The sequence below is a fragment of the Chitinilyticum aquatile DSM 21506 genome (assembly GCF_000430805.1).
Lineage (GTDB): Bacteria > Pseudomonadota > Gammaproteobacteria > Burkholderiales > Chitinibacteraceae > Chitinilyticum > Chitinilyticum aquatile.
In genome coordinates, this window is record NZ_KE387259.1 from 401,052 (window position 1) to 444,734 (window position 43,683).

The following is a 43,683-nucleotide window of genomic DNA, read 5'->3' on the forward strand; positions in this document are numbered from 1 at the left end:
GTGCTGCCGCCGGCACTGGCACAGGATGTGAGCGAGGCACTGGCCTTCCTGCAGGGGCTGCAGCTGAAATCCGGCCTGCAGCAGCTGGCGCAGAAACAGCCCGCCAGCAATCTGATCGACCCGCGCGAGCTGACCACGCTGGAGCGCGACCTGCTGAAAGACGCGCTCGGCGTCGTCAAGCGCTTCCGCCAGCTCTTGCGGCATCACTTCCGGCTGGGGGCCCTATGACCAGCTGGCCGAATTGCTGGCAGGAATTGCAGCGGCGGCTTGCCCGGCGGCGCCTGCGCGTGCCGGAATTCACCTGTCTGTTCGCAGCACCACCAGCGGATGAATATGTCAGCCTCGATTGCGAAACCACCAGCCTTGACCCCGGGGGCGCGGAAATCCTCAGCATCGCCGCCGTGCGCATCATCGGCCAGCGCATTGCCCTGTCAGAATCACTGAAGCTGATTGTCCGCCCCGAGGGGGCAATTGCCCACAGCAGCATTCCGATCCACGGTCTTCGCGCACAGGATGTGGCGCAAGGACTGCCAGTGCGCGAGGCACTCGCACAGTTGCTGGCCTTCATCGGTTCGCGGCCACTGGTCGGCTATTACCTGGAATTCGATCTGGCGGTGATCGACCGGCAGTTGCGCCCCTGGCTGGGAATCGGTCTGCCCAACCGGCGTATCGATGTGTCGGGCCTGTATTACGACCGCATGGTGACGGCCTACCGGCCGGAAGTCGATCTCAGCCTGGATGCCATTCTGGCCACGCTGTCGCTCCCCCGGCTGCCGCGTCACGATCCGCTCAATGATGCACTGCTGGCCGCAATGATTTTCCTGAAGCTGGCGCCACGCTCCCACCGAGTGGCATGACACAGATACACCATGGCGTATAAGACCAAAGCCATTTATTTAAAACGGCTACAGCCATATACCCATAAAGCCATTGCAGAGACAGCCATCAGTGCGCGCCCCGTTCCGGAAAGGCCGGCGCCTGCCGTACTCTGCCCCACTGCAGCAGCTTGGCCTGCAGCTGCTCGGCATTGATCGGCTTGGCAAGATAATCATCCATCCCGGCCTCCAGGCACGCGCGACGGTCATCCGACGTGGCATTGGCAGTCAGCGCGATGATGGGGATTTCCGGCCAGAGCGCACCGGTATCGGGCTGGCGGATGCGCCGTGTCGCCTCGACCCCGTCCATTTCCGGCATCTGCATGTCCATCAGCACCAGATTGAATTCTTCGTCGATCAGCGCCTGAACGGCCCTGATGCCGTTATCAACCGCGACGACGCAGCAACCCCACTTCTCCAGCATCTTGCAGGCAACGATGCGGTTGACCTGATTATCCTCCGCCAGCAGCACGCGCAGCGGCGCGCCACCGTCTTCCAGCGAATAGCGCGTCAGGAAGGCCGGATCGGGCGGGGATTTGCCATACATGTTTTCGATGGCCCGCCAGGCCTTTTCCTGCAGGGGCTTGCTCAGATAGCCCGAAAAACCTGCCTCGCGCGCCAGCAAGGCATCCCCCCGCGTTCCCGCCGCCGTCATCAGGATCAACAGGGGCTGCCCCAGCGCGGCATCGCCACTGATCTGCCGGCCCAGTTCCAGCCCGCTGCTGCCCGGCATGTAAAGATCGATCAGCACCATGCCATACGGCTGCCCCTGCTCAACCGCATGCCGCAGCTTCTGCAAGGCCTCGGCGCCGCTGGCGCACAGGTCGGCCACCCGCCCCCAGCTGCGCAGCTGCTGATCGAAATACTCGCGTTGCGACACGCTGTCATCGACCACCAGGATGCGCACGCCATCCTGCGCCCGCCCTTCGCGGGGTGTCCCCTCGGTCTGCGCGGGCGGAGGCAAGGTGATCGTGAAAAAGAACTCACTGCCCAGTCCCACGGTGCTGTGCACCCTGATCTGCCCGCCCATCAATTCGACCAGCTGCCGGCTGATGGCCAACCCCAGGCCTGTTCCGCCGAAACGGCGGGTCGTCGACGCATCCACCTGGGTAAAGCTGTCGAACAGGCGGTCAAGCTTGTCGGGCGGAATGCCCATACCGCTGTCACGCACGCTGAAACGCAGGTGATAGCCAGCAGCATCCTGCGCCTCCAGGCTGACCCTGATCGTCACACCACCATGCTCGGTAAACTTGATGGCATTGCCGATCAGATTGATCAGCACCTGCCGCAAACGACCGGGATCACCTCGCACCCAGACCGGCACCTCGGGCTGGCGGATGCACTCCAGTCCGATTCCCTTCTCCCTGGGTCGCAATGCCATGATGGCTGTCACACCGTCCAGCAGCGAGGCCAGATCGAAATCGACCTGTTCCAGCTCCATCCGCCCGGCTTCAACCTTGGAAAAATCGAGGATGTCATTGATCACGCCCAGCAGCACATCGCCGCTCTGCCGGATGGTTTCCGCGTATTCGCGCTGCAGCGGCGTGAGCTCGGTATCGAGCAGCAAGCCGGCCATGCCGAGCACGCCATTCATCGGTGTGCGGATTTCATGGCTCATATTGGCCAGAAACTGGCTTTTCGCCTTGCTCGCGGATTCAGCCGCCAGCTTGGCGGCGCGCAGCTCATCCTCGGCGAGCTTGCGGCTGGTGATGTCCTCGTGCGTTCCCGACATGCGCAGCGGCTGGCCGTCGGGCAACCATTCCAGCACCCGACCACGGTCATGCACCCACACCCAGTGCCCGTCGCGATGTTGCATGCGGCACTCGCAATCGTAGTATTCCAGCTCACCGGCAAAGTGCCGCTGCAGCCCCTGTTCCGACACAGGCAAATCGTCCGGGCAGACCAGGCGCAACCAGGTTTCGATGCTGACTGGCTCCAGTTCAGCAAGGGTATATCCCAGCATCGCCGCCCAGCGCTCATTGAAATAGACCTCGCCGCTTTGGACATTCCATTCCCAGGTTCCGATATTGGTCGCCTGGATGATGTTGCTCAGCCGCTCCTGTTCGGTAGACAGCGCCAGCTCGGCTTCCTTGCGCGCGGTGATGTCGCTTTCGATTGCGATGAAATGTGTAATGACACCATTGCCGTCGCGCACCGGCTCGATATCGAGCGAAATCCAGTAGGGCGAGCCGTCACGCCGGTAATTGATCAGCTCGGTGTAGCAATGCTCGCCCAGCCGGATTTGTTGCGTGATTTGCGCGACTGCGAGCGGGTCGGTCAGCGGCCCCTGCAGCACTGAGCCGGGACGTTTGCCCTGCATGAAGGCCAGATCATAGCCAGTGAGTCGCTCGAAGCCCTTGTTCACCCACTCGACATTACCTCGCGCATCGGTAATCACAACGGCATTGGAAGTGCGGCTGGCAACCAGCGACAGCATGCGAGCCTCGGCGTCGCGGGCCTGCAGCTGCATCTCGGCGGTTTTTTGCTGGGAAATGTCGGAAATGAAGCCATGCCAGAGCGTATCGCCCTCCGGAGTCCGCTCCGGGCTAGCCATGCCTTCCACCCAGATCAGCCCTTTCTGCGGATGGTGAACACGATACGTGTCATGCCAGCGCGTCAGCATCTGCGCCGAGGCAATGATGCTATCCCGCACGTGCGGCAAATCCTCTTCATGCAAGACGGCAAAAACCGCGGCTGCGTCTTCACGCACGGCATCCGCTTCGACCCCATAGATATCACGCATCCCTTCACTGGCATAAGGAAAACAGCTGCGGCCATCGACATACAGGCGATACTGGTAAATCACACCGGGCAGCTGCGCACCGATTTTCTGCAGGCGCAGCAGCGACTCCTGCCCCTCCTTGGCCTGAAGCGCCTCGCGAAACGCTTGCGCAGCACGCTGCGAATCAACGTGGCGATACTGCAGCAAACGGGCAATGGTCAAAAGAAGGGGATGCAAGTAGTCTGCCTGTCCGGTGGCTGTTCGCACGGGCAGGCCCAACAGCAGCAAGACGGCGAGTACCTGGCCTTCCAGCCGGACAGGCAAGGCCTGGCACTCCCGGCCCTCACCCACCTGCACCGCAACGGGTTCACCGCGCAGCACAACCCGTCCGGCCAGCTCATCCAGTCCTGCCGGCATCCCCACGCCAGCCATGAATATGCCCTTACCGGGCTGCAGTCTGCCATCAATGGCCACATGCAGTGCTGCCGCCTCACAGGTAGTCAGCGCCAGTACGTCCTGCAGCAGCAGAGGAAAAAACTGTTCGTCAGCTTCGTCACTGACAAAGCCCGCCTGGGCAGTGAGGATGGCATCGATTAGTGTCTTCTGCATGAATACCCTGGGTTCCTGTGTCCTGCCCGATCAGATGTGCAGCTTTAGCTTAGCGCATCACTTGAGGCTCTGCGCCGGGGACAGGCCCACTATCAGTGCGACTGATTTGCGGCATCAGAAAAGACAATTGGATTTGCCGCTCGGCAAATCATAAAGTTTGCTCACCGACTATTTCCTTACTGTTTGGGCAAGAAGGAGCACACATGGGCACTATCGATTCCGTTCTGAAAGAAAACCGTCTCTTCCCGCCGTCCGACGATTTCCGCGTCAAGGCCAATGTGTCCGGCATGGACGGCTACAACGCCCTGTGCGAAAAGGCCAACAGCGATTACGCCGGTTTCTGGGGCGAGCTGGCCCGCGAACTGGTGAGCTGGAAAAAACCGTTCACCAAGGTGCTCAACGACAGCAACGCACCGTTCTTCAAATGGTTTGAAGACGGTGAAATGAATGTGTCCTACAACTGCCTGGACCGCCACCTCGAAGCCCGCGGCAACAAGGTTGCCATCATTTTCGAAGCCGACGACGGCTCGGTGTCGCGTGTCACCTACCGCGAGCTCTACCACCGCGTCTGCCAGTTCGCCAATGGCCTCAAGAGCCTGGGCGTGAAGAAGGGTGACCGCGTGGTCATCTACATGCCGCATGGCGTGGAAGCCATCATCGCCATGCAGGCCAGCGCCCGCATCGGTGCGATCCACTCGGTCGTTTTCGGTGGTTTCTCCGCCGGAGCCCTGCGTGACCGCATCCAGGATGCCGCCGCCAAGGTCGTCATCACCGCCAATGAAACCGTGCGTGGCGGCAAGACCACGCCGCTGAAATCGATCACCGACGAAGCGCTGGGCCTGGGCGGCTGCGATTCGGTCGAAAAAGTTGTCGTCTTCCAGCGCACCAGCGCCAAGCCCGAACACTGGAGCGAAGAGCGCAACATCTGGTGGCACAAGCTGGTGAAAGACCAGGCCGACGAGTGCGAACCGGAATGGGTAAACGCCGAAGACCCGCTCTTCATCCTCTACACCTCCGGTTCGACCGGCAAGCCCAAGGGCGTGCAGCACAGCAGCGCCGGTTACTTCCTCGGCACGCAAGTGACCATGAAGTGGGTGTTCGATTACAAGGACAGCGATGTGTACTGGTGCACGGCCGATGTGGGCTGGATTACCGGCCACAGCTACATCGCCTACGGCCCGCTGGGCATCGGTGCCACGCAGGTCGTGTTCGAAGGCGTGCCGACCTATCCGGATGCCTCGCGCTTCTGGCAGATGATCGAGAAGCACGAAGTCACCACCTTCTACACCGCGCCGACCGCAATCCGCTCGCTGATCAAGCTGGGTGGAGACCTACCGAAACAGTACGATCTGTCCAGCCTGCGCCTCTTGGGCACCGTGGGCGAACCGATCAATCCGGAAGCCTGGATGTGGTACCACGAAGTGGTCGGCGGCGGACGCTGCCCGATCGTCGACACCTGGTGGCAGACCGAAACCGGCGCCAACATGATCGCCCCGCTGCCGGGCGCTGCCGCCACCAAGCCGGGCTCATGCACGCTGCCACTGCCGGGCATCATGGCCGACATCGTCGATGAATCCGGCGCACCGGTCGAAGCCGGCAAGGGCGGCTTCCTCGTGATCAGCAAGCCGTGGCCGTCGATGGTTCGCACCATCTGGGGTGATCCGGACCGCTTCAAGAAGACCTATTTCCCGGAAGACTACAACGGCAAGCTGTACCTGGCCGGCGACTCCGCGCACCGCGACGAGAATGGCTATATCTGGATCATGGGCCGCATCGACGACGTGCTGAACGTGTCCGGTCACCGCCTGGGTACGATGGAAATCGAATCGGCACTGGTGGCCAACCCGCTGGTGGCCGAAGCCGCCGTAGTCGGCAAGCCGCACGACATCAAGGGCGAATCGGTGGTGGCCTACGTGGTGCTCAAGAGCAGCCGCCCGGAAGGCGATGATGCGAAGAAGATCGCCAAGGAACTGCGCGAATGGGTCGCCCACGAAATCGGCAAGATCGCCCAGCCGGATGAAATCCGCTTCGGCGACAACCTGCCAAAGACCCGCTCGGGCAAGATCATGCGCCGCTTGCTGCGTGACATCGCCAAGGGTGCGGAAATCACCGCCGACACCTCGACGCTGGAAAATCCGGCGATTCTGGAGCAACTGCGTCAGAGCGCCATTTAAAACTCTCCGACACGAGTTTTACTGCTTTCACGGCAGACTTTTCGCCCCCGCCCCGTGCGGGGGTTTTTTCTTGCGCCTGCGCTCGACCTACACTTCTCGGACACGGGCCATGCCGTCACAACCTTTCCGCCAACCAGAATCACATAGGTATCACACCATAACCATTCAAGATAAATGGCTGCAGCCCAATACGGCGCAATGTATGATCACTGGTCGTGCAAAATGACCGCAACCACCCTGCGCTCTTCCGCGCACAGAATGTTGAAGGTGCGGCACAGCGCGCCGTTGTCCATGAAATCGACTCCGATACGCGCCTGCAGCAAGGCGGAATAGACCGATGGATGCGCAAAGCGCAGCTTGCTGCCGGTGCCGATCAGCACCACTTCGGGCGCCAGCGCCAGCAGCGGCTCGAAATCAGCATTACCAAGTGTCTCGAGGCGCTGCCCCGACCAGGGTTCGACACGATCCGCAGCAACCAGAACGCTGCCTTCAAAACGCTCCTGGTTCACCATCACATAGCCCTCACCATAGCCGGTGAACTGGTTCAGATTGGCAAGCTTGCTCTGATGCAACTTCATGGATAGACCCCGCAGGAAGAATCCGCGCATTCTAGCAGCTCCGGTGCATGGAAAATCAGCACTTTGATACGCCGGAACACGGCAAGATTCGCTAGAATACGGGGTTTTCCCTAGACCCCGGTTGTAGGCCACTTATGGAAGCGATTCTGAAGTCGAACAAGCTGCTCAACGTCTGCTACGAAATCCGTGGCCCGGTACCGGAACGAGCGCGTCAGATGGAAGAAGATGGCCACCGCATCATCAAGCTGAACATCGGCAACCTCGCCCCCTTCGGCTTCGATGCGCCGGAAGAAGTCGTGCAGGACGTGATCCGCAACCTGCCTGCCGCAGCCGGCTATGTGGATTCGAAAGGCCTGTTCCCCGCGCGCAAGGCCATCATGCACTACACGCAGGAAAAGGGAATTGCCGATGTCACGGTGGACGACATCTACATTGGCAACGGCGCTTCTGAGCTCATCGTGATGGCGATGCAGGGTCTGCTCAACAACGGCGACGAAGTGCTCGTGCCGATGCCGGATTATCCGCTGTGGACCGCCGCGGTAAGCCTCGCCGGCGGCAAGCCGCGTCATTACCTGTGCGACGAAGCGCAGGACTGGATGCCGGCACTCGACGACATCCGCGCCAAGATTACCGACCGCACGCGCGCGCTGGTGCTGATCAACCCGAACAACCCGACCGGGGCGCTCTACTCCGACGACATGCTGCGCGAGCTGATCGAAATCGCGCGCCAGAACGACCTGATCATTTTCGCCGACGAAATCTACGACAAGGTGCTCTACGACGGCCGCACGCACACGTCGATTGCCTCGCTGGCCGATGACATCCTGTTTGTCACCTTCAACGGCCTGTCGAAGAACTACCGCGCCTGCGGCTACCGCGCCGGCTGGATGATCGTCTCGGGCAACAAGAAAATCGCGCGCGACTACATCGAGGGGCTCAACATCCTCTCGACCATGCGCCTGTGCGCCAATGTGCCCGCGCAATACGCGATCCAGACCGCGCTGGGCGGCTACCAGAGCATCAACGATCTGGTGCGCCCCGGTGGCCGGCTCGCACGCCAGCGCGACATCGCGCACGATCTGATCACCAGCATTCCGGGCGTCTCCTGCGTGAAACCGCAGGCGGCACTCTACATGTTCCCGAAACTCGACCCGAAGATGTATCCGGTGGTCGACGACCAGCAGCTGATTCTGGAGCTGCTGCAGGAAGAAAAGGTGCTGCTGGTACAGGGCACGGGCTTCAACTGGCACCAGCCCGACCACTTCCGCGTCGTGTTCCTGCCGCAGGGCGACGACCTGCAGGATGCCATTGCCCGTCTCGCGCGCTTCCTGGACGGCTGGCGCAAGCGGCACGGCACCTGAGCGTATATCTCGACAGCCGTTACAAATAAAAGCAATCAGAGCAATACACTAGAACGTATCAATCAACATCACTGGCAATCAGGAAACAGAGCAATGAAACCGATCTATGTAGGCCTGTGTGGCGTCGGCACTGTCGGCGGCGGCACTGCAACCGTACTCAAACGCAACGCGGAAGAAATCGCCCGCCGCGCCGGTCGCCCCATCGTGGTGAAGATGGCCGCCAACCGCGATCTCGACAGCGCCCGCGCCATTTGCGGCCCAGACGTCACGGTCGTCGATGACGCCATGCTGGTGGTCAACAACCCCGAAATCGACATCATCGTCGAACTGATCGGCGGCACCACGATTGCGAAAGAACTCGTGCTGAAAGCCATCGAAAACGGCAAGCACGTCGTTACCGCCAACAAGAAGCTGATCGCCGAATACGGCAATGAAATCTTCGCGCGCGCCCAGGAAAAGGGCGTGATCGTCGCCTTCGAAGCGGCGGTGGCTGGTGGCATCCCCATCATCAAGGCACTGCGAGAGGGGCTAACCGCCAACAAGATCGAATGGGTGGCCGGCATCATCAACGGCACGTCCAACTTCATCCTGACCGAGATGCGCGACAAGGGCGCGGCCTTTGCCGACGTCCTGAAGGAAGCGCAGCGCCTCGGTTACGCCGAAGCCGACCCGACCTTCGACATCGAAGGGCACGATGCCGCGCACAAGCTCACCATCATGAGCGCGATCGCGTTCGGCATCCCGGTTCAGTTCGACAAGGCCTATCTGGAAGGCATCAGCAAGCTCGAAGCCACCGACATCAAGTACGCGATGGAACTCGGCTACCGCATCAAGCTGCTGGGCGTGACCCGCCGCCGCGAAAACGGCATTGAGCTGCGCGTCGCGCCGACGCTGATCCCGCAGAAACGCCTGATCGCCAACGTCGATGGCGTGATGAATGCCGTGCTGGTCAAGGGCGACGCCGTGGGTGCCACGCTCTACTACGGCCCGGGGGCCGGCTCTGAACCAACTGCTTCGTCGGTGATTGCCGATCTGGTCGACATCACCCGCCTGCACACTGCCGACCCGGAGCACCGCGTGCCGCATCTGGCCTTCCAGCCGAGCAAGCTGGCCGACCTGCCCATCCTGCCGGTTGACGAGATCGAGACCTGCTACTACCTGCGCCTGAACGCGCAGGATCAGCCGGGCGTACTGGCCGACGTAACCCGCATTCTGGCTGACGGCGGCATCTCGGTCGACGCGATGCTGCAGAAGGCAGCTGGCGAAGCCGGCCGCACCGACATCATCATCGTCACGCACCTCGCCATCGAAAAGCACGTCAACGCGGCGATTGCCAAGATCGAAGCGCTGGCAACGATCAACGGCCCGGTCGTGAAGCTGCGACTGGAACACCTCGGCTAATTCCGCAATCCCAACATGGGCGGGTATGGGTCTGCAGCCCTCCCGCCCTTTAAGCTACAGGCACATACCCATGCGTTACATCTCCACTCGCGGCGGCATGGCCCCGCTTCCGTTCAGCGACATCCTGCTTGGCGGCCTCGCTCCCGATGGCGGCCTGTCGGTTCCGGAAATCTATCCGCACTTCTCGCTGGAAGCACTGAAAAAACTGGCGGATCTGGAATACCGCGACCTGGCCTTTGCGATCATTCACCACTTTGTCGACGACATCGACCATGCCACACTGCAGAAGCTGATCGACAAGACCTACACCGCCGAGGTGTACTGCAATGGCCGCGATCCGCTGGTGGCGCGTGAAATCACGCCGGTGCTGCAGCTGGAAAACAACCTCTACATCCAGGAACTGTCCAACGGCCCGACACTGGCCTTCAAGGACATGGCGATGCAGTTGCTGGGCAACCTGTTCGAACACGTACTGACCACGCGCGGTGAGGAAGTGAACATTGTCGGCGCGACATCGGGCGACACCGGCAGCGCGGCCGAATACGCCATGCGCGGCAAGAAAGGCGTGCGCGTCTTCATGCTGAGCCCGTACGGCAAGATGAGCCCCTTCCAGCGCGCACAGATGTACAGTCTCACTGACGACAACATCTACAATCTGGCGGTGAAGAGCTTCTTCGACCAGTGCCAGGACATCGTCAAGGCCATCAACAACGACGCGGAATTCAAGTCCGGCCACAAGATCGGTGCTGTCAATTCGATCAACTGGGGCCGCATCGTCGCGCAGGTGGTGTACTACTTCAAGGGCTACTTTGCGGTCGCGAAGAAGGTCGGTGATCCGGTTGATTTCTGCGTGCCGTCGGGCAACTTCGGCAACATCTGCGCTGGCCACATTGCGCGCCAGATGGGCCTGCCGATCCGCAAGCTCGTCGTTGCCACCAATGAAAACGACGTGCTCGACGAGTTCTTCAAGACCGGCGCCTACCGCCCGCGCGCCATCGACGAAACACTGGAGACCTCCAGCCCGTCGATGGACATTGCCAAGGCCTCCAATCTGGAGCGCTTCGTGTTCGATCTGGTCGGCCGCGACAGCAAACGCCTGGCTGAGCTGTGGGCCAGCGTGGAAAAGGGCGAAGGCTTTACCCTGCCCTCGCCGGATTTCGAGCGCATGCACAATGTCTTCGGCTTTGTGTCGGAGCAGAGCAGCCACGCCGATCGCGTTGCACACATTCGCGAAGTCTTCGAAAAATACGGCGTGGAAATCGATCCGCACACGGCCGATGGCTACAAGGCCGCCAAAGCGCATCGCGATCCGGCTGTCGCCATGGTGATTCTGGAAACGGCACTGCCAGCCAAATTTGAAGCAACCATGGTCGAAGCCCTGGGCCGGGCACCGGTTCGTCCCGAACACCTCAATGGCATCGAAGAGCTCAAGCAGCGTTTTGACATCCTTGACCCCGATGTCCGCCAGGTCAAGGCCTTCATCCGCACCAAGATCGCGTTCTCGGGTCAGCAATAAATCCGCGCGAAACACCCAGGAAAGCCGCAGCCCTCGCAAGAGGCTGCGGCTTTTTTACGGGTATACGCACATGGCCCTTATGGCAAAAGGGTCTCCGTCATATACCCATGAAAAACAAAAAACCCGCTTGCGCGGGTTTTTTGTTTGCCAGGCTTGCAGCACTTAGCGGATACGCTTCAGTGCCAGGCCTTCGGCATCGAACAGCATGGTTTCTTCTTTCGGGAAAACCAGGTTGATCGCATCACCATACTTCAGGTTGGTCATGGAAGCCGGCAGCTTCATGCACAGGATCTGGTTGATACCCGGAATTTCGATATAGGCCAGAACGATGTCGCCCAGATGTTCGATCAGGTCAACACGAGCCGGCAGCGCTTCCGGAGTACCCTCTTCGACCAGACGCATGTGCTCGGCACGGATACCCATGGTCACCTTGTCGCCCGGCTTGGCATTGCTGCCATCAACCGCGGAGCGTACGACCAGACCCTTCGGCAGCTTGACGGTGACTTCAGTGGCGGAAGCGGCAACCACTTCGGCTTCCAGCAGGTTCATTTTCGGCGAACCGAGGAAGCCTGCCACGAACAGGTTGGACGGATTGTCATACATGTCGAGCGGAGTGCCAACCTGCTGGATCAGACCAGCATGGAAGACCACGATGCGGTCAGCCAAAGTCATCGCTTCCACCTGATCGTGTGTTACATAGATCATGGTGGTCTTGAGTTCCTGGTGCAGCTTGGACAACTCAACACGCATGTTCAGACGCAGTGCGGCATCCAGGTTGGACAGCGGCTCGTCGAACAGGAAGACCTTCGGGTTGCGCACGATCGCGCGACCGATGGCCACACGCTGACGCTGACCACCGGACAGGGCCTTGGGCTTCCGGTCCAGCAAGTGGGTGATTTCCAGGATTTCGGCGGCCTTTTTCACGCGCTCGTCGATTTCTGCCTTCGGAGTGCCGGCAAGCTTGAGCGCAAAGCCCATGTTTTCGGCGCAGGACATATGCGGATACAGGGCGTAGGACTGGAACACCATCGCGATACCGCGCTTGGAAGCGTGTACGTCGTTGGCCAGCGTATCACCGATATACAGTTCACCGGCGGTGATGTCTTCCAGGCCGGCGATCATGCGCAGCATGGTCGACTTGCCGCAGCCCGAGGGACCAACGAAAACCACAAATTCACCGTCCTGGATGTCCAGGCTGACGTTCTTGATTACGGTAACGTCCTTGGTGTAGTTCTTTTTGATGTTCTTGAGTGTAACCGAAGCCATTTTCGATTCCTTGCTATTTATATGTGTTGGATTCTGTAAGTAACCTGCTTACTTCACAGCGCCGTCCATGCCGGAGATAAAGTAGCGCTGGGTGAAGGCAAAGAAGACAAGCACTGGTACTACGGTCATCACAATCGCAGCCATCAGGATGTTGTCGGACGTTGCGAACGGACCGGTCAGGTCGTTGAACACGCCCACGGCCAGCGGCAGCTTTTCCTTGGAGTTCATGACGATGGACGGCCACAGGTAGTCGTTCCAGGCATTTACCAGGGTAAAGATCGCCAGAGCCGCAATCGAAGGAGCGGTAACCGGAACCATGACTTTCCACAGAATCTGCATTTCGGTAGCGCCATCGACGCGGGCAGCATCAATCAGATCCTGCGGAATCTGCTCGAATGCCTGCTTCATCAGGAAAATACCGAAGGCACCGGCGAAGTTCGGGATGATCGCGCCGAAATAGCTGTTCAGGCCGATCCACTCGCGCATATTCCAGCTGGAGCCGAGACCGATGCTTTCCTGAATCCAGTTGGCGAAATCACCGAAGTTCTTCAGGGTAATGAAGTTCGGAACGATACCGACTTCACCCGGCAGCATCATCGTTGCAATGATTGCAACAAAGATCAGGCCACGGCCCGGGAACTTCATGCGCGCCAGCGGATAACCGGCCAGAACCGAAATGGCCACCACACCGATAATGGTGAAGAAGGACATGATGGTCGAGTTCTTCAGGTAGGTCAGGAACGGCATTTCCTGGAAAACGCGCTCGAACCACATGAAGCTGGCCTCATGCGGCCAGAAACCATCCGGGAACAGATACATCTTGGAGGCGTCGGACGACAGACCGGACGACAGAGCCCACAAGAACGGGAAGGTCGTAAAAATCGCGAAGGCGATCAGGCCGGCATAGTGGCCGGACAGACCCAACGCATTACGTACGGATTTACTCATTGCCATGATCAGGATTCCTCGCTGTTTTATTTCTTGTCGCCGAAGAAACGGAACTGGATGATCGCCAGGATCATGCAGAAGAACGTTACGACCAGACCGGCAGCAGCTGCGCGGCCGAAGTTGTAATTGCGGAATGCCTGGTCATACACATAGAACAGTGCAGTGTAGGTATCGGACTGGCCCTTGGTCAGCACGATCACTTCCTGGAAGGCCTTCATCGCGGCAATGGTGGAAAGCAGGGTACACAGCAGGATGGTCGGCTTGACCATCGGTACGGTGATTTTCCAGAAGCGGTCCCAGGCATTGGCACCGTCAAGGATCGCAGCTTCTTCCACTTCTGTGGGGATGGCTTGCAGACCGGCAAGATAGAGCACCATGTAGTAACCCAGACCTTTCCAGAACGTGAAGACCATGACCGAGTAGATGGCAATGTCAGGATTGCCGATCCAGTCGATTTCCACGCGCTCGAAACCGGAATGGTAACCAATGAAATGCGATACCCACGTCAGGAAGCCGTTGAGCATACCGTCGTATTTGTATACAAACGCCCAAGCCACACCAGCCACGGAAATCGCAGTAATTACCGGAATGTAATAGGTCGCACGGAAGAAGGTCATGCCCGGCAGCTTGTTGTTCACAAGCTTGGCAATAACCAGTGCGGCGAGCTGGATACACGGCACTACCAGCAGGTAGAGCAGCGAGTTTTTCAGCGCGCTATGGAACAGATCTTCGTGGTAGATGTACTTGAAGTGTTCGAAGTTGTTCCAGGTTGCGGTGCCATCGGCAATCGCATAGTCATGGAAAGCCAGATAGGTGTTGTACCCGACCGGCCAGAAGGTAAAAATACCCATCAAAATCAAGGCTGGTGCCAAGAACAGATAGGCAACGGCGGTGTAACTGCTGGAGTTTTTCACGGCGTAACTCACTGTGTATTATTGATCTTGTCGGAAATAAAACAGGGCCGCCGAAAGACGGCCCCGTTTTTAGAGCAGCGAGCTAGTAATAAAGCTATTACTTAGCAATCTTGGTGTTCCAAACTGCTACTGCTGCATCCAGAGCTTCCTTGACCGGCTTGCGGCCTTCAACGGCAGCCTGGAAGTTGTCAGCCAGAACCTTGGTAGCTGCAGCTTCGTCGGTCAGGGTACCCGGAGTCAGAGTCAGGGTACGAGCGCCGTCCATAGCCTTGGCAGCAACCGCACGAGCTTGCTCGATCGGATCCTTGCTGTTGGCACCAGCCTGGAAGTACGGATCCAGGTTAGCCTTCTTGGTGGTCGGGAAGGTGGTTTCAGTAGCCTTAGCGAACAGCAGTTGCTGTTCATCGCCAGTCAGGAACTTGCCGAGCTTGGCAGCGTCAGCCGGGTTCTTGAAGCCCTTCGGTACAACGAAGTCCATCATCCAGGCGCCGAAGGACATCTTGCCAGCGTCCAGCGGGAACTGAGCAACGCCAGTCACGTCATAAACGGCCTTGGCATCGGTTTCAGTGCGCTTCAGAGCTTGCGGAGCGGTAGTCATCATGGCGATCTTGCCAGAATTGTACGCAGCGATTTCTTGCTCGAAGGCCATCTTGAAGATGTCTTTCGGAATAGCGCCAGCCTTGTACAGATCAGCAAACTTCTGAACGGCAGCTACGTGCTTCGGCGAGTTGAATACAGCCTTGCCGTTTTCTACGACCGGCAGACCCAGGTAGTAGAACATGCCGATCGGGTCGGACATTTTCGGAGCAAAACCGTCAACACCAGTCTTTTCGTTGATTTGCTTGGCGGCAGCCAGCAGAGCATCGAAGGACTTCAGTTGGTCAACCTTGACACCAGCCTTGTCGAAGATGGTCTTGTTGTAGGCCAGGATCGAAACGGAGTTGTACCACGGGAAAGCGTAAACCTTGCCCTTGACGGTTACGTCAGCCAGAGCTTGGGTGCTGTAGATAGCCTTGTCAGCGCCGAGGTATTGATCCAGCGGGATGATGTTGCCTTGAGCAGCAAATTCGTGAACCCAAGGTACATTGAAGTTAACCAGAGCCGGCGGGTTGCCAGCGGCCAGGGAGGCAATCAGCTTCGGCTGGATTTGGTCCCAGTTCATGTCAACCCATACAGCTTCCAGAGTCGGGTTAGCAGCGTTGAACTTGGTAACGGCTTGCTTGAAGTACGGGTCGAACTTCGGAGCCAGGTTCATGGTCCAGAATTCGAGCTTGACCTTGTCAGCAGCTTGAGCTTGTGCAGCAAAGAGACCCAGGCCAAAAACGGCGGCGCCAACGGTCAACATCTTCTTCAGCTTCATTTTGTCTTCCTCTTGAGTTATCGACAAATTTGCTCGGAAATTACTTTCCTTGCTTATTGCTACCCACTTACGCCCTAAGGCTTTGCGGATTTTAATTGTGACGGCAGTCTACCAGAAAACTACCGCCACAAAACTTGATGTGCCGCATAACATGGCATGTTTGCGACACACTTCTTTACAATAATTACTTCTTGGCAGCCAGTTTTTCGTTCCACATGGCAGCAGCGGAATCCAGAGCTTCCTTGGCGGACTTGCGGCCGGTAATGGCTGCTTCCACTTCATCGTTGAGCTTCTTGTTCATGGCTGCTTCATCCGGCAGGCCGGAGATGGTCAGGGTACGCGAAGCCTTGATGTTGGTAGCCGCAACAGCGGTAGCCTGCTCGACCGGATCAGCCGATTTGGCGCCGGCCTGGAAGTAGGCATCATCCAGAGCCTTGTTGGTCGACGGGAAGGTAGCGGAAGCCTTGGCAAATGCCAGCTGGGCTTCGTCGCTGGTCAGGAACTGGCCCAGCTTGACGGCAGCGCCGACATCCTTGTAACCCTTCGGAACCGACCACAGGAACAGGAAGCCACCAAACGGAGTCTTGCCAGCGCCCTGCGGGAAGCCGGTCACGCCAGTCGTTTCGTAGATCTTCTTCGCATCAGTCTGAGTGCGCTTCAGGGCATGAGCACCTTCGGCAAACATGGCGATCTTGCCGGAGTTGTACGCTGCGATCTGCTCTTCGAAGCCCATCTTGAAGACGTCCTTCGGCATCGAGCCATCCTTGTAGGCGGCAGCAAACTTCTCGACAAACTTCACATAAGCCGGCCCATTGAAGACCGCCTTGCCATCCTTCACAAGCGGCAGGCCTTCATACAGGAACCAGCCAGCAAAGCCGTCATTCAGCTTCGGAGCAAAGCCGGCAACACCGGTTTTTTCCTTGACCAGCTTGGCGGAAGCGAGCAGTTCATCGAAGCTCTTCGGCGCAGCCTTGACACCAGCCTTGGCAAAGAGGTCCTTGTTATAGAACAGCACGCCAGTAACCTGGTACCACGGCAGGCCGTACATCTGACCTTCGTAGGTCACATCGGCCAGAGCACCCTTGGTGTAAACATTCTTGAAGGAGGCAGCCTCCTTGGTGATCGGCACAATCATTTTTTTCTGTGCGAAGTCATCCATCCACGGCTTCGGCAGATTAACGAGGCCAGGAACCTTGCCGGAAGCAACGGCGGTTACTACGCGAGCCTGGAAAGCATCCCAACCCACATCGACCCAGACAGCCTCAACGCCGTTTTGCGACGCATTGAATTTCGTGGTCAGGTCTTTCATGACAGCATCAAACTTTGGCGACAGGCTGTTAGACCAGTACTCAACCTTCACTTTCTCTGCAGCTTGCACAGACATGATGGTTGCAGCAAACAGGGCAACACCAGCCAGAACGGAACTCTTGATTTTCATGCCAACTCCCTCGTTATGTTTGAAGACAGCCCGCGGGCTGCAGTACCACTAGATCAATGCCGAGCGCGAAACCGGCTTCACACTAAAACACAAGCGTCAGCAACGTCAATTCGCAACAGCATGCCCGATACATAAGTGAAAGACATTACACGACGAGACTACCGGATTTCAAATCCAGCGTGAACAAGAAACCCGCCACAAGAAAAAACCGTAAGCTAAAAGACAGCACGTAATAACAAGCGCGATTGGCATCACCCTTTTTCCTGGCGACCCATTTCTTGACCACTCCCGGGAGTCCGCGTAGCAAAGCGGGCGACATGAAGAGCACTCAACTACATGACAGGAAGATCGTCAGCGTTGTTTGCAAGGCAGATCAAGCCCTTACTTGCGCAATTCGGCAAGCAGAGTGTAGTCGTCCCCCTTGAACCAATTTCGCGAACACAACAAAACCTGCCCATCGATTGCAAAATCCTGCTGATCAATCATCAGCAGCGGGACGCAATCACCAAAAACCAGTCGTTCTTTCAAAAAATCCGGCGGCAGGCTGGCTGTAATTTTTTGTAGCACGCGTACAACACCTTCCCGCAGCTCGTCAGCCCAGACGACCGCATTTCCTTCCTGTGACTCGGGTAATGATGTAGCAGGAATGGCAATTCGTTCGAACATGTATGGCACATCGCCCACTGCAAACAGGCGTTCGATGCGCAACACCCTGGCATTGGCGGCGAGCTGTAGCCTGAGCATTTCATCCTGGTCAGCGATATCGACCTCATGCCGGCACTCCAGCACTTCCAATTGCAGACCCCGTGCCATCAGGCGCTGCGGCAATGGCTGGTAGACATCCAGCGGCACTTCCATTTTTGCAGTGACATAAGTGCCGGAGCCGTGGCGCCGGGTAATCAGCCCCTGCTCGCAAAGCAGATCCAGTGCTTTGCGAGCAGTTACCCGGGAGACGCCCAGCAGCTCGGTAAGCGCGCGCTCGGAAGGCAGCGCCTCATCGCCTCGCCAGAAACCGGCCTGAATGGCGGCGGCAAGGCGCTCACTCAATTGCAGATACAAGGGAACGGGGCTATCGACATCGGGCTTCAGAACCTGCAAGCGCTCGTCATCCAGCCCCGGAGCTGCCAGCTTCATCAAGCCTTGACCGCACGGTGAATCAGGATCAGTGCACCAGCGCAGGAATCTTTTTGCGCGCGGGAAGTACTGGCAAGGAATGCAGCAGGAATATAGGGACGCAGTGCTTCGGACAAACCGCCACCGCAAAGGGCAAGCGGAAGTTCTGGTGCGTTTTTGCGCAAGGCCTGGCCAATGATTTCGACTTCACGACCAGCATCAAGCAGGAAGGACTTGGCGACTTCGTCTTTCTCGCCAAACTCGACCACGACCGGCGACAGCGACGCACACTCACCCTGCTTCATCTTGCCCATCCACTCGAACACCTTTTCACGGCTGTCACCAGTGATAGAGAGCAGTTTGCGGCCAAAATCGGTCAACTCGCGGCGACCATCCATCAGGCGCTGCACATGATTGATCGCCTTCAGGCCCAGATAGGCACCAGAACCTTCATCGGATGTCGGAAACCCCCAGCCGCCCACTTCAAGACGCGTGCCATCGGGCAGCCAGGCCTCACCAATCGAGCCGGTCCCAATCGCGATAATGCCGCCATGCGCACCATTGTGGGCACCAAGCAATGTCGAAAAACCGTCAGTTTCCACTTCGATGCGGGCAAAGCCAGGGTTCTTGCTGGCGAACTCTTCAGCCCAGGCCTTGACCGTCACACCCGAGAGGCCAAACCCGACAGCACACTCGGCGAAGGCAACCTCACCCAGACCCAGCTTCGCAAAGCCGTCCTTGATGGCCGCAGTGATATTCGCCCAGGCCTTGTCGATACCCTGCCCCAGCGCGGAAGCCCCCGCTTCGGCGCGCACCAGTTCGACGCCGTCCAGACCAGCGATGGCAATGCGCGTACCGGTACCACCACCATCAACACCAATCAGGTATTTCACTTCACTCATGGATTTATCCTCTCGACTCTCGAACCACGTTTTATTTTGTTGTCACCAGTGCGACACGCCGCACAACCCGTACACGATAATGCAATCGCATCATCAAGTCAGCGCCAAAGAAGGCTGGCCTCGATTTGCATCAATAGAAATACAACAACGCCCGGATTTCCGGGCGTTGTTGTCGGGTGAAGCTGCGCAGTTCAGCGCTTGACGTGCAGACCGCACTCCTTGTTTTCGGGATCCTCCCACCACCAGCGACCGGCGCGAACATCCTCGCCCATCGCAATCGCACGCGTACAGGGGGCACAGCCGATCGACGGGTAGTGCTGATCGTGCAGCGCGTTGTATGGCACATCGTTTTCCTTGATGTACGCCCAGACCTCTTTCTCGGTCCATTCGATCAGCGGATTGAACTTCTCCAGCCCGTTACCGGCATCAAACTCGCGGAAACCCAAGTCGGTACGCGTTGGCGACTGCTGGCGGCGCAGGCCGGTAATCCAGGCCTTCCTGTCTTTCAGCGCACGTTGCAGCGGCTCGATCTTGCGCACATGGCAACAGGCCTTGCGCAATTCGATCGACTGATAGAAGGCATTGATGCCATGCGCATTCACATACTGCTCGGTCGCGGCGGTATTCGGGAAAAACACCTGCACGGGCGTATCCGGATAGCGACTGGCCGTTTCCTCCATCAGCGCATAGGTCTCGGCCGGCAAGCGCCCCGTATCCAGGGAAAACACGGCAATATCGAGGCGATGCCGGGCGATCAGATCCATCAGCACCATGTCTTCCGCGCCGAAGGAATTGGCAAAAACAGCAGGGCTGAATTCATCGGCAACCTGTCTGAGTACGTCCAGCGTCTGGGCCAGCTTGGCTTGCAAATCCATGCATCTCTCCGGATGGGGGGGGTGATCTAATATATATAAAGATGGTACTCAGGCCAGCGCGGCCAGCGCCGGCTTCACCATGGACACGCCGACAAATACCAGCATCGTCGCCAGAGCCGGGCGCAGCCAGCGATCAGGAATACGCCCCGTCAACTGGCTACCGAGGTATATCCCTGGAATCGAGCCAATCAAAAGGGTTCCGAGCAATACCCAGTCAATATTACCCAAGCCGGCATGCCCGAGGCCAGCGACCAGCGTCAGCGGAACGGCGTGCGCGATCTCGGTACCGACAAGGCGGTTGGTCGGCAACAGTGGATACAGCAGAAACAGCGCCAGCGTTCCCAGCGCGCCGGCGCCGATCGACGACAGGGTGACAATCACGCCCAGAAAAATCCCCACCACAAAAGTGGCCACGCCCAACTTGCCCTGCGGCAGGTCGAGCCAGTCAGAGGCATGTTTTTTTGCAAAGGCCAGCAGCGTCTGCTTGAACACCAGCGCAGCCGCCGTCAGCAGCAGAGCCATCCCGAGCGACAGCTTGATGACCAGATTGATGGTTTTGGTGTCCGCGTGCAGGATGTGCAGGGCATACACGGTAATCGCCGCCGCCGGCACACTGCCCAGCGCCAGCCAGCCGGTAATGCTCCAGTCGATATTGCGGTTGCGCTGATGCGCCACCACCCCGCTCGATTTGGTCACTGCGGCATACAGCAGGTCGGTACCAACAGCCGTTGCCGGATTAACGCCCATCCACAGCAGCAGCGGCGTCATCAGCGAGCCGCCCCCCACCCCGGTCATACCCACGATAAAACTCACAACAAAACCGGCGATGATGTACGCGTATTCCATGGAGGCCTTTCAGTAATCAAAAATTATAACGGCCGTCTCGTGCGGCCTGCTGACATCATATCAAAGCAGGCTTATACTCCGTTATAAATTGTCGTTACCTTTTAAGCACTAGCGCTTATTTAGAGGTCCACCATGAAATTGCAGCAACTACGCTATCTGGTCGAAGTCGCCAAACAAGGGCTGAATGTTTCGCTGGCAGCCGAAAAGCTGCACACCTCGCAACCCGGCATTTCCAAGCAGATTCGATTACTGGAAGACGAGCTCGGCGTGCAGATTTTCATCCGCAACGGCAAGCGAGTGGTCGATGTCACCGCCCCGGGGCGCGAAATCCTGCGCATTTCCGAGCAGATGCTGATGCAGGCCAGAAACCTCAAGCGCATCGGCGAGGAATTCGTCAACGTCGAAGGCGGCAGCCTCACGATCGCGACCACACACACCCAGGCACGCTATGCGCTGCCGCCGGTTGTACATGCCTTTCTGGAAAAGTACCCGAAAGTCAGCCTGTCAATCAAACAGGGCAATCCGACCCAGATCAGCGAAATGGTCGTTGAAGGCATGGCCGACATCGCCATTGCCACCGAGGGGATCGATCATTATCCCGAACTGGCCATGCTGCCCTGCTATGAATGGAACCGCAGCATCGTCGTGCAGAGCGGCCACCCGCTCACGCAGCTGGATCACCCGATTTCGCTGGCCGATGTCGCCGCCTACCCGCTCATTACCTATGATTTTGCCTTTGCCGGCCGCTCGAAAATCAACCGGGCATTTGCAGATGCCGGGCTGGAACCGAATGTGGTGCTGACCGCCATCGATTCCGACGTCATCAAGACCTACGTTGGCCTGGGGCTGGGCATCGGCATTCTGGCCGGCATGGCGTTCGAGCCCGACCGCGACACCGGCCTCGAAGCCATCGACGCCAGCCACCTGTTCGAGCCGTCCACCACGCGCATCGGCATCCGCAAGGACGCCTATCTGCGCGGCTATGCCTATGACTTCATCGAACTGTTTGCCCCGCACCTGACGCGGCAGGTCGTGCAGTCCGCCCTGCTGTGCGAAAGCAGCGACGACGATGACGAGGAACACTGAAACCGGGTGACACTGGCATGAACAGCTCGGATTTTGCGCCCGCAACAGTCATCCCGAGCTGCTTTTCCGGCAAATTCCGGACTTTGATTGCAGCATGGATTCAGCGCATGGTATGAATGGCGTCAGTTTTGAACCAGCCACACTCATGCCATGCCCAGTATCTATCAACTCAAATCCCGCTTTCAGGGCCTGCTGCGCCCCATCGTGCGGCAGCTGGCCAGCCACGGCATCACGGCCAACCAGGTCACCCTGAGCGCGCTGTTCGCCTCGATTCTGGTGGGCGGGCTGCTGTGCCTGCCTGCGCTGCCCCGTCTCGCCTGGCTGATTGTTCCCGTCTTCATGTTCATCCGCATGGCGCTCAACGCCATCGATGGCATGCTCGCGCGCGAACACAACCAGAAAAGCGCGCTCGGCGGCGTACTGAACGAACTGGGTGATGTCTTGGCCGATACCGCCCTCTTCCTGCCGTTTGCCTTCATCAATCCGCAAGCCGCCCTCTGGGTGATTGCCGCCGTGTTCATGGCAATGCTGACCGAGCTGGTCGGCCTCATTGGCCCGCTGATCGGCGCCAGCCGCCGCTACGACGGCCCGATGGGCAAAAGCGACCGGGCCTTCATCTTCGGTGCTTTTGCGCTGGCCTATGCACTCATCCCAGCAGCCGAACGCCCCCTCCCCTATCTCATGGGCGGCTGCGTACTGCTGATGGTGTTCACCTGCCTGAACCGCATCCGCGCCATGCTCAACGAGGTGCAACATGCCTGACTGGATCACTCAATTGTCGCTTCCCATGCCACTGCAGTGGGGGCTGGGTGGCGTTGTCGTCATCCTGATCATCGCCACACTGACCATCGCACTACTGGCACATCGCAAGCCGGAAAAGAACTGGACCGAACTCAAACTGCGCGTGCGCACCTGGTGGTGGATCGTTGCCTTCTTCTCGCTGGCGCTCTTGGGCAACAAGACGCTCGCCATGCTGGTGTTCGGACTGGTGAGTTTTCTGGCGCTCAAGGAATTCCTCACGCTCTCCAGCACGCGCGAAGCCGACCATGTGGTGCTGTTCTGGGCGTACCTGACCATCCCGCTGCAGTATTACTGGATACACATAACCTGGTACGGGATGTTCATCATTTTCATCCCCGTCTATGTCTACCTCTTCCTGCCGATGCGCATGGTGCTGATCGGTGAGACCAAAGGCTTTCTGCGCGCGGCGTCCAGCCTGCAATGGGCAGTGATGCTTACCGTCTTCTGCATTTCGCACCTGCCGGCACTGCTGATCCTGCCGGAAACCGTCGGCAAGGGCGATATCGGCACCGGCGCGATGCTGCTGTTCTTTGTCGTCGCACTCACGCAGAGCAATGATGTGGCGCAATACCTGTGGGGCAAGAGCACCGGCCGCCGCAAGGTCGCCCCCAAGGTCAGCCCGAACAAGACACTCGGCGGCCTGCTCGGTGGTGCGGCCACCACCACGCTGATTGCCTGGCTGATCGGCCCTTACCTCACACCGATGAGTCCGCTGCACTGCGCACTCGCGGGTCTCCTGATCGGCATCACCGGCTTTATCGGCGACATCGTGATTTCAGCGGTGAAGCGCGATATCGGCGTGAAGGATTCCGGCAGCCTGCTGCCCGGCCACGGCGGCATTCTCGACCGGCTGGATTCGCTCACCTACACCGCGCCGCTGTTTTTCCACTTCGTGCGCTATCTGTACTTCTGATCATGCCCTGGCTCCGCGTCCTTTTCGTTCTGCTCGTTGCCCGGCCGGTGGTCAAGCTCTGGCTCGGGCTCACCATCCGTCATCAGGAGCGCCTGCCGCTGACCGGCCCAGCAATTGTGGTGGCAAACCACAACAGCCATCTGGACATCCTGACGCTGTATTCGCTGTTTCCGCTCGCCGTCATCCGCAATGTGCAGCCCGCGGCAGCGGCCGACTACTTTCTGAAAAACAGGCTGATGGCGTGGTTTGCCACGCAGGTGGTCGGCATCATTCCGGTCAAGCGCGGCACCAAGAAAGGTGATGATCCGCTCGCCGGCTGCCGTGCAGCGCTGGCTGACGGGCGCATTCTGATTCTGTTTCCCGAAGGCACGCGCGGCGAACCGGAGGTGCTCTCAGAAGTGAAATCCGGCATCTGGCATCTGGCCGGCGAATTCCGCGATGCGCCGGTGATTCCGGTCTACATGCACGGCCTCGGCCGCGCGCTGGGGCGTGGCCAGTGGCTGCCCATCCCCTTTTTCGTTGATGTGGCCGTGGGCCGCACACATTTCTGGCAGGAAAACCGCCAGGCTTTCAAACAGGATCTGCGTGATTGCCTGCTGCAATTACGTGACAAGGTATTACCAGTCAAGCCCAATGAAGAAGAGGGCTACTGAGCAATACCCATCGATTTCACCCAAGGAGTAAACCTTCGTATGCGCACTGCCATCGAAAACCGCTTTACCACCTTTGACGAAAGCCGCATTTTCTACCGCCACTGGCCAGCCGCCAGTGACAACGGCCCGCGCCGCGCCATCGTGCTGCTGCATCGCGGCCACGAACACTCCGGCCGCCTGCAGCACATCGTCGATGAACTGGGCTACGCCGACACCCCCGTGTTCGCCTGGGACTGCCGTGGTCATGGCCTGAACGAGGGCGAACGTGGCTTTTCACCCAGCCTCGGCACCACCATCCGCGACCTCGACTGCTTTATCAAGTACATCAGCGAGACCTACGGCTACGCACCGGAAGACATCATCGTCATCGCGCAGAGTGTCGGCGCCGTGCTCGCCGCGACCTGGGTGCACGACTACGCGCCGAAAATCCGTGCGCTGATCCTTGCCGCACCGGCCTTCAAGGTGAAGCTCTACGTTCCTGCCGCCCGGCCGGGGCTGAAGCTGATGGAAAAGCTGCGCGGCAATTTCTTCGTGAATTCCTATGTGAAGGCCAAGTTCCTCACGCACGACCCCGAACGCATCGCCAGCTACAACAATGACCCGCTGATCACCCGCCCGATCTCGGTGAATATCCTGCTCGCGCTCTATGAAACCGCCGAGCGCATCATTGCCGACGCCGGTGCGATTACCGTGCCGACGCAGGTGCTGATTTCCGGCGCCGATTTCGTCGTGCATCACGGCCCGCAGCACGAGTTCTATGATCGCCTCGGCAGCCCGGTAAAGGAAAAGCACGAACTGCCGGGCTTCTACCACGACACGCTGGGCGAGTTGAACCGCGAACAGGCCTTCGTGCTGATCCGCAACTTCATCAACCGCGTCGAACAGGGCATTGCCGCCCCTGACCTGACCAGCGCCGACCAGCAGGGCTACACCCACAAGGAATACACCAGCCTGCAGCAGCCCTTGCCGATCACCAGCCCGAAGCGTTGGCAGTTCGGCATCAGCCGCCGCTCGCTCGCCACACTGGGTCGCCTGTCGGAAGGCGTGAAGCTGGGCCTGAAAACCGGCTTCGATTCGGGCAGCACGCTCGATTACGTGTACCGCAATGAAGCCAAGGGCACCACGCTCTTGGGCAAGCTCGGCGACCGGGCGTATCTGGATAGCGTCGGCTGGAAAGGCATCCGCCAGCGCAAGATCAATCTGGAAGAACTGATCGCGAAGGCCATCCGCAAGCTCGACGAAGCAGGCCGCGAGATCCGCATCGTCGACATTGCCGCCGGCCATGGCCGCTACATCATGGATGCCATCACCAAAAACCGCCTGCCCGTCACCAGCATCCTGCTGCGCGACTACAGCGACATCAATGTGCAGGCTGGCCAGCAGATGATCATCGACCGCGGCATGCAGCACATCGCCCGCTTCGCCAAGGGCAACGCCTTCGATCGCGAGAGCCTGGCCACGCTGGAACCCAGACCCACGCTGGCGGTGGTCTCCGGCCTGTACGAACTATTCCCCGAAAACGGGCCGATCCGCGACTCGCTGGCAGGGCTTGCCGATGCCGTGCCGGAAGGCGGCTATCTGGTCTACACCAACCAGCCCTGGCACCCGCAGATCGAACTGATCGCACGCACGCTCACCAGCCACAAGGACGGCAAAGCCTGGGTGATGCGCCGGCGCACGCAACAGGAAATGGATCAGCTCGTCGAAGCCGCCGGCTTTGAAAAGCTCGAACAGCGCATCGACGAATGGGGCGTGTTTACCGTGTCACTGGCAAGGCGTCGCGCCAGTGTGGCCTCACCGGACAGCGCCAGCACAGACACCGGCGCCGATTCGGATACCCCTAAGCCCATAAACGCATAAGCATTGAAAATAAATAGCCATACAAACATACCCTTAGGATTGCTGTGCCAGAACTACTTGAACTTGGAGTTGAAAACCCGAACGGCGGAGAGCCACTCGCCGGGGCCAGTCACCGCTATCCCACGTTCTTCCGCGTGCTGCTAGCCGATGCCGTACCAACAGAAGAGGACGAGCTGCGCGCGTCATTGCCAGCCGCCTGCCAGCGTGCCGAACTGGTGCTCGCCTTCATTAGCCAGCACCCGAGGGTTGCCGGGGATCCGGTGCTGACACGCTATACGCTAGGCATGCGCCAATGGCTGGCCGATGTACTGAACCGCCATGGCGAAGACGGCTGGATTTCGGTCGTTGCCGAAGATGACGATGCAGAGTACACCGCACAGGAATTGCGGGACGATTGGCAGGCGCTCAGTGCGGCAATAGCCAGCGGTGACTACGAGGCGTTCTGCGCCGTGGCAGGGGTCATAGATCCGGAAAAAGCGGTGTTCTGGGAAAACGTAATCGGCCAGCGGGCCGCCATCCACCCGTTTTTCTGGCGGGCGAATGCCGATTTTGCGGGCGACTATCTGAGCTTCAAGCGCACGCACCGTGAACACAGCCAGCATCCGGATGAGCAGCATCTGGGCGGTGGCCTGTGGCGCATCCGCAGCGACGCAGGCTTCGGGGTGCAACGCGACACGGGCGCGGACACCGTGCCGCTACTGCCACCGCATTTTGAGAAAATCAGCAGCATGAGCGAGGATGATGATGCAGCGCTGCATCTGGTCTCCTTCCGGCAAAATGGCCGCTGGGGCATTGCCGACTGCAGCCAGACCCCGGCCAGCATCCTGGTCGATGCCTGCATCGATGAGCTGTGGGCCTACGAGGATGGACTGGCCATCATGCGGATCGGCGAGCACGAAGGCCTGCTTGATCTGCAGGGCCGGCAGATCATTCCGCCCATCTATGACTACATTGGCGAAGGCCGCGACGGCCTCTATCCCGTCGAGCAGAACGAGCTCTGGGGATTGCGCCATCGTGATGGCCGCGAGCTGTGTGCCCCGCGCTATGCCTCGCTCGAATTGCTCGATCAGCATATCTGGGTGAACGAGCAACTGCTGCCTCCGGTTTTTCTGGCCACGAGCGATGCCGGGCTCGGACTGCTGGACGCCAGCGGCCGGGAAATCCTGCCCTGCGCATTTGACGAAATTGAGTGGAGCCGCAGCCTCTACGCGTGGAAAACCAGCAAGGATGAGCAGTTTGCACTCTACCGCCCGGACGGCACGCCGTGGCTGCCCGCGAGCCGCCATGATCCGGGCGACTGGCTGATTGAAGACGTGCTGCTCAGCGTGACTGCCGACAACCGCGTGGGACTGATGACGCCGGATGGCCAGCTACTGGTGCCCTGCATACATGAGCAAATCGAGCGCTGTGATTTCCCGCCAACTGGCGAACCTACCCTGCTGGTCAAAAACAAGAACGGCTGGATGCTGCTCGACAGCGCGGCACAGCCCTTGCTGCCGGAGCGCTTCCGCCAGATTTCGCTGCTGACCGAATACAACATCATTCGCAGCCATCCGGACTGGCGTGGCCTGCTGCGCGTCAATGAAAAAGGCCAGGATCGGCTGCGCGGCAAGCTGGAAGGCATCTGGCATGTTGCTGAACCCGCGCCGCGCATTGCCTGCAACCATACCGCCATCCAGCCGGTGCTGCTGGACGAACCCACGTGTCTGTTCTTTCTCGCGGTGCGGCCCTGCCAGCCCGACGAAGATGGAACGCAACACCCGCAGCGATTCGCGCTCTACCACGCCGATGGCAGCAGGCTGTTTCCCGATGACTACGCCTGGCTGGACAACGAGGCCAGCGGCACGGCGCGCGAACTGGCCCGCCTGGTGATGAAACTCAAGGAATACTGGGGCAAAGCAGAAGCCGTGATTGCGCTCAACGCCGGCAGTGGCCAGCGGGAACGTCTCTATGCCGACGGCCGGCGCGAAAGCGCGTAAGCTGCGCCCTCTGGCCAACGCCCCAGTATTACGAACTCGATTACGAACAGGAAACACACCCCATGCAGAAACAGATCCATGAACTTTTTGAAATCCTCGCCGATGGCGGGCTGGATGCCGCCGACCTCGACGCACTGACTGCCGAAGTCGGCAAGGCCGCCGCCGATGCCGACGCCTATCTGGCCGCGGACAGCGCCAGCGGCTATCCGGCCTTTGCCGCCAGCAATGGCGACGCCGCCATGCCGCTGTGGCAATGGGTGCTGCTGGAACAGCTGGAAGGCGGCATGGTGTTCCGGGGCAACCGCATCGCCGAGCTGTACGATGACATTCTCGACGCCTTCGGCGAGGGCGAGCTCGATCTCGCTGCTGAGACACTGGCTGGCCATAATGAAGACGCCGCCCTCAAGCTCGTGCTGGAGGAGCTGGCCCCGGCCTACACGCTGGTCAATTTTGCCCAGCCCATCGACGCCCGCCGTCAGATGGTGCTGGTGCGCAGCACCAAGCTGGAAAGTTTCCTTGCGGTTTGCCGCGAGCTGAACCTGCCCATCAGCCCGGCGCTCTGACGCACTCCGCAATACTCGTCAATGTATCCGATTACAGCCATTGATTTTCAATGGCTGTATTTATATACCCATTCAAAATCCGGAAGCCAGCATGGGTCACCGCATTTATCTCTACATCCAGAACGACGATGGACAGGAACAGATCGCCGAAGCCAAAAACGGCATTCCGGCGCTGTGGAAAGTGCTGCTGGCCGAGGCCTATACCGGGCCGGCTATCGACATCCAGCGCGTGTTCACCGATTGCGGCAGTGACAATCTGGTCGTGCCGCTGATAGCGGCGCGCACCCGCGCCGAACTGGTTTTCGACTTTCTGCAGCGGCATCCGGCAGTGGCCAGCCTGCCGCAGCTGCCACGCTTTATTGCCGCCGCGCGGCAGTTTCTGGCTGACCTGCAGGAACGCTATGGCGACGAGGCCGAGCTGAGTGCCGACATTGACGAGCTGTTTCACCTAAGTAGCAGCGGCTACGACCCGGACGACTACGAGCCGGGTGATTACAGCTATTTCGAGACCGCCGTTCCGGCCTGGGCGGCGAGCGAAATGGAGAGCATTAACCTGAGCTGGCAGCAGGCACTGCAAGCGCTGCGCGATGGCCAGCATGCCCGGTTTGACGTCGCGCTCACCGGCGACTGGATGACCCCGGCGGCTTGGCTGGAATGGAAATCCTGGCTGTGGGTATTCGGCCTGGGCGGTCTTGATCATCCCTTCTTCTCTGCCGATCCGGACGACGGTGTTGAATACACCGGCCTGATAGATGGCGACTACGACGAAGACGAAGACGAAGACGAAGACGAAGCGGAAAGCGACGAGGATCACATCACAGCCGATTGCTGGCGCTTTCAGGATGGCGAACACTACGGCCTGCGCCGCGGGCAGGATGCCGATGCGCCCCTCGTCATGGCAGCGGAATTCGAGAACATTAGTCGCCTGGACGAAGCCGGTGGCAAATTCGAACACCTGTTTGCCTACCAGGAAAACGGCCTGTGGGGGCTGGCCGATAGCCGCAGCACCCCGGCGCAACGGCTCACCGCCGCCGCATTCGACGATATGTGGTATTTCGCAGCCAACGGGCATGCCGCCGTGCGCCGCGCTGACCGCGAAGGACTCATCAACAGCCTTGGGCAAATCGTTGTCCCGCTTGAGTATCAGGAACTGGGCAATTACGACGGCAAGCTGATTGGCGCCTTGCAGAATGATCGCTGGGGGCTGATCGACCACAACGGCGCTTTGGTCGTGCCGCATCGCTATCTGGACATGCTGCGCTCAGACGAAAAACCGATCCGTGACCAGCGCCGCGTACAGAATGAAAATGGCTGGGGCCTGCTGGCGGCAGACGGCAGCGAGCTGCTGCCCTGCGTTTACAACAGCATCAGCTGGGATGAAGATCGTCGGCTGTGGCAGCTCAGCCAGACCGATGCCGAGGGCATTGAACTCTTCAGCCTGATGCATGCCGATGGCCGCATTGTCATGCTGCCTTCCGAGGGAGAGGTGCACGGCACGCTGTTTGATCATCTGCCGGGTGGACGCCAGCTGATTCTGCGCCGTGGCAAACACGGTTACGGAGTCAGTGACGATCGTGGCGAGGAGTTGCTGCCTTGCCAGTATGAAGACATCACGCCACTGCAGGCGGATGTACTGGGCGAGCGCCTGCTCAATGTGACTCGCGACGGCGCTGCCAATCTGCTGACGCTGGATGGCGTGGCAAAGTTGCCTGCCGGTTTTTCCAGCATCGAACTGCTGTCGCCCTGGCGTGAAGCCATCCGCCAGCACCCGCGCTGGCGCAGGCTGCTGCAGGTTGGTCAAAAAACCGCACAGAAAAAGCGTAAAGCGCGCGCCGAGGAACGCTACGGCGTCTGGCTGCTGGACAGCGCCAGCCAGCTGCTGCCCTGCCAGTACAGCGCCATCGCGCCGATTTTTGCTGCGGGCATGAACACCGAGCCAGTGTTCATCTGCGAGCGCCCGGCTCATCCCGACGAGCCCGGCCAGGGGCAGGACCAGCGCATGGGCATTCTGCGTGCCGACGGCAGCGCGCTGTTCGCCGAGGATTACGCCTGGATCGGCAAGACCTATAGCATCGCAGAACTCGGCGACACGATTGCCGAGGAGATCGAGGCGCTGTGGCGCAAGGGCGCTGGCGCACAAGCGTGGAATGCTCGACACAACCGCGTGGAATACCTGTTTGCCGATGGCTGCACGCAGAGCTATGCCGAGCACCTGCGGCAGCGTTTCAGTACCGGTGACTGGGCGGCCGGTTTCGAGCTGGCCGACGCGGTGGAATACGCCAAAGAGGGCATTGCAGAAGATGCGGAGCTCGCCCGCGCACTGTGGCGCGAGCTGGCTGAGCGCGCACCTTCTGACTCCCCGGATTCCTGGCGTGGCCGGGCGCTGCTTCGTCTGGCCTGGGTCGGCATCGACACCATGGAAGAACACGACAAGCCGGCCAGCATGCTGGCCTTGCTGCGCGAGGCCGCCGAACTGATAAGCGAGCGTTACAAGGGCGACAAAAGCCGCGCAATGAACAACGCCGGTTACATGATCGAACATGGCATGGGAATCGAAGCGGACGCCGTACTGGGCACGCAGTATTACGAACGCGCAGCGGCGCTGGGCAACCCTTACGGCAGCTACAACGCAGGTGTGAACTGGCGCAACGGTTCGGCTGGCCAGATTGATCTCGATCGCGCCATCCGGCACTTCGACCAGGCCATGCGCGCAAATTTCCCCAATGCGCAGGCGTCGCTTGGCTACACGCAGGTGCTGCAGGCCCGCGCCAGTAATGATGCTGCGCTGTTTCACAAGGCCGCCGCCAATCTGCGCTACAGCTGGCAGCAGGGCGACGCGCCGGAATGGGTCGGCGGCGAACTGGCCCAACTGGCACTGGATGGTTACGTCGAGGCATCACGCCCTGACATCGAAAGCTGGCTGACGCTAGCCGCCGAAGCCGACGACGAAGATGCCATCCGCACGCTGGCCACGCGCTTTTACACTGCGGATGATCCGGCCGGCGCACCGTGGCGCCAGCGCTGGGCCGAGCTGAATCCGCCCCCGCCAGAGCAAGGCGGCCTCGTTAGCAAGATCAAGGGCTGGCTGGGCGGGAAATAACATACCCAACACCCCATAGAACCAAAACCATTGCAAACACAAAGCAACAGAGACATACCCATGAGCATCCTGCAAAAACGCTATTTCGAGCTTTCCAGCGCAGAGACCGGCGAGCACAAATTTTACGAGCTGACGCTCAACGACGACGGCACGCTGATCAGCCGCTATGGCCGCATCGGCGCCAATGGCCAGAGCAAGACACAGCACTTCGACAGCATCGAAGCCATGCTGAAAGTCGCCGACAAGACCACTGCCGAGAAGCTCAACAAGGGCTACCAGCCGGCCACGCCGGGCGAAACCGCCGCGCAGGAAACGCGCCACCAGCGCATCCTGCGCTGCGCGCGCGAGCTGTACGCGCTGATCAGCAATGGCAATACGGCGCTCGCGCAACGCTGCAGCGCCGAATTCAAGGCCTTCATCGAGGACGCAGACAACAAGGACGAATACGAGGAGCAGGAGGACGAACTGATCGCCACCGGCTTCAAGGAAGCCGCCGACTGGGAGCTGGTGTTCTTCGTCGACTGGAAAGACAGCGAATCGATGCTCGACGTGCTGGCAACACTGTGCAGCAATCTGAAGATCGACATCGAATTCGACTGGGGTTGCGACAATCCGGAAGACGAGCTGGAGGTCGGCCAGATCATGCTGCTCGCGCATGAACAGCTGCAGCAGCGGGATTATGCGCTGTGGCACTGGGATACCGGTGACGACGCCTATCTGGGCTGGATCGGGCATGACGACGATTACGACAGCATCGCCAATTTTTCGCTTGGCCTCGGCCTCGTCGCCCGCTACCCCGACCCGGCCAAACTCGGCTAGCATGCCCTCCTCACCCCTTTCCATACAGGCCCCCGCATGAGCGCAAGCATTTCCGAACTGATCAACCTGATTTCCGGCGGCTTCATGGACGCCGATGACGCCCGCCCGATTGTCGCCGCCGTGGACGCCGCGCGCGAGAATCCGGCCGACTATCAGGCCAAATACGATGTGTACGGCTACACGGAGGAATCCGGCATGCCGCTGTGGCAATGGGTGCTGATCCATCTGCTGCCGCCGGACCTGCTGTTCTGTGCACCGCAGCTCGACGATCTGTATGCGCAGATCTGGGAAAGCTTTGACGACGGGCTGGAGCTCGACCCGGACGAGCTTTCCGGCCTGAAAACCGACAAGGCGCTGAAGCTGATCCAGCAGGATCTCGGCCCGCAGTTTGCGCTGGCCAGTTTCGGCAAGCCGGTGAACGCCGAAGAACCGTGGCAGTGCGTGCTGGTGCGCAGCAGCGAAATTACCCAGTACCTGATGCTGTGCAACGAGTTGCAGCTGCGCGCCGAGGTGTGCGGCCGCTAGGCTTTGATACCCGTCACCCCATAATGACACACCCCATCAAAACAATGACCCGCAGACGCATACCCATCGCCATTCTGACCAGCTTGCAGCTCATGCTCGGGGCAAGCGCGCTGGCAGACACCTTCACCGGCACACTGGGCGGCAAGCCGGTGGTGGTCGAGCTTTCGACCGATCAGCATGGCCAGCCGGATGGCGGGCAGTACGGCTATCTGTCGCAAGGGCGGGTACTGCTGCTGCGCAAAAGCGAGCGCGCTGGCCTGCTGGAAGAATATCGCGTCAAATCACCCGGTGACGAGGTAGTAAGCGGCTACTGGTCATTGCGGCGCGCCGGCCGGGGCTGGGAGGGACAGTGGCTGAAACAGCCGGGGGCAAACGGCCTGCCGCTACACCTAGAACCCGCGGCCTTGCCCGAGGAAACGACGCAGGCCCTGGGGCAAACCATTCAGCCCAGCTTGCGCCCGGAACTCTTCAACCTGCTGCTGGCACAAAGCCCGGCACTGGCCATTCGCACCGGCAAGACACAGAGCCAGGCAGGCCTGCGAATCACCCCCTTGCGCTGGCAACGCGGCGAAGCGCTGGTCGCCGCCAGCGTGCAGCTGGCTGAGCCGGCACAGCCCGGTGATGCCGCGGTCAATGCGGCACTGCGCTTGCTGCTGCAAGGCAGCATTGTCGACGCCGAATACTGCTCGGCGGTGGCGGGGGATTTTCAGGACTTCCAGCTGAAGAGCACGATCACTTATGCCAGTACCCGTTACCTGAATATTCAAACGCAAACGGAATCCAACTGCGGCGGCCCGCATCCGAACGCGGGATACGGCAGCAGCGTTTATGACCGGCAGAGCGGCCAGGAGATTGCGCTGGGCAAGCAGGTGTATCAAATCGACGGGCCACAGCAGGCGACATTCCGCCAGCTCGTCGCGGCTACGCTCAAGCGGCAGCTGAGCAAGGATGAGCGTGGCGACGAGTGCTACGCCGCATATCTTGCCGACCCGGCCGGAACGGAATACCCCTGGCTACGGCTGAACGGCATCGATGGCAAAGGCGTGATCGTCAGCCTCGGCTATGCACACGCAGAACAGGCCTGCGGGCTCGACCTCACTCTGCCGTACGCCAGCCTTGCGCGTTTCCGCCGCACTGACGCGCCCGCCCACTTTGGCAAGCCCTGACATGAATACACGCACGCACGCACATCCCTGGGGCTATGCCCTGCTGTGGCTGCTGATCGCCGCGCCCGGCTTTTTCCTCTTTTACGGGCAAGCCAACCACTACGCCTCGACCCTGCCGGCCAGTGCGGTCGGCAATATTGCGTTTGCGTGGGAGCGGGAATGGATTCCCTTCTGGCCGTGGACCATCCTGCCCTATTGGTCGATCGATCTGATGTACGGAATTTCGATCCTGATCTGCACCACCCGCAGCGAGATCCGTACGCAGGCCTGCCGGCTGCTGCTGGCCACCGCGCTGTCCTCGCTGTGCTTCGTGCTCTGGCCGCTGCGTTTTGGCTGGGACCGCCCCGAAGTCGGCGGATTGTTCGGGCAGATGTTTGCGGCACTGGGATTGTTCGACAAACCATTCAATCAGGCACCGTCACTGCACATCAGCCTGCTGTTCATCATCTGGCTGCGTGCCGCGGCCCATCTGCCGGCACGCTGGTTGCCGCTGCTGCACCTGTGGTGCGTGCTGATCGGGCTATCCGTGCTCACCACCTGGCAGCACCATCTGCTCGATATACCCACCGGCATCGCCATGGGCGTGCTGGTGTGCTGGCTGCTGCCGGTTGCGCCAGTACGCTGGCAGCGCTGGCATACCGCCGCGCCGGCACGGGCACGCGGTCTGGCACTGCGCTACCTGCTGGGCAGCGCCAGCTGTGCGATGCTGGCAGGATGGTGGCAAGGCTGGGGCTGGCTGCTGCTGTGGCCGGCTGCCGCACTGGCCGTTGTCGCATTCGGCTATGCCGTGGCTGGCCCGGCGGTGTTCCAGAAAACCGGCGGCCGGCTGCGCATCGCCGCCAGCTGGCTCACCGCACCGTACCGCTGGGGCGCCAAGCTGGTGCGACGCTATTTCCTGAACGCGCTACCCGGCGCGGAAGAGGTCGTTCCCGGCGTCTGGCTCGGGCCGATTACCGCCGCACGGGAAGCGCGCTTTGCCGGCGTGCTGGACCTCACCGCCGAATACAACGCGCTGGCACACCCCGCCGCCGACTACCGTAGCCTGCCACTGCTGGATCTGCTGCCGCCCACACCCGCCGAGCTGCTGCACGGCGCGCAGCTGCTGGAGGAACTGCGCCTGCGCCATCCCGGCCAGCCGCTGCTGGTGCATTGCGCGTTGGGGATGTCACGCAGCGCCGCGATCGTTGCTGCCTGGCTGATCCACTATCGTCACGTCGAAGACGCGCCTGCCGCGCTGGCCTTGCTGCGCGAACGCCGCCAGCGTGTCACGCTGCGCGAGCATCATCTGCAGGAGCTGGCCTCCCTGCCCGCCCGCGGAGAGCAGCCATGATTGAGCGCAATGCGCGCGAAGCCGCCGCGCTGATGGCGGCACTGCTGGAGAGTGTTCGCCCGCTTACACTGCTTACCCCGCTGCTGCTGGGTGTCGCCAGCCTGCTGGCCGACGGTGCCCCGCGCTGGAGCTGGCTCATGCTGCTGCCGCTTGCCCTGGCGCAGCTGGTGCACGGCTGGCGCCTGTGGCTCGATGCCGGCTATTTCCGCCTGCTTGCGCAGGATGCCGTGACGCTGGCGGGGCTGGATGAGCACCTGCATCACGTCTTCGGACGTACGCCCCCTGCCGTGCCGCGCAGCCTGGCCGAGCGAATCGGCGGTACCCGCGTGCTGCTGCGCCGCTATGCGGTCCTGACTCTGGCCTGCTGGCTGGCCACCCTGCTGCTGCCACTGCAGGCGCTGCTCAAATAGCGAAAAAAAGCGAAAATCGCTCGAAAGCAAACCGCTCATCGGCCCATGCGCATGCCATAATCATAATTCTTACATTCACCCTGAGCATACCATTAAATGTATATTAACCAATCCACTTAAATTAAATGGCTGCATGAATATACCCATCAAATAGTAAGCATCAGAGCATCTTTGCTGCGGCACAGCAAAACCCTTAGGGTGAACGCCGTATATGTTCGCGAGCGAAGAATAACTACATTACGTTCATCGCTGCACCGGGCTCCGCGCTCCAACGGTAGTACGGCTAGAGCAGCGCTCGCCTCGGGACAATCATCATCGTCCCCCGTCCGGGCGCCCCGGGTCGTCACACTGATCTGTGACGGTTTCAGCGATCTGTGAAGCGGGACCTTCGCAGCTTAACCGCCAGCCACGGCAACACGGCCAGCGGAAAGGGAGATTTGCAGTACCGTTTTTTGCAAGAGCTTCATCATTCCTCCTTCGCGCCACACTCCGGCAGAGTGTGGCGTTTTTATTTGCCATGCACTGGCTAAACACGACGGATCGCGCCGACCTGCGCCCTGCGCAGCACACACCCAGGCCTGGCGGATTGCGGCATTCCAGCGAATGGACGAGCCAAGCAAACCCGGCGTAGGATACAGAATCAGCAACAAAGGCGGCATCCGCGCGCAGCGTAAAGTCCAGAAAACACTGCGCAGCCCGGGCCAACCAGCCGCCTGAGCAATTAATCGAGCCAGGCCCGCATCAACAAGGGCGGCAAACCCGACGAGACACCATGCACGCAGTCCGCACACTTTGCCTGCCAATCTTATTACTGACAGCCCCCGCTCACGCCACAACACTGGAGCAGCTTTTCGAGCAGAAACAGTTTGCCGAATTTCTGCCCAAAGCAAAGACCGCCGCCCGGCAAGGTGATGCCGAAGCATTATTCTTGCTTGGCAAGATGCACCATCTTCACCTGATCAAAACACCTGACGCACCGGATTACGACGAAGCAAAAGAACGGCAGCTGGCACAGACGTATTACGAGCAGGCACGCAGCAAGGGTTCCGCCCGTGCCAGCCACAATCTGGGGCTGCTGCTGATTGATGAGGGGCAGAAGCGCAAAGGGATTGCACTGCTGGAAGAAGCACTGGCACGCGGCCTGAAGATGCCAACCCTGCTGAGCCTTGCCAGCGCCGTTAGTCCCGGAGAATCACCCGATCTGATCGATGGCAATGCCATTGATGACTTTGGCAAATCGGGCGACTATTACGCCGCCGCCCTGGCGCTGCGGCCGGATGACTTTTCCCTGGAAAACGACGCAGCCCGGCAATATCAGCGCGCCTACCTCTATTACCTGCGCGCAGCGGACTTCACTCGAGCAAATTACGACGCCGCGGTATTGCGACAGCGTGCCGTGCTCTGGCTGACCAAAGGCATGCAGCGCAACGAGGGCATTGCCTGGTCGAATTACGGCGTACTACTGCTGAAAGAAGTCAATCGCGCTGGTGGCACAACCGATAATTCAGATTACGCACCTGCGCTAGAGGCGCTGAAGCGCGGCGCACAACTCAACAACGGCACTGCCCATTACCTATTGGCAGAAATGATGCAACAAGGATATGGGCTAGCCCAGCCCGATCCGGATTCAGCCCTGCAGCATTATGAGGCTGCCGCACGGCTGGGGCAGAAAGAGGCCATCTGGCCCGCCATCGAACTGGTCAGCAAGCAGCTCGATGGCGAAAACGACACCGAACGTTACAGGCAGGGTATTGAGCGAATCAAGGCCTTGCAAAAACTCGACCCCAAGCACAAGCCGGACAAGGAACCCAAGTAGCACACCCTCACCCGGAGCCGGCTAGCGCTTCAGAATGTACTTCCGCACCGCCGCATTGTGCTCGTCGAGTGTATTGGAAAACTCCGAGCTGCCGTCGCCGCGTGCGACGAAATAGAAGGCTTTGGTCTGCGCCGGCTGCGTGGCCGCCAGCAGCGCCGCGTCGCCGACCATCGCAATCGGCGTGGGTGGCAGGCCGCCACGGGTGTAGGTGTTCCACGGCGTATCGGTCTGCAGGTGGATTTTCTTCAGGTCGCCGTCAAACGCTTCGCCCACGCCATAGATCACGCTGGGGTCGGTCTGCAGGCGCATGCCGGTTTTCAGGCGGTTGATGAAGACGCCACCGATCAGTGGGCGATCTTCGGCCTTGCCGGTTTCCTTTTCGATCAGCGAGGCCAGAATCAGGGCTTCCTGCGCACTCTTCAGCGGCAGGCCGGGCGCACGCGCCGCCCAGGCGGCATCGAGTTTTTCCTGCAGCAGCGCATGCGCGCGCTTCAGCAATTCCAGCGTCGAGCTGCCCTTGTCGACCTGATAGGTGTCGGGGAAGAATTGCCCTTCCAGGCTGGGCGCATCGATATTCAGTGCCCTGGCAATGTCGGCATCGCTCATGCCGCGAATGTCGGATTTGAGCTGCACATTGCCTTCCAGCTGGCGACGGATGTCGCGCCAGTTGCGACCCTCGACAATCGCCACACGCACCATGCTGGTGTCGCCCTTGCCGATTTTCTCCAGCAGCTCCAGCGGGCTGGGCGCGATGGACAGATGATAGCTGCCCGCCTTCAGGCTGCCCGCCTCGCCGGTGATGCGCGCGAGCAGCACGAAGAGATCGGGCTGGTCGATCACCTGCTGCGTGACCAGCTGGCCGGCCACATTTTTCAGCGAGCCGGGCGTGAGCACAAAATCCTTCGGTGTTGCGACAGCCAGCGGCCTGTTCGCCCAGGCATAGAAGGCAGCGCTGCCGACTACCGCCGCGAGCAACAGGAGCACCAGCAGCATGGCCATCAGGCGGCTGAGCGGATGCACGCGGCCAGCGGGTTTAGTCACGGCCTTGCTGCGAGGCTTCGTCTCCAGCGTCATTTTGCTGGCTGGCGGGTTCCGGGGTTTGCGTGGGGCGGCCATGCTGGCGTTTTACCTCGAAGAATTTCTTGACGTTGCCCAGCTCGCGCGTGCGGTACATGCGCGGCAGGCTGTGCAGGATGGTTTTGCCGTAGGGCTTATCAACTAATCGGTTATCCGCGATCATCAGGATGCCGGTATCGAATTCATCACGGATCAGCCGCCCCGCGCCCTGCTTGAGCGTGATGGTGGCGTGCGGCAGCTGCAGATCCATGAAGGCGCTGCGCCCGCTGGCATTCACCTTGTCGATGCGCGCGGAGAGCACCGGGTCGCCCGGGCTGGCAAAGGGCAGCTTGTCGATGACGACCAGCGACAATTGCTCGCCCTTCACGTCGATGCCTTCCCAGAAGGTCTGGCTGGCGACGAGGATGGCGTTCGGTGAGCGGCGGAAGTTGTCCAGCAATTCGGTACGCGAGCCGGTGCCCTGCAGCAGCAGCGGCCAGTCCAGCCCGGCTTCCTTGAGCTTTTCGGCGACAAGCTCGTGCGCCTCGCGCATGGCGCGCAAGGACGTAAACAGCAGAAAGGCGTGGCCTTGCGTCGTTTGCAGCAGCGGCCAGGCGCGGTCGATCACCTTTTGCGTGAAGCCCGGCGAATTCGGCTCGGGCATGTCACGCGGCACATACAGCACCGCCTGCTGCTTGTAGTCGAAGGGGCTGTCCCAGCATTCCTCGCGCGCGTCCCACAGGCCCAGCTCGTGCTTGAAATGCTCGAACTTGCCGTTCACCGCCAGCGTGGCAGACGCAAAAATCCACGCACGCGGGTTGAAACGGATCTGCTTGCTGAACAATTCCGCAATGTTCAGCGGCGTGGCGTGCAGCATGAAGCCGTGCGTGGATACATCAATCCAGTGTACGTAATCGTCGCGGTCGGATTTCTGCCAGTTGCGGATCATCTGCAGTTGTTCGAACGCGCGCTCCTGGCATTTCTGCAAGCTTTCCGCACGCTCGGCCTGTTTCGCGAGCAATTCGTGCAGCGTTTCCAGCTTGCCCAGCACCTCGTCCAGCCCCGCCGCAAAACCCTCGACCTGATCGAGCTGATGCTGCGGCAGGCGGTTGCTTTCCTTGAAAACGAGGCGCAGATCGCGCACGGCTTTTTCCAGATCCTCCGCTGCGCTGGGCAGCGCGACGAAATCCTTGGCAACGACAATCGCCTCGGCACGCGCATCGCGCGCCAGCTCGACAATCTGGCCGGAGCCGAGCGACTCACCGAAAAACAGGCTGGCGATTTCCGGCAGCTGGTGAGCCTCGTCGAAAATGATGGTGTTGCACGCCGGCAGCAGCTCGCCGGCGCCCTCGTCCTTCAGCCACACGTCGGCGAAGAACAGGTGATGATTGACCACCACCACGTCGGCTTCCTGCGCTTCCTTGCGCGCCTTCAGCACGAAGCATTCACTGTGGTTGGGGCAGTCTTGTCCTAAGCAATTGTCGCGCGTGCTGGTGACCTGCATCCAGACCGTCGACGTTTCATCGACACCGGGGCAGCCGGCCTTGTCGCCGCTGGTGGAAATCTTGGCGTAGCGCTTGATCTTCTGCAGATCAACCGCGTCTTCGCGGCGCAGGAAGCGCCCTTCGGTTTCCGCGCGCGCCAGATGGTAGTGGCAGATGTAGTTGCTGCGCCCTTTCAGCAGCGCAATCGTCACCGGCACGCGCAGCAGTTCGCGCACCGCCGGCAGATCGCGGGCGAACAGCTGATCCTGCAGCGTCTTGGTGCCGGTGGAAACGATCACCTTGTCGCCCGACATCAACGCGGGCACCAGATAGGCAAAGGTCTTGCCGGTGCCGGTGCCGGCCTCGGCGATCAGCTGGCCGCGCTCAGAAATCGTTTCCGCCACGGCCTTCGCCATTTCCAGCTGCGGCGTGCGCAGCTTGTAGCCGGGAAAGGCATCGGCAAAGGGGCCGTTGTCGGCAAAAATCTCGTCCAGCGTCATCAGGATCATCCACAAGTCAGCCGCGATTGTAGCAAGGCGCCACGCAAAACGCCCCGCCATACATACTCATGCATGTACAAAGCCATAGCCCAACAAAAACATTGGCTACAGACGCATACCCACACACATTCTCGCGGTGGTCTTGCACAACCATCCATAGTCCGGGCTGACTCATCGGGCTGAATGTGCCCGTGCCCCCCGTGCAACACCGATACGCTGCAGAGCACTGATTTCGGGCAGGGCTGATGCTCATCGCTGTTACCCGCCGCAACCGGCGCTCACAGGCAGCGCGCCGCAAGTAAAGTAGCCTGCCGGCATGCATACTCCACCTTCTCCTGCCTCATTCCGCGCCTTGCTGGTCATGCTCACCGCAGCGATGCTGCTCTCGTGCATTCGCGCCCCCTGGCCGGGCGACCTGCTGCTGCAGCACTGCCTCACCGTTGCCTTTCTGGCTGGCTGGGCGATCATCCAGAAGCGCTTCGCCCTCAGCTGGCTTGCCACCCTGCTGATCGCAACCTTCCTGCTGCTGCACATCTTCGGCGCGCGCTGGCTGTATTCGAATGTGCCCTATGACCGCTGGCTGCAGGCCTGCTGCGCAACAGACACACGGCAGCTCTTCGGCTGGACGCGCAATCACTACGACCGGCTGGTGCATCTGGTCTACGGCTTGTGCTTCACGCTGCCACTGGCCGAGCTGTTCCTGCGTCGGGGCCGCAGCAGGCGCGACAGCTGGCTGCAGGCCATCCTGTGGATCATGGTCAGCAGCCTGATCTACGAATGGTTCGAGTGGGGTGTATCCCTGTTACTGTCAGCCGAGGATGCCGAGGGCTACAACGGCCAGCAGGGCGATATGTGGGACGCCCACAAGGACATGCTGCTGGCGACCATCGGTGCACTGCTTAGCCCGCTGTTACTGAAACTGAAAGCAGTGCCACGCTGCAACCCTCAAGATGACAGCGCTGTACGGGAAAGACCGTAGCGGCAAGACCGGGCATGAAAATCATGCGGATTCATGCACTTGCAGAACCGTATCCCGCAGGCCGTTCCCCGTAACATTCCAGCCCGAATCCGGCTTGATTTTTCGCAATTTCTTACAGGTAATTTTGGCGTAGCTTCCTTTGCAACAACCGGTAACGGTTTATTTCAACTCGGGAGCAACTCCATGACCACCACCGCTTTCTTCATCCCCTGTGTCAACCTGATGGGCGCCGGCTGCCTGAGCGACGCCGTCAAGACCATCCAGTCCTACGGCTTCAAGAAGGCCCTGATCGTCACCGACAAACCGCTGGTGCAGATCGGCATTGTCAAAACTGTCACCGATCAGCTGGCGGGCGCCGGCGTTGGCGCGGTTGTTTTTGACGGCGTGCAGCCGAACCCGACCACTGGCAATGTTGCCGAGGGCCTGAAGTTGCTGAACGATAATGGCTGCGACTTCGTGATCTCGCTCGGCGGCGGCTCGCCGCACGATTGTGCCAAGGGCATCGCGCTCGTTGCCGTCAACGGCGGCAGCATCAAGGATTACGAAGGCGTCGACAAATCGGCCAAGCCGCAGCTGCCACTGGTGGCCATCAACACCACTGCCGGCACCGCCAGCGAAATGACCCGCTTCTGCATCATCACCGATGAAAGCCGTCACGTGAAAATGGCCATCGTCGACAAGCACACCACGCCGATTCTCTCGGTGAACGACCCGGAACTGATGCTGCTGAAGCCGGCCGGCCTGACAGCCGCCACCGGCATGGACGCCCTCACCCACGCCGTCGAAGCCTATGTATCGACCATTGCCACGCCGATCACCGACGCCTGCGCCCTGAAGGCCGTGGAAATCATCAGCCAGTGGCTGCGCACCGCCGTAGCCGACGGCAAGAACATCGAAGCCCGCGAACAGATGGCCTACGCCCAGTTCCTCGCCGGCATGGCCTTCAACAACGCCTCGCTCGGCTATGTGCACGCGATGGCGCACCAGCTCGGCGGCTTCTACGACCTGCCGCACGGTGTGTGTAACGCCATCCTGCTGCCGCACGTGCAGGCCTACAACAAGCAGGTTGCTGCCAAGCGCCTCGGCGACGTGGCACGGGCAATGGGTGAGAAGGTCGACGGCCTGAGCGATGATGCCGCCGCCGACGTCTGCCTGGCCGCCATCCGCAAGCTGTCTGCCGACATCGGCATCCCGTCTGGTGTAGCGCAACTGGGCGCCAAGGCCGAAGACATTCCGACGCTGACCGAAAACGCACTGAAGGATGCCTGCGGCTTCACCAACCCGAAGCAGGCGACTGCCGAGGAAATCAGCGCAATCTTCGCTGCCGCGCTGTAAAGTCCGGCACATGCAAAAAGCCCCGCCTTGGCGGGGCTTTTTGCATGATGGAATTCAACGCAGGCAGAATACTGGTGCCGCCAGCCGGGGTCGAACCGGCACACCAAAAGGCGAGGGATTTTAAGTCCCTTGTGTCTACCAATTTCACCATGGCGGCCTGCATGCTCCGACCTGCCAACGGCAGGCAGAAGATGCGAAAAAAGCCGCTGCTTGAGCGGCTTTTCAAAACTGGAGGCGCGAGCCGGAGTCGAACCGACCTACACGGATTTGCAATCCGGTGCATAACCGCTTTGCTATCGCGCCAGAGAAAAGCTGGCGCTTTTCTTTGGAAACTGGAGCGGGATAAGAGGCTCGAACTCTCGACCTATACCTTGGCAAGGTATCGCTCTACCAACTGAGCTAATCCCGCA

General features: G+C 60.1%; 35 protein-coding genes and 3 tRNA genes (1 of these 38 cut by a window edge). 22 read left to right on the forward strand and 16 right to left on the reverse strand.

Translation table 11 applies throughout. The features are described 5' to 3' along the window. A protein-coding gene (locus H559_RS0115105; protein WP_028453362.1) for a putative nucleotidyltransferase substrate binding domain-containing protein crosses the window boundary here: on the forward strand, positions 1-228 show its end. 1,584 nt of this gene lie to the left of the window's left edge; only the last 228 of its 1,812 coding nucleotides appear in the window; the start codon falls outside the window, past its left edge; the stop codon is at positions 226-228. Beyond that, the gene (locus H559_RS0115110; protein WP_028453363.1) at positions 225-857 is read left to right on the forward strand and encodes a 3'-5' exonuclease; all 633 of its coding nucleotides are present in this window, start codon (positions 225-227) and stop codon (positions 855-857) included. The genes H559_RS0115105 and H559_RS0115110 overlap by 4 nt, the downstream gene beginning before the upstream one ends. Before the next feature lie 88 nt (positions 858-945). Here the strand turns inward: H559_RS0115110 and H559_RS21940 are convergent, their stop codons facing one another. Then, on the reverse strand, positions 946-4,206 hold the full coding sequence (locus H559_RS21940; RefSeq protein ID WP_051279573.1) for a PAS domain-containing hybrid sensor histidine kinase/response regulator: 3,261 nt from the start codon (positions 4,204-4,206) through the stop codon (positions 946-948). A 203-nt stretch (positions 4,207-4,409) separates the two neighbouring features. Between H559_RS21940 and acs the strand changes: the two genes are divergently transcribed. Next, positions 4,410-6,380 (forward strand): acetate--CoA ligase, encoded by a 1,971-nt coding sequence (gene acs / locus H559_RS0115120; protein ID WP_028453364.1) that lies wholly within the window; start codon positions 4,410-4,412, stop codon positions 6,378-6,380. 206 nt (positions 6,381-6,586) lie between these two features. Here acs and H559_RS0115125 read toward each other — a convergent pair whose 3' ends face one another. Beyond that, positions 6,587-6,958, reverse strand: coding sequence for an Mth938-like domain-containing protein (locus tag H559_RS0115125; protein ID WP_028453365.1), 372 nt, complete (start codon positions 6,956-6,958; stop codon positions 6,587-6,589). 134 nt (positions 6,959-7,092) lie between these two features. Here H559_RS0115125 and H559_RS0115130 point away from each other — a divergent pair, with 134 nt between their 5' ends. From H559_RS0115130 to thrC, 3 genes are all read left to right on the forward strand, one after another. Beyond that, positions 7,093-8,319, forward strand: a complete 1,227-nt coding sequence (locus H559_RS0115130) for a pyridoxal phosphate-dependent aminotransferase (protein ID WP_028453366.1) — start codon at positions 7,093-7,095, stop codon at positions 8,317-8,319. Between the two features lie 93 nt (positions 8,320-8,412). Continuing rightward, positions 8,413-9,720 (forward strand): homoserine dehydrogenase, encoded by a 1,308-nt coding sequence (locus H559_RS0115135; RefSeq protein WP_028453367.1) that lies wholly within the window; start codon positions 8,413-8,415, stop codon positions 9,718-9,720. 70 nt (positions 9,721-9,790) lie between these two features. Beyond that, positions 9,791-11,236: a threonine synthase gene (thrC, locus tag H559_RS0115140; protein WP_028453368.1), complete on the forward strand. Its 1,446-nt coding sequence runs from the start codon at positions 9,791-9,793 to the stop codon at positions 11,234-11,236. 162 nt (positions 11,237-11,398) lie between these two features. Here the strand turns inward: thrC and H559_RS0115145 are convergent, their stop codons facing one another. The 9 genes from H559_RS0115145 to H559_RS22835 form a co-directional block, all read right to left on the reverse strand. After that, the gene (locus H559_RS0115145; protein ID WP_028453369.1) at positions 11,399-12,502 is read right to left on the reverse strand and encodes an ABC transporter ATP-binding protein; all 1,104 of its coding nucleotides are present in this window, start codon (positions 12,500-12,502) and stop codon (positions 11,399-11,401) included. Between the two features lie 48 nt (positions 12,503-12,550). Then, on the reverse strand, positions 12,551-13,456 hold the full coding sequence (locus H559_RS0115150) for a carbohydrate ABC transporter permease (RefSeq protein ID WP_245579382.1): 906 nt from the start codon (positions 13,454-13,456) through the stop codon (positions 12,551-12,553). Positions 13,457-13,476: 20 nt separating this feature from the next. Continuing rightward, positions 13,477-14,364, reverse strand: coding sequence for a carbohydrate ABC transporter permease (locus tag H559_RS0115155; RefSeq protein WP_028453371.1), 888 nt, complete (start codon positions 14,362-14,364; stop codon positions 13,477-13,479). Between the two features lie 97 nt (positions 14,365-14,461). Next, a complete protein-coding gene (locus H559_RS0115160) occupies positions 14,462-15,724 on the reverse strand; it encodes an ABC transporter substrate-binding protein (RefSeq protein WP_028453372.1) in 1,263 nt (420 codons plus the stop codon). A gap of 184 nt (positions 15,725-15,908) precedes the next feature. Further along, a complete protein-coding gene (locus H559_RS0115165) occupies positions 15,909-17,162 on the reverse strand; it encodes an ABC transporter substrate-binding protein (RefSeq protein ID WP_028453373.1) in 1,254 nt (417 codons plus the stop codon). A 381-nt stretch (positions 17,163-17,543) separates the two neighbouring features. Further along, positions 17,544-18,296: a GntR family transcriptional regulator gene (locus tag H559_RS20705; protein ID WP_051279576.1), complete on the reverse strand. Its 753-nt coding sequence runs from the start codon at positions 18,294-18,296 to the stop codon at positions 17,544-17,546. Next, positions 18,296-19,177: a glucosamine kinase nucleotide-binding domain-containing protein gene (locus H559_RS0115175; RefSeq protein WP_028453375.1), complete on the reverse strand. Its 882-nt coding sequence runs from the start codon at positions 19,175-19,177 to the stop codon at positions 18,296-18,298. The genes H559_RS20705 and H559_RS0115175 overlap by 1 nt, the downstream gene beginning before the upstream one ends. A 191-nt stretch (positions 19,178-19,368) precedes the next feature. Further along, on the reverse strand, positions 19,369-20,052 hold the full coding sequence (locus H559_RS22830; RefSeq protein WP_028453376.1) for a phosphoadenylyl-sulfate reductase: 684 nt from the start codon (positions 20,050-20,052) through the stop codon (positions 19,369-19,371). Positions 20,053-20,100: 48 nt separating this feature from the next. Then, positions 20,101-20,898, reverse strand: coding sequence for a sulfite exporter TauE/SafE family protein (locus tag H559_RS22835; RefSeq protein WP_028453377.1), 798 nt, complete (start codon positions 20,896-20,898; stop codon positions 20,101-20,103). A 132-nt stretch (positions 20,899-21,030) separates the two neighbouring features. Between H559_RS22835 and cysB the strand changes: the two genes are divergently transcribed. The 14 genes from cysB (at position 21,031) to H559_RS20725 (ending at position 37,919) form a co-directional block, all read left to right on the forward strand. Then, complete coding sequence (gene cysB, locus H559_RS20710; RefSeq protein ID WP_034641519.1) at positions 21,031-21,984, forward strand: HTH-type transcriptional regulator CysB; 954 nt, start codon at positions 21,031-21,033, stop codon at positions 21,982-21,984. 150 nt (positions 21,985-22,134) lie between these two features. Further along, on the forward strand, positions 22,135-22,746 hold the full coding sequence (locus H559_RS0115195) for a CDP-alcohol phosphatidyltransferase family protein (protein ID WP_028453378.1): 612 nt from the start codon (positions 22,135-22,137) through the stop codon (positions 22,744-22,746). Then, positions 22,739-23,698 (forward strand): phosphatidate cytidylyltransferase, encoded by a 960-nt coding sequence (locus H559_RS0115200; RefSeq protein ID WP_028453379.1) that lies wholly within the window; start codon positions 22,739-22,741, stop codon positions 23,696-23,698. Before H559_RS0115195 ends, H559_RS0115200 begins: the two co-directional genes overlap by 8 nt. A gap of 2 nt (positions 23,699-23,700) precedes the next feature. Continuing rightward, entirely contained in the window at positions 23,701-24,351 is a 651-nt protein-coding gene (locus H559_RS20715; protein ID WP_034641527.1) for a lysophospholipid acyltransferase family protein, read from the forward strand. A 39-nt stretch (positions 24,352-24,390) separates the two neighbouring features. Continuing rightward, positions 24,391-26,211 carry a bifunctional alpha/beta hydrolase/class I SAM-dependent methyltransferase gene (locus H559_RS20720; protein ID WP_081413093.1) on the forward strand — a complete coding sequence of 607 codons (1,821 nt, stop codon included), beginning with the start codon at positions 24,391-24,393 and terminating at the stop codon, positions 26,209-26,211. A gap of 44 nt (positions 26,212-26,255) precedes the next feature. Further along, the gene (locus H559_RS0115215; protein ID WP_028453380.1) at positions 26,256-28,190 is read left to right on the forward strand and encodes a WG repeat-containing protein; all 1,935 of its coding nucleotides are present in this window, start codon (positions 26,256-26,258) and stop codon (positions 28,188-28,190) included. Positions 28,191-28,252: 62 nt separating this feature from the next. Continuing rightward, the gene (locus H559_RS0115220) at positions 28,253-28,753 is read left to right on the forward strand and encodes a hypothetical protein (protein WP_028453381.1); all 501 of its coding nucleotides are present in this window, start codon (positions 28,253-28,255) and stop codon (positions 28,751-28,753) included. Between the two features lie 91 nt (positions 28,754-28,844). After that, positions 28,845-31,853: an SEL1-like repeat protein gene (locus H559_RS0115225; RefSeq protein WP_028453382.1), complete on the forward strand. Its 3,009-nt coding sequence runs from the start codon at positions 28,845-28,847 to the stop codon at positions 31,851-31,853. Between the two features lie 60 nt (positions 31,854-31,913). Beyond that, positions 31,914-32,672, forward strand: coding sequence for a DUF6630 family protein (locus H559_RS21945; RefSeq protein ID WP_051279578.1), 759 nt, complete (start codon positions 31,914-31,916; stop codon positions 32,670-32,672). Between the two features lie 36 nt (positions 32,673-32,708). Beyond that, positions 32,709-33,197, forward strand: a complete 489-nt coding sequence (locus H559_RS0115235; RefSeq protein ID WP_028453384.1) for a hypothetical protein — start codon at positions 32,709-32,711, stop codon at positions 33,195-33,197. 44 nt (positions 33,198-33,241) lie between these two features. Beyond that, entirely contained in the window at positions 33,242-34,363 is a 1,122-nt protein-coding gene (locus H559_RS0115240; protein WP_028453385.1) for a hypothetical protein, read from the forward strand. 1 nt (position 34,364) lies between these two features. Beyond that, on the forward strand, positions 34,365-35,693 hold the full coding sequence (locus H559_RS0115245) for a phosphatase PAP2/dual specificity phosphatase family protein (protein WP_034641531.1): 1,329 nt from the start codon (positions 34,365-34,367) through the stop codon (positions 35,691-35,693). Next, on the forward strand, positions 35,690-36,103 hold the full coding sequence (locus H559_RS0115250; RefSeq protein ID WP_028453387.1) for a hypothetical protein: 414 nt from the start codon (positions 35,690-35,692) through the stop codon (positions 36,101-36,103). Before H559_RS0115245 ends, H559_RS0115250 begins: the two co-directional genes overlap by 4 nt. A gap of 772 nt (positions 36,104-36,875) precedes the next feature. Then, positions 36,876-37,919 carry an SEL1-like repeat protein gene (locus H559_RS20725; RefSeq protein ID WP_051279580.1) on the forward strand — a complete coding sequence of 348 codons (1,044 nt, stop codon included), beginning with the start codon at positions 36,876-36,878 and terminating at the stop codon, positions 37,917-37,919. Positions 37,920-37,940: 21 nt separating this feature from the next. On the opposite strand, the gene mltG is transcribed toward H559_RS20725, so the two are convergent. Beyond that, positions 37,941-38,960, reverse strand: coding sequence for an endolytic transglycosylase MltG (gene mltG / locus H559_RS0115260; RefSeq protein WP_245579383.1), 1,020 nt, complete (start codon positions 38,958-38,960; stop codon positions 37,941-37,943). Continuing rightward, positions 38,953-40,959 (reverse strand): DNA repair helicase YoaA, encoded by a 2,007-nt coding sequence (gene yoaA / locus H559_RS20730; protein ID WP_081413100.1) that lies wholly within the window; start codon positions 40,957-40,959, stop codon positions 38,953-38,955. Before yoaA ends, mltG begins: the two co-directional genes overlap by 8 nt. A gap of 316 nt (positions 40,960-41,275) precedes the next feature. Here yoaA and H559_RS20735 point away from each other — a divergent pair, with 316 nt between their 5' ends. After that, positions 41,276-41,938 carry a DUF2238 domain-containing protein gene (locus H559_RS20735; protein WP_081413094.1) on the forward strand — a complete coding sequence of 221 codons (663 nt, stop codon included), beginning with the start codon at positions 41,276-41,278 and terminating at the stop codon, positions 41,936-41,938. A 183-nt stretch (positions 41,939-42,121) separates the two neighbouring features. Next, entirely contained in the window at positions 42,122-43,273 is a 1,152-nt protein-coding gene (gene yiaY, locus H559_RS0115275; RefSeq protein WP_028453389.1) for an L-threonine dehydrogenase, read from the forward strand. 72 nt (positions 43,274-43,345) lie between these two features. Here the strand turns inward: yiaY and H559_RS0115280 are convergent. From H559_RS0115280 to H559_RS0115290, 3 genes are all read right to left on the reverse strand, one after another. Continuing rightward, positions 43,346-43,430 (reverse strand) — tRNA-Leu (locus H559_RS0115280). A gap of 72 nt (positions 43,431-43,502) precedes the next feature. Then, positions 43,503-43,576, reverse strand: a tRNA-Cys gene (locus H559_RS0115285). Positions 43,577-43,606: 30 nt separating this feature from the next. After that, positions 43,607-43,682 (reverse strand) — tRNA-Gly (locus H559_RS0115290). Position 43,683: the final 1 nt, after the last annotated feature.

What these genes read in the sequence shown, in the direction of transcription:
- H559_RS0115110 (WP_028453363.1), top strand. Translation starts at nt 225, where the DNA reads ATGACCAGCTGGCCGAATTGCTGGCAGGAATTGCAGCGGCGGCTTGCC.
- H559_RS0115225 (WP_028453382.1), top strand. Translation starts at nt 28,845, where the DNA reads ATGGGTCACCGCATTTATCTCTACATCCAGAACGACGATGGACAGGAA.
- H559_RS20720 (WP_081413093.1), top strand. Translation starts at nt 24,391, where the DNA reads ATGCGCACTGCCATCGAAAACCGCTTTACCACCTTTGACGAAAGCCGC.
- H559_RS0115245 (WP_034641531.1), top strand. Translation starts at nt 34,365, where the DNA reads ATGAATACACGCACGCACGCACATCCCTGGGGCTATGCCCTGCTGTGG.
- H559_RS21940 (WP_051279573.1), bottom strand. Translation starts at nt 4,206, where the DNA reads ATGCAGAAGACACTAATCGATGCCATCCTCACTGCCCAGGCGGGCTTT.
- H559_RS20725 (WP_051279580.1), top strand. Translation starts at nt 36,876, where the DNA reads ATGCACGCAGTCCGCACACTTTGCCTGCCAATCTTATTACTGACAGCC.
- H559_RS0115195 (WP_028453378.1), top strand. Translation starts at nt 22,135, where the DNA reads ATGCCCAGTATCTATCAACTCAAATCCCGCTTTCAGGGCCTGCTGCGC.
- acs (WP_028453364.1), top strand. Translation starts at nt 4,410, where the DNA reads ATGGGCACTATCGATTCCGTTCTGAAAGAAAACCGTCTCTTCCCGCCG.
- H559_RS0115250 (WP_028453387.1), top strand. Translation starts at nt 35,690, where the DNA reads ATGATTGAGCGCAATGCGCGCGAAGCCGCCGCGCTGATGGCGGCACTG.
- cysB (WP_034641519.1), top strand. Translation starts at nt 21,031, where the DNA reads ATGAAATTGCAGCAACTACGCTATCTGGTCGAAGTCGCCAAACAAGGG.
- H559_RS20715 (WP_034641527.1), top strand. Translation starts at nt 23,701, where the DNA reads ATGCCCTGGCTCCGCGTCCTTTTCGTTCTGCTCGTTGCCCGGCCGGTG.
- H559_RS22830 (WP_028453376.1), bottom strand. Translation starts at nt 20,052, where the DNA reads ATGGATTTGCAAGCCAAGCTGGCCCAGACGCTGGACGTACTCAGACAG.
- H559_RS22835 (WP_028453377.1), bottom strand. Translation starts at nt 20,898, where the DNA reads ATGGAATACGCGTACATCATCGCCGGTTTTGTTGTGAGTTTTATCGTG.
- H559_RS0115130 (WP_028453366.1), top strand. Translation starts at nt 7,093, where the DNA reads ATGGAAGCGATTCTGAAGTCGAACAAGCTGCTCAACGTCTGCTACGAA.
- yiaY (WP_028453389.1), top strand. Translation starts at nt 42,122, where the DNA reads ATGACCACCACCGCTTTCTTCATCCCCTGTGTCAACCTGATGGGCGCC.
- H559_RS0115160 (WP_028453372.1), bottom strand. Translation starts at nt 15,724, where the DNA reads ATGAAGCTGAAGAAGATGTTGACCGTTGGCGCCGCCGTTTTTGGCCTG.
- H559_RS0115240 (WP_028453385.1), top strand. Translation starts at nt 33,242, where the DNA reads ATGACCCGCAGACGCATACCCATCGCCATTCTGACCAGCTTGCAGCTC.
- H559_RS20735 (WP_081413094.1), top strand. Translation starts at nt 41,276, where the DNA reads ATGCATACTCCACCTTCTCCTGCCTCATTCCGCGCCTTGCTGGTCATG.
- H559_RS0115125 (WP_028453365.1), bottom strand. Translation starts at nt 6,958, where the DNA reads ATGAAGTTGCATCAGAGCAAGCTTGCCAATCTGAACCAGTTCACCGGC.
- H559_RS0115235 (WP_028453384.1), top strand. Translation starts at nt 32,709, where the DNA reads ATGAGCGCAAGCATTTCCGAACTGATCAACCTGATTTCCGGCGGCTTC.
- H559_RS0115135 (WP_028453367.1), top strand. Translation starts at nt 8,413, where the DNA reads ATGAAACCGATCTATGTAGGCCTGTGTGGCGTCGGCACTGTCGGCGGC.
- H559_RS20705 (WP_051279576.1), bottom strand. Translation starts at nt 18,296, where the DNA reads ATGAAGCTGGCAGCTCCGGGGCTGGATGACGAGCGCTTGCAGGTTCTG.
- yoaA (WP_081413100.1), bottom strand. Translation starts at nt 40,959, where the DNA reads ATGACGCTGGACGAGATTTTTGCCGACAACGGCCCCTTTGCCGATGCC.
- thrC (WP_028453368.1), top strand. Translation starts at nt 9,791, where the DNA reads ATGCGTTACATCTCCACTCGCGGCGGCATGGCCCCGCTTCCGTTCAGC.
- H559_RS0115150 (WP_245579382.1), bottom strand. Translation starts at nt 13,456, where the DNA reads ATGGCAATGAGTAAATCCGTACGTAATGCGTTGGGTCTGTCCGGCCAC.
- H559_RS0115145 (WP_028453369.1), bottom strand. Translation starts at nt 12,502, where the DNA reads ATGGCTTCGGTTACACTCAAGAACATCAAAAAGAACTACACCAAGGAC.
- H559_RS21945 (WP_051279578.1), top strand. Translation starts at nt 31,914, where the DNA reads ATGAGCATCCTGCAAAAACGCTATTTCGAGCTTTCCAGCGCAGAGACC.
- H559_RS0115165 (WP_028453373.1), bottom strand. Translation starts at nt 17,162, where the DNA reads ATGAAAATCAAGAGTTCCGTTCTGGCTGGTGTTGCCCTGTTTGCTGCA.
- H559_RS0115220 (WP_028453381.1), top strand. Translation starts at nt 28,253, where the DNA reads ATGCAGAAACAGATCCATGAACTTTTTGAAATCCTCGCCGATGGCGGG.
- H559_RS0115175 (WP_028453375.1), bottom strand. Translation starts at nt 19,177, where the DNA reads ATGAGTGAAGTGAAATACCTGATTGGTGTTGATGGTGGTGGTACCGGT.
- H559_RS0115200 (WP_028453379.1), top strand. Translation starts at nt 22,739, where the DNA reads ATGCCTGACTGGATCACTCAATTGTCGCTTCCCATGCCACTGCAGTGG.